This window comes from Streptomyces canarius (genome assembly GCF_014650735.1).
Taxonomy (GTDB): domain Bacteria; phylum Actinomycetota; class Actinomycetes; order Streptomycetales; family Streptomycetaceae; genus Streptomyces; species Streptomyces olivaceoviridis.
On the sequence record NZ_BMVN01000006.1, the window covers coordinates 283457 to 338973 of the forward strand.

Here is a 55517-nt window from a genome sequence, read left to right on the forward strand (position 1 = left end):
CGATCTCCTCCGCGATCCACTCGCCGACCGGGCGGCCGGTGACCCGGCGGAGCAGTTCACCGGTGAGCCAGCTGAAGGTCTGGGCGTGGTAGCCGTGGTCCGTGCCCGGCTCCCACACCGGCGCCTGCGCGGCGACGGCGGCGGCACCGAGGCAGGGGTCGGCGGCCTCGGCCGGGGTCAGCGGGCGGTCCAGCACGGGCACGCCCGCGCGGTGCGCGAGCAGGTCCCGTACGCGCGTGTGCTCCTTGCCGGCCGCCTTGTACTCCGGCCAGTACGCGCCGACCGGGGCGTCCAGGTCCAGTTCGCCGCGCTGGTGCAGGAGCAGCAGCGCGGCGGCGGCGACGCCCTTGGTGGCGGAGCGCACGATCTGCGCGGTCCCCGGCTGCCAGGGAGCCGTTCCGTCCACGTCCTGGGTGCCGGCCCACAGGTCGACCACCCGGTGTCCGTCCCGGTAGACGGCGACGGCCGCTCCGCGCTCGCCGAGCAGCGCGAAGTTCGCGGCGAACGCCTCCCTGACCGGCTCGAAGCCCTCGGCCACAGTGCCGTTCACGTCCACGCCCGCCGCCCCTTCCGCTCGTCAGTCCCCTGCGACAGTGGGTGCAACACGGGGTACGAGCCTGCGATTCCTCGGCGGGACCGGCCCGACAGAATCGTTACGTTGATGGTGCCGCGCGCCGTGTGCGTCGCCGGCCGGGTCCTCGTCCGTCACGCGCCCGTCGTCACGGACTTCGGGTCGAAGCCGAACGGCAGCTCCAGCCGGTGCGCCCGCATCAGCTCCTCGTCGGAGAGCAGCGCGCCGGTCGGGCCGTCCGCCGCGATCACGCCGTCGCTGAGGACGAGGGAGCGCGGGCACAGCTCCAGGGCGTACGGCAGGTCGTGCGTGACCATGAGGACCGTGACGTCCAGGGAGCGCAGGATGTCGGCGAGTTCGCGGCGCGAGGCCGGGTCCAGGTTGGAGGAGGGCTCGTCCAGGACCAGGATCTCCGGCTCCATGGCGAGCACGGTGGCCACCGCGACCCGGCGGCGCTGCCCGAAGGAGAGGTGGTGCGGCGGCCGGTCGGCGAACTCCCGCATCCCGACCCGCTCCAGCGCGGTGTGCACCCGCTCCTCCAGCGCGGCCCCCTTGATCCCGGCGGCGGCCGGGCCGAACGCCACGTCCTCCCGCACGGTCGGCATGAACAACTGGTCGTCCGGGTCCTGGAAGACGATGCCGACCTTCTGCCGGATCGCGGCCATGTGCTGCCGGGACACCGGGAGCCCGGCCACGGTCACCGTGCCGGTGCCGCCGCCCAGGATGCCGTTGAGGTGCAGCACCAGGGTCGTCTTGCCGGCGCCGTTCGGGCCGAGGAGGGCGACCCGCTCGCCGCGCGCGATCGAGAAGTCCACGCCGAACAGGGCCTGGTGTCCGTCCGGGTAGGCGAAGGCGAGGCCGGAGACCTCCAGAGAAGCAGTCACAGGAACCATCACAGCATCCATCCCAGCAGGCAGACGACGAGGGCGGCGCAGGGGAGTGCCAGGGCGTGCCGCCACTGCGCGCCGGACGCGGTCACCTCGTCGATGACCGGCATGGAACCGGCGTACCCCCGGCTCACCATGGCGAGGTGCACGCGCTCCCCGCGCTCGTAGGAACGGATGAACAGCGCGCCGGCGGACTTGGCGAGCACGCCCCAGTGCCGCACGCCCTTCGCCTCGAAGCCGCGCGACTCACGGGCGATCCGCATCCGGCGCATCTCGTCGGTGATGACGTCGCCGTAGCGGATCATGAAGGAGGCGATCTGCACGAGCAGCGGCGGCAGCTTCAGCCGTTGCAGCCCGAGCAGCAGTTCCCGCAGCTCGGTGGTGGCCGCCAGCAGTACGGAGGCGGCGACGCCGAGGGTGCCCTTGGCGAGCACGTTCCAGGCGCCCCACAGCCCGTTCACGCTGAGCGAGAGCCCGAGCACGTGCACCCGCTCGCCCTCCGCCACGAACGGCATGAGCACGGCGAACGCGACGAACGGCACCTCGATCAGCAGCCGCCCGAGCAGGAAACGGGCGGGCACGCGCGCCTGGTACGCGACGACCGCGAGCAGCACGGCGTACACCGCGAACGCCCACATCGCCTCGCGCGGGGTCGACACGACGACCACCACGAACAGGAACGCGGCGGCCAGCTTGGTGTGCGGCGGCAGGCCGTGCACGGGCGAGTGCCCGTGCCGGTACAGCCGGTGTGCGTGTCCCGCCCCCACGTCAGACGCCGGTGTTCACGGGGGAGACGTCGTCGCCGCGCCGCCTGCGCAGCGACCAGAACACCGCACTGCCCGCGACGACCGTGACGCCGACGCCGATCACGCCCGCGAGGCCGCCGGACAGCCGGGCGTCGGAGATGTCCTTGACGCCGTAGTCGGCGAGCGGCGAGTCGGCCGAGGTGTGCTCCTTCTCCTTCTTGTCGATCCCCTTGTCGTGTGCGACCTTCTCCAGGCCGTCGGGGTTCGCGGAGGCGTAGAAGCTGACGAAGCCGGCGAGGACGAGGGAGGTGACGAGACCGGTCACCCACAGCGTGCGCCGCGAGGTGCGCGCCGCCACCGGCGCCGTGGGCGCGGGCGCGTCCACCAGCGCGCCGTTCACCCGCAACTGGAGCCGCTGCCGCAGGCCGCGCGCGCCGTACACCAGGTCCGGGCGTACGGCGATGACCGCGCCGACCGTCAGCGCGGTGATCACCGCCTCGCCGATGCCGATCAGCACATGGACGCCGATCATCGCGGTGGCGACCTTGCCGATGGAGACGTCGGTGGTGCCGCCGACCGCGTAGATCAGGGTGAAGGCGACGGCGGCGGCCGGCACGGACACCAGCGCGGCGACGAAGGAGGCCACGGTCACCGAGCGCCGCTTGCGGGGCAGCACGGCGAGCAGGCCGCGGAAGACGGCGTAGGAGACGACCGTCGTGACGATCGCCATGTCGGTGATGTTCACGCCGAGCGCGGTCAGCCCGCCGTCGGCGAACAGCACGCCCTGCATGAGCAGCACGACCGACACGCACAGGACGGCTGTGTAGGGACCGACGAGTATCGCGGCCAGGGCTCCGCCCAGGAGGTGACCGCTGGTCCCGGCGGCGACCGGGAAGTTGAGCATCTGCACGGCGAAGATGAACGCCGCCACCAGGCCGGCCAGCGGGGCGGTCCGCTCGTCGAGTTCACGGCGGGCGCCGCGCAGGCTCACCGCGAGGGCGCCGGCGGCGACCACTCCGGTGACCGCGGAGGTCGGGGCGTCGATGAATCCGTCAGGTACATGCACCGTACGATTTTAGGCCCTTGTTGCGAACGTTTTGCAAGAGAGACCGAGTCTCGTCTTCCACCAGGGCACATACCGGAAAATGTGCGACTCTTGAGGGAAAGCGGATGCACGGATTTCGCATAGGTCACGGTGCGTGAGAGGGCGGTCCGATGTCTGTGGTCGAACAGTACGCGCGCGCTCATATCGTCACGGACGAGGAGGACCCGGGGGCCGTACCCGTCGTGCTGCGGTACGACCCGGACGCCGATCCCCGCTCCGTCCGGGTCGGGCTTCCCGGACCGCACGAGTGGACCTTCTCCCGCGCGCTCCTCGAACGGGGACTGCGGGCGCCGGCCGAGAGCGGCGACGTCCGGGTGTGGCCCTGCGGGCGCGTCCAGGCGGTGGTCGAGTTCCACACCGACGACGGGGTCGAAGTGGTGCAGTTCGAGTCGAAGACGCTGGTGCGGTTCCTGCGCCGCACCTACACCGTCGAGCCCGTACGGAGCTGACCGGGGCCGAGCCGGTCAGCTCCCGAGCTTCAGCAGCTTCGCCACGATCGGGCCGGCCGTGTCACCGCCGTGCCCGCCCGCCTGGACCACGCCGGCGGCGGCGAGGTCGCCCCGGTAGGCGGTGAACCAGCCGTTCGGCTTCTTCTGCCCGTCGACCTCCGCCGAGCCGGTCTTCGCGCCGTAGTCCGGGCCGAGCCCCGACATCGCCTCGGCGGCCGTGCCGTACGCGGCCGTGTACCGCATCAGCTCGCGCAGCTGGGACAGCGTCTTCGACGACAGGGTGCGGGAAGCGGTGGCCAGCGTGCGGTGGTCCACGGACGGCGAGACCAGGTACGGCTGGTGGAAGGTGCCCGACTTCACGGTCGCCGCCACGGAGGCCATGTTCAGCGGGTTCATGCGCACCCCGCCCTGCCCGATCAGCGAGGCCGCCATCTGCGCCGCCGACTGCACCGGCACCGAGCCGTCGAAGGTGGGCACGCCGATCGCCCAGTTGTTCATGGACAGCCCGAAGACCTGCTGGGCCTGCTTGGTCAGGTCGTCGTTCTTCAGCTTCTTCGCCTGGCTGATGAAGGCGGTGTTGCAGGACCGGGCGAAGCTCGCCTTGAAGGTGCCGCCCTTGATCTCGAAGTCGTCGTCGTTGTGGAACTTCCAGCCGCCGTAGGTGACCGTCTTGGGGCAGGGATGCGGCTTGTCCGCCGACGCCAGGCCCTTGTCGATCAGCAGCGACGACGTGATGACCTTCATCGTGGAGCCGGGCGCGAGGGCGCCCTGGAAGGCGGTGTTGAAGCCGTGCCCGCTGTTGGCGACCGCGAGGATCTCGCCGGTCGAGGGCCGCAGCGCGACCACCGAGGCACGCGCGCGCTCCGCCACCTGCTGCTCGGCGGCGGCCTGGAGGGCGGGGCTGAGCGTCGTCCTCACGGTGCCCGGGGTGCCCTTGCTCAGCTCGACCAGCGTCTTGTCGGAGAGCTTGGCGTCCTGGGCCGCCTTGCCGCGCACCACGCGCAGTTCGACGCCCGCCGTGCCGCCCGCCTTCTTGCCGTACTTCTCCCGCAGCCCGTCCAGCACCGTGCCGAGGGACGGGTACTTGGCGCTCGTGATCTCGCCGCCGTCGCGGTCCAGCGCCTTGACCGGCGGGGTGCCGGACGCGCCGGTCACGAGCGTGTCGCCGTCCCGCAGTTCCGGGTGGACCACGGCGGAGTGCCAGTCGACCAGCGGCTCGCCGTCGCTCGCCCGGCGCACCACCGTGAGCGAACTGTCGTAGGCCAGGGGCTTGCTGAGGCCCTGGTAGGCCACCGTGGCCTTCACGGTGAACGGCACCTTCGCGCCCTTCACCGTCCCCGGGGTGAGCGTGACGTCCTTGAGGTGGGCTTCCTTGGTGTAGCCGGTGAGCGCCTTCCCGGCGGCGGCGGGGTCGTCGGTGGCGTCCGCCGCCCGGTCGGCCCTGCCCTGCTGCCAGGCGGTCAGGAAGCGGGTGGAGACCGTGTGGATCTCGGTGGCGGTGAGCGGGCCGGTCTTGACGGTCCTGTGGCCGGACGCGGCGGCGGACCGCTCGTCGGCCGCGGCACCGCCGTCGTACAGCGCGTAGACGCCGAACCCGGCACCGCCGACCACCACGGCGATCATCCCGCCGAGTACGGCGGGTCGGGTCTTGCGTCGCTCGGCGACGCGCCTTCTCTTGCCCACAGCCTCAGTTCCTCCGCGCCTTTCCCAGGGTCCCCGCAGCCCTCACATTCCCCAACGACGGCAATCACCTTAAAGTCCCCGTCTCCCCGGGTGACGTCAGCCCGCGTTCCGTAGCACGCTTGCGACAATCGGTCCGGCGGCGTCGATGCCGTGTCCGCCGTCCTGGACCATGGCCGCCGCGGCGACGTCGTCGCGGTAACCGGAGAACCAGCTGTCCGACCTGGTCTCCCCGTCGACCTCCGCGGAGCCGGTCTTCGCGCCGATGTCCCCGCCCATCCCGGCCATCACGCCGGCCGCGGTGCCGCTGCGCGCGGTGCGGTTCATCATGGCACGCAGTTGCTGGGCCGTGGCCGGCGACAGCCCGCGCGCGCGGGCCGGTTCACGGTCGTCCAGCTTCAGCGGCACGATCAGGGGCTGGTGGAAGCTGCCGGTCTTCGCGGTGGCCGTCACGGACGCCATGGTGAGCGGGCTCATCTGGACCTGGCCCTGGCCGATCAGGTTGGCCGCGGTGTCCGGGCCGCCGGAGGCCGGCACCCGGCCGTCGAACGTGGGCACGCCGATCTGCCAGTTGTTCCGCCCGAGCCCGAAGCGGTCCTCGGCCTCCCGGGTGAGGGAGTCGACCTTCACCTCGTCCGCGAACTTCACGAACGCCGTGTTGCAGGAGCGGGCGAAGCTGTCGGCGAGGGTGGCGTGCTCGTCCGGCACCAGGCCCTTGAGGTTCTGGAAGGTCTGGCTCTGCCAGACGGCCGACGGCGGGCAGGGCGCCGGCCCGTTCGCCGTGGTCAAGCCGTTGTCGATGAGGGTCGCCGCGCTGATGATCTTCATGGTGGAGCCGGGGGCGCGTTCGCCGAGGAGGGCCGCGTCGAAGCCGTCGTCGCGGTTGTTGGCGACGGCGAGTATCTCGCCGGTGCTCGGCTTGACGGCCACGACGGAGGACTCGGGGTACTTCAGCACGGCCTTCTCGGCCGCAGCCTGGGCGCTCGCGCTGAGTGTCGTGGGGAGCTTGCCGGGCTTGCCCTTGGCCAGGGTGAGCAGCGGGGTGTCCGCCACCTGGCTGCCGTCCGCCGCCGCCTGGTGGCGGATCACGAGTTCCACCCCGGGCCGGCCGCCGGTCTTGTCGCCGTACCGCCGGCGCAGCTCGTCCAGGATCGGACCGAGGGACGGGTACGTCACCCGGGTGAGCACCTTGCCGTCGCGGTCCACGGCCTCGATCTCCGGGGCGGCCGAGTCGCCGGTGGTGAGCGTGTCCCCCTTGCGCAGGCGCGGGTGGACGACGGAGGGCTGCCAGTCGACCAGCGCGCGGTGCGAGGTCTCGCCGCGTACGACGGTCAGCTCGCTGCGGTAGGACAGCGGCCGGGACACGCCGGCGTACGACACCGTCGCCTTCACCGTGAACGGCACCGTGTCGCCGGTGGCCCGGCCGGGCGTGATCCGTATCCCGCCGATGTGCGCGGTGCCGCCGTAGGCCGACAACAGCTCCTGGGCCGCCTCCGGGAAGTTCGTGTACGCGGCCGCGCCCGCCGCGTCGCCCTTCTCCCAGGCGGTGAAGAACGCGCCGGTCGTCTCCTTCACCTCGGAGCCGCTGGGCGGCCCGGTCCGCACGGCCGCCGAGCCTCCTGGGCCGTCGTCGCCGTTCAGTGCGGACGCGACGTTGTACAGCCCGTACCCGGCACCGCCGAGCAGCGTGACGCACACACCGCCGATGACGGCCGCCTTGACCCCGTTGCGCATGGCGCGCTTCCCCTCCCGTTCAGCCTGTTGAACATGTTCAAAACAGGTCGTGGGAGCACTGTAAGCGGTTGCGCCGCGACGGTGACAGGAGTTGTCGAAACCGTGACTCAGACCCAGGTGTCCAGCCACATCCGCGACCGCCACGAGTCGATCGGGATGGCCTGGCCGGTGTAGAGCGGCCAGAAGTAGATGAAGTTCCAGGCGATCAGGAGGACCAGGACCCCCGCCGCCGAGGCCCCGATCACGCGGCGGGTGTCGGTGGAACCTCGTGGGCCGATGATCGCGCCGATCATCATCGCCACCGCCAGGCACAGGAACGGCAGGAAGACGACCGCGTAGAAGAGGAAGATCGTCCGCTCCTGGTAGTGGAACCAGGGCAGGTACCCCGCCGCGATGCCGCAGGCGATGGCGCCGGCCCGCCAGTCGCGGCGGAACGCCCAGCGCCACAGCACGTAGAGGATCGCGAAGCAGGCCGCCCACCACAGCAGCGGCGTGCCGATCGCCAGCACCTCCCGGGCGCACTTCTGGCCCGCGTCCACCGGGCAGCCGTCGGCGCCGGGGGAGGGGGACTCGTAGAAGTACGACACCGGGCGGCCCAGCACGATCCAGCTCCACGGGTTGGACTGGTACGTGTGCGGCTGGTCGAGGTGGACGTGGAAGTTGTACACCTCGTGCTCGTAGTGCCACAGGCTGCGCAGCCAGTCCGGCAGGAAGGTCCAGGTGCCGCCCTTGCCGTCGGTGGCCGCCCAGTTGCGGTAGTAGCCGCCCGTGCCGTCGGCCGGGGAGAGGATCCAGCCGGTCCAGGAGACCAGGTAGACCGCCAGTGCCACCGGGACCGTCGCCACGAAGGCGGCACCGGTGTCGTACTTGAGGACGGCGAGGTACGGGCGGCGCGCACCCGCCACCTTGCGGGTGCCGACGTCCCACAGGACCGTCATCACGCAGAACGCGGCCAGGACGTACAGCCCGTTCCACTTCGTGCCCACGGCCAGGCCCAGCATCACCCCGGCCGTCCAGCGCCACGGGCGCCACCCGAAGCGGAAGGCGTCGGCGACCCGCTCGTCGGGCCGTACCCGCCCGTCCGGTCCGGTCGGCAGCGCGGCGGCCAGTCTCTCCCTGGCCCGGTCCCGGTCGACGACCAGGCAGCCGAACGCGGCCACCACGAAGAACATCAGCACGCCATCGAGCAGCGAGGTCCGGCTCATCACGAAGTGCAGGCCGTCCACGGCCATCAGCGCGCCCGCCAGGCAGCCGAGGAACGTCGAGCGGAACATCCGGCGGCCGATCCGGCACAGCAGCAGGACGGAGAGCGTGCCCAGCAGCGCCGTCATGAACCGCCAGCCGAACGGGTCGAACCCGAAGACCAGTTCCCCCAGGCCGATGACGTACTTGCCGACCGGCGGGTGCACCACGTACGCCGGGTCCGTCGGGATCGCCAGGTGCCCGTGCTGCTGGAGGACCATGTCGTTGGCGGTCTTGCCGTACCGGTCCCAGCTGACCTCGAAGCCGCGGTGGACGAGCGCCCACGCGTCCTTCGCGTAGTACGTCTCGTCGAATATCACCGCGCGCGGGCTGCCGAGGTTCCAGAACCGCATGACGCCCGCCATCAGCGTCACCAGCAGCGGCCCGCCCCAGCCCGACCACCGCGTGAGCCGCTCGGCGAGCAGCGGCGGCACGCCGAGCGCCCGCCACAGCCGGGGGCTCGGCTCGGCGTACGGCGGCACCAGCCGGTCGCGTACGTCGCCCGAGGGCGCGTCCGTGGCCGGCGCGTACCCGAATCGGCGCAGCCGGCGCTGCCACGACGGCCGGCGGTCGTGCGGTGCCTGGTCCTGCCGGAGGTCCATGGAGGACGCGGTAGTGGTCACCGCGCCATGGTAGGGAAACGTCCTGTGCGAGTCCCGTGCATGCGCGGTACCGGTCGGGACACGGTCGGGTTCGTCCCCGCGCACGGCCGCCCCGGCGACGGCCCCGGATCCCGGGGAAGCGGCCCGGGATCTCCTGGGAGGATGGGGGTGTGACTGGAACCCTTGTCCTGGCAGGTACCCCCATCGGCGACATCGCGGACGCGCCGCCCCGGCTCGCCGAGGAGCTGGCCGGCGCCGACGTGGTCGCCGCCGAGGACACCCGGCGGCTGCGCCGGCTCACCCAGGCGCTGGGCGTCACGCCCAAGGGCCGCGTGGTGTCGTACTTCGAGGGCAACGAGTCCGCCCGCACCCCGGAACTGGTCCAGGAGCTGCTCGGCGGCGCGCGCGTGCTGCTGGTGACCGACGCCGGCATGCCCTCCGTCTCCGACCCCGGATACCGGCTGGTCGCCGCCGCCGTCGAGCAGGACATCCGGGTCACCGCCGTGCCGGGGCCGTCCGCCGTGCTCACCGCGCTCGCCCTGTCCGGGCTCCCCGTCGACCGCTTCTGCTTCGAGGGCTTCCTGCCCCGCAAGGCAGGCGAACGGCTGTCCCGGCTGCGCGAGGTCGCCGGCGAGCGGCGCACCCTCGTCTACTTCGAGGCCCCGCACCGGCTCGACGACACCCTCGCCGCCATGGCCGAGGTCTTCGGCGCCGACCGGCGGGCCGCCGTCTGCCGGGAGCTGACCAAGACGTACGAGGAGGTACGGCGCGGTCCGCTGGCCGAGCTGGCGCGGTGGGCCGCGGAGGGCGTGCGCGGCGAGATCACCGTGGTGGTCGAGGGCGCGCCCGAGACCGGGCCCGAGGAACTCGACGCCGAGGAGCTGGTGCGCCGGGTGCGGGTCCGGGAGGAGGCCGGAGAGCGCCGCAAGGAGGCCATCGCGGCGGTGGCGGCGCAGGCGGGACTGCCGAAGAGGGTCGTGTTCGACGCGGTGGTGGCGGCCAAGCGCGCCACCGGGTGAGGCGGGTCGTCGCGTAGGCCCCCGCGTCCCCTCGGAGCGCCTGTGCGCGCCCCATGGGGGAGCAAAAGGCTGGCGTCGATGGCAAAGCACAGCCGTCTCATTCGCGGCCTTTTGGCAAGCGATGTCCAAATCGCCTCCAACACTCGACAGGCAGGCTGCGCTCGCGCCGGCGGAGGCGTCCACTGGTCGAAGGGACGCACCCGTCCAGAGGGACGGACCCGTCCGACAGGGAGCTGGCATGAGTGACATAGCAGGGCGGACCGGCCTCCGTGCCACAGCCGCAGCCGTCGTTCACGAGTCGTACTCGTTCGCCTGCATGCGCTGCGGGCACGGCTGGGAGCAGTCGTACGAGATAGAGCACCACACGAACGCGCAGGGGGAGGAGTTCGTGCTCTACGTGGCCGACGGCCAGGTCGTGCCGTCGCCGCTGAGCCGGCCGTCCTGCCAGAACTGCGACGGCCACGTAGTGCGGATCATGCGCGCGGGCCAGGTCTCCGCGGTGTGCGGCACGGCCGAGCGGCAGCACCACCGGGTGCCGCAGGCGGGCCCGGTCGAGACGCCGCAGGTGCCCGCGCGGGCCGTACCGGCCAGGACGCCGCACCACTGGCACCTGTCCGACCTCCTGCACCCGTTCCAGCGCAAGGCGGGCTGAGCGGATCGCCGGCCGTCGAGGGCGTGCCCCTTCCGTAGGATCGGAGCATGCCTTCGAACGCCGGTCAGAGCCCCAAGGACGCCGACAAGAACGCGGCACCGCCGCTGCCCCAGCCCTTGGCGGTGCCCGTCGCCGACTCCCACACCCACCTCGACATGCAGTCCGGCACGGTCGAGGAGGGCCTGGCGAAGGCCGCCTCGGTGGGCGTCACGACGGTCGTCCAGGTCGGCTGCGACCTCAAGGGCTCGCAGTGGGCCGCCGAGACCGCGGCAGCCCACGAGAACGTCCACGCCACCGTCGCCCTCCACCCCAACGAGGCCCCGCGCATCGTCCACGGCGACCCGGACGGGTGGTCGAGGCAGGGCGCCCGTGAGCCCGGCGGCGACGCGGCGCTGGACGAGGCCCTCGCCGAGATCGACCGGCTGGCCGGGCTGCCGCAGGTGAAGGGCGTCGGCGAGACGGGCCTGGACCACTTCCGCACCGGCCCCGAGGGCAAGGCCGCCCAGGAGCGGTCCTTCCGCGCCCACATCGAGATCGCCAAGCGGCACGGCAAGGCGCTCGTCATCCACGACCGCGACGCCCATGCCGACGTCCTCAGGATCCTCAAGGAGGAGGGCGCCCCCGAGCGCACCGTCTTCCACTGCTACTCCGGCGACGCCGAGATGGCCCGGATCTGCGCCCGCGAGGGCTACTTCATGTCCTTCGCCGGCAACGTCACCTTCAAGAACGCCCAGAACCTGCGGGACGCCCTCGCCGTCGCCCCGCCGGACCTGGTCCTCGTGGAGACCGACGCCCCCTTCCTCACCCCGGCGCCGTACCGCGGACGGCCCAACGCCCCGTATCTCATTCCGGTCACGGTCCGGGCGATGGCCGCCGTGCGCGGGGTCGACGAGGACGCGCTGGCGACGGCCCTCGCCGCGAACACGGCCCGTGCCTTCGGTTACTGACCGTTCCGCCCGAGGGACCGCCCGCCCGCCCGAGACACGGGTGGCCGCCCGTCCGGGGTGCTGACCGCCCGTTCGAGTAGCGACGCTCCGTAGTCGAGCCGCTTTGGAGAGTGACCGACGCTCCGCTAGGTTCTGGGGGCCCGATCCGGACCCCTCTGGCCCCTGGAGCGTGTCGGCGTGAGCACGTCGCCGTACGAGACGTACGACCCCTACGGCCCTGACGCCTCCGTCCCCACTGCGGAGACGCTGCCGTACGGCATCCCCGAGGACACCTACCGGCCCGCCTACGAGGCCGAGGCGTACTTCGTCACCGACCCGGCGCCGCCGCTGCCCCGGCAGACGCCGGCCCCCGAGGCCGAGGCGTCCGAGGCGTACGAGGCGTACGAGGAGACCGGCGGGCAGGCCCCGCGCCGACGCAAGGCGCGCTACGGCGAACGCCCGGATTCCACCGTGCGCCGCCTGCTGCCCCAGGCGCTGGTCGTGGCCTTCCTGGCCGGCGGCACCACCGCCTTCGTCGCCAACGACAAGGCGGTCGAGCTGAGCGTCGACGGCAGACAGCGCAGCCTGCACACGTTCGCCGACGACGTGAGCGAGCTGCTCGCCGAGGAGGGCGTACGCGTGGGGGCGCACGACATGATCGCGCCCGCTCCCGGCACGGCGCTCGCCAGCGGCGACGCGGTCGCGGTGCGCTACGGGCGCCCGGTACGGCTCACCCTGGACGGCCGACGGCGCGAGGTGTGGACGACGGCGCGCACGGTGGAGGGCGCGCTGGACGAGCTGGGGGTGCGCGCCGAGGGCGCGTATCTGTCGACCTCGCGCTCCCAGCGCATCGGCCGCGCCGGGCTCGCCCTCGACGTGCGCACCGAACGCGCGGTCACGGTCCTGGCGGACGGCCGGACCCGCACCGTCCGCACCAACGCGGCCACCGTCCGGGAAGCGGTCGAGGAGGCCGGGATCACGCTGCGCGGCCAGGACACCACCTCCGTCCCGCCGGACAGCTTCCCGCGCGACGGGCAGACGGTGACCGTGCTGCGGGTCAGCAGCACCCGGGAGATCCACGAGGAGCAGATCCCGTTCGCGGTGGAGCGGACCGCGGACCCCACGGTTTTCCAGGGCACCGAGGTCGTCGCCCGCCCCGGGCAGCCGGGACTGCGCCGGACCACCTACTACGTGCGCACCGTCAACGGGGTACGGCAGAAGCCGCGCCCGGAGAGGTCGGAGGTGGTGCGCGAGCCGCGCGCACAGGTGATCAAGGTGGGCACCAGGCCCCGGCCGCCCTCCGTGCGCGACGCCGACGGCCTGAACTGGCGCGCGCTCGCCGTCTGCGAGTCCGGCGGCCGGCCCGACGCGGTCGACCCCTCCGGGACGTACGGCGGGCTGTACCAGTTCGACACCCGCACCTGGCAGAGCCTCGGCGGCAAGGGTCGCCCCCAGGACGCCTCGGCGGAAGAACAGACGTACCGGGCGAAGAGGCTGTATATCCGGCGGGGGGCGAGCCCGTGGCCGCACTGCGGGGTGAGGCTGCGGGGGTAGGGCCGACGGGGCTGGGCGGGCGCGCGTGCGGGTCGCGTCGTGCGACTGCGCCGCGCGGACGCGCCGTGCGGCACAGGCCGTCGCCCGGCCGCGGGCCCGTCGTGGCCGCTCGCGCGGTTCCCCGGGTGCGGAGCACCTGGCAACCCGGCCCGGTACGGCCCCGTACCCTTGTCCCGTGAGTAGCCCCACCCCCGATTCCCTCCTCGGTCCCGCCGACATCCGCGAGCTCGCGGCGGCGCTCGGTGTCCGTCCCACCAAGCAGCGCGGCCAGAACTTCGTGATCGACGCCAACACGGTCCGCCGTATCGTGCGTACCGCCGAGGTCCGCCCCGACGACGTGGTCGTCGAGGTCGGCCCGGGGCTGGGCTCGCTCACCCTCGCGCTGCTGGAGACCGCCGACCGTGTCACCGCCGTGGAGATCGACGACGTCCTCGCCGCCGCCCTGCCCGCCACCATCGCCGCGCGCATGCCGGACCGCGCCGACCGCTTCGCGCTGGTCCACTGCGACGCCATGCACGTCACCGAGCTGCCCGGACCCGCGCCCACGGCCCTGGTGGCGAACCTGCCGTACAACGTCGCCGTCCCCGTGCTGCTGCACATGCTCGACACCTTCCCGAGCATCGAGCGGACGCTGGTGATGGTGCAGTCCGAGGTCGCCGACCGGCTCGCCGCCGCACCCGGCAACAAGGTGTACGGCGTGCCGTCCGTGAAGGCCAACTGGTACGCCGACGTGAAGCGCGCCGGGGCCATCGGGCGCAACGTCTTCTGGCCCGCGCCGAACGTCGACAGCGGGCTGGTGTCCCTGGTGCGACGGGCCGAGCCGATCAAGACCACCGCCTCCAGGACCGAGGTCTTCGCCGTCGTCGACGCGGCCTTCGCCCAGCGCCGCAAGACCCTGCGGGCCGCGCTCGCCGGCTGGGCCGGGTCCGCGGCGGCGGCCGAGGCGGCCCTGGTCGCGGCCGGGGTCTCGCCGCAGGCGCGCGGCGAGTCGCTGACCGTGGAGGAGTTCGCGCGGATCGCCGAACACAAGGAGGCGGGCGCGTGAGCGTCACGGTACGGGTCCCGGCCAAGGTCAACGTCCAGCTCGCGGTCGGCGCCGCCCGCCCCGACGGCTTCCACGACCTCGCCAACGTCTTCCTCGCCGTCGGACTGTACGACGAGGTCACGGTGACCCCCGCGGACGAACTCCGGATCACCTGCGAGGGCCCGGACGCCGCCCAGGTCCCGCTGGACCGCACCAACCTCGCCGCGCGCGCCGCGATCGCGCTCGCCGCGCGCCGGGGGATCGAACCGAACGTCCACGTCCACATCGCCAAGGACATCCCGGTCGCCGGTGGCATGGCGGGCGGCAGCGCGGACGGCGCGGGCGCGCTGCTCGCCTGCGACCGGCTGTGGGGCACGGGTGCCTCGCGCGCCGAACTGCTCGCGATCTGCGCCGAGCTGGGCAGTGACGTGCCGTTCAGCCTGGTCGGCGGGGCGGCGCTGGGAGTGGGGCGCGGGGAGCGGCTGACCTCGCTGGAGACCGGCGGCACCTTCCACTGGGTCTTCGCGATGGCCGGGCGGGGGCTGTCGACCCCGGCGGTGTTCCGCGAGTTCGACCGGCTGGCCGAGGGGCGGGAGATCCCGGAGCCGGTGGCGTCGGCGGAGCTGCTGGGGGCGCTGGCGAAGGGGGACGCCGAGGCGCTGGCCGCGTCCGTCTCCAACGATCTCCAGTCGGCCGCGCTGTCCCTCTTCCCGGAGCTGTCCGACACGCTGGCGGCGGGGCGCGGGGCGGGTGCGCTCGCCGCGCTGGTCTCCGGTTCCGGTCCTACGACGGCGTTCCTCGCGCGGGACGCCGAGTCGGCGCAGAAGGTGGCCGGGGCCCTGCGGGCGTCGGGGACGTGCGGGGCGGTGCGGACCGCGGGGGGGCCGGTGGCGGGGGCGACGGTGCTCTGAGCGGTGGGTGGCTCAGAGGGAGTCGATCTCCGTCAGGTCGATGTCGATGTCGAACGGGACCGACAGCTTCAGCCGGTCGTGGTGGATGCCGGTGACGGCGTAGCTCTTGGTCACCGGATCACGCTCGTACACGTAGACGACCGGCCGCTCGTCCTCTCCCACCATCTCCACCAGCCAGAAGTGATCGATCCCCGCGGCTGCGTACTTGCGCGGTTTGGTGTCACGGTCGCGGGACTCCGAATCCGGCGAGACCACCTCCACGGCGAGGAGGACATCGGCGGCTCGGAACGATGTCTGGCTGCGGCTGGCGACCGCCTCTGAGCGGAGCACGGAGACGTCCGGCTCGGGCCCGTTCTTGCGGTCGATGACAACGGTCATCTCGCGGCGGACCTTGAACCTCGTAGGCACTGTACGGCGGAGGCCACTCACCAGCAGGTCGATAACAATGCTGTGGAAATCCCGCTGCGGGCTCACAAAGACCAGGCTCCCGTCGATCAACTCGGTGTGCGGCGGGAGGCCGGGCAGGGTGAACAGGTCGTCCACCGTCCAGCCGCCCGCCGGAGGCACCGGCCACCGCGCGGACGGCTCGTCGTCGGGCGCGGCGGCCTCGGAGATCGGCTCGGCGGTCATGGTTCCTCCCATGGACGGGATCCTGCGGCCTGCCTTCCCACCGTAGCGGCCCTTTACCGATCACGTCATCACAAAGAGTGACAACCCCCTCGCGCCCCGCCCTCACCCCCGCAGGCCCTACGCTAGAAGGCTGACCCACGCGGCGGAGCCGCACGTCGAAACAGCCCCGCGCACAGGAGTGAAATGGCCGTCAACCTGGTCAATGTCGAGAACGTCAGCAAGGTGTACGGCACCCGTGCCCTGCTGGACGGTGTCTCGCTCGGTGTGCAGGAAGGGGACCGGATCGGAGTCGTCGGACGCAACGGCGACGGCAAGACCACCCTCATCCGGATGCTCGCCAAGCTGGAGGAGGCCGACACCGGACGCGTCACGCACTCCGGCGGACTGCGGACCGGCGTGCTCACGCAGCACGACTCCCTCGACCCCGCGGCCACCGTGCGTCACGAGGTCATCGGTGACCTGGCCGACCACGAGTGGGCCGGCAACGCGAAGGTCAGGGACGTACTGACCGGGCTGTTCGGCGGGCTGGACCTGCCCGGCTTCCCGAAGGGGCTGGACACCGTCATCGGCCCGCTGTCCGGTGGCGAGCGGCGCCGGATCGCGCTGGCCAAGCTGCTCATCGAGGAGCAGGACCTGCTCGTCCTGGACGAGCCCACCAACCACCTCGACGTCGAGGGCATCGCCTGGCTCGCCCGGCACCTCCAGAACCGGCGCTCGGCGCTGGTGTGCGTGACGCACGACCGGTGGTTCCTGGACCAGGTGTGCACGCGCATGTGGGACGTGCAGCGCGGTGATGTGTACGAGTACGAGGGCGGCTACTCCGACTACGTCTTCGCCCGTGCCGAGCGCGAGCGGATCGCCGCGACCGAGGAGGCCAAGCGGCAGAACCTGATCCGCAAGGAGCTGGCGTGGCTGCGGCGGGGCGCCCCCGCCCGTACCTCCAAGCCGCGCTTCCGCGTGGAGGCCGCCAACGAGCTGATCGCGGACGTTCCCCCGCCCCGGGACAGCAGCGAGCTGATGAAGTTCGCCTCCTCCCGGCTCGGCAGGACCGTCTTCGACCTGGAGGATGTCACCGTGCAGGCCGGGCCGAAGGTGCTGCTCAAGCACGTCACCTGGCAGCTCGGCCCGGGCGACCGGATCGGCCTCGTCGGGGTCAACGGCGCCGGGAAGACCTCGCTGCTGCGGGCCATGGCCGAGGCCGCGCGGACGGAGGGCGAGGAGCAGCCCGCCGGTGGCCGTATCGCCGTCGGGAAGACCGTCAAGCTCGCCTACCTCTCCCAGGAGGTCGCCGAGCTCGACCCAACCTGGCGGGTGCTGGAGGCCGTGCAGCAGGTCCGGGAGCGCGTCGACCTCGGCAAGGGGCGCGAGATGACGGCCGGACAGCTCTGCGAGACGTTCGGCTTCACCAAGGAGAAGCAGTGGACGCCGGTCGGGGACCTCTCCGGCGGTGAGCGGCGGCGGCTCCAGCTCCTGCGGCTCCTCATGGACGAGCCCAACGTCCTCTTCCTGGACGAGCCCACCAACGACCTCGACATCGAGACGCTCACCCAGCTGGAGGACCTCCTCGACGGCTGGCCCGGCTCGATGATCGTCATCTCCCACGACCGGTTCTTCGTGGAGCGGACGACGGACCGGGTGTTCGCCCTGCTCGGTGACGGCACGCTGCGGATGCTGCCGCGCGGCATCGACGAGTACCTGGAGCGGCGGCAGCGGATGGAGGAGGCGGTCGCCACGCAGGCCGCCGCCGCGGCGCCCAAGCCGGTCACGCAGGAGAAGAGCGCGGCCGACCAGCGCGCGGCGAAGAAGGAACTCCAGAAGATCGAGCGCCAGTTGGACCGGATCTCCGAGAAGGAGTCCAAGCTGCACGCCCGGATCGCCGACAACGCCACCGACTTCGCGAAGGTCGCCGAACTCGACGCCCAGTTGCGGGACCTCGCCGGGGAGCGCGAGGAACTGGAGCTGCGCTGGCTGGAACTGGCGGAGGACGCCTGATCCTTCACGCCCGCTCACGCAGGGGGCGCGAGCGCCGCGTGAAGGGGGCGTGAAGGCGCGTAACGGCGGCATCACGGGCCGGTCGTCCCTTGGGAACAGGGGAGGAAACGGCCCCGTGTGCTGTCTGCACCGGGTGATAGAAAGAGCCGTCTGAGAACTGTCTGAGAACGACCTTGAGTCCGTCGCGAACCTCAGGGCGTGGCTAAAAATCAGTGAACGAGGGGGAAGAGCGCTGATGACCCAGCCGCCCGACCAGCCGCCGCAGGGCGGATTCGGACCACCGCAGGACCAGCCGCCGGGGGACCGGCCTCCGCAGGACCGGCCGCCGCGGGCCGACGGTTTCGGCCCGGCCCCGCAGACGCCCCCGGCGCAGGGTGGGTTCGGTCCCGCTCCGCAGACGCCGCCGGTGCAGGGTGGGTTCGGTCCCGCTCCGCAGACGCCGCCGGCGCAGGGTGGTTTCGGCGCGCCCCAGCCGCCCGCCGGTCCTCCGCAGCAGCCCCCGCAGCCCCCGCCGGGCTACGGCTATCCGCAGCAGCCCCAGCAGCCGGGCCCGTACGGCTCCGCCCCCGGCCCCTACGGCTATCCGCAGCAGCCCGGCCCGTACGGCGCACCGCAGCCCGGCTACGGCCACCCGCAGCAGCCGCCGTACCCGGGCATGCCCGGCGCCGCGCCCGGCGGGCCCCTCGACGGCAGGCCGGCCGGCCGGAAGAAGACCGCGCTGATCACCGGGTCCGCGGTCGCCGCGCTGCTCGTCATCGGCGGCACGGTGTTCGCGGTCACCGGCGGCGACAGCGGCGGCGGCGGGAAGAAGAAGCCGGTCGCCCAGCAGAGCGACGACCCCAAGAACTCCGCCACCGCCTCGCCGACCACGTCCGGCGGCGGTGAGGACCCGGAGAACCTCAACAAGGGCCGCCGGCCCGGCGAGGCGAAGGTGCTCTGGTACAAGCCGGCGCCGGACGCCCCGGCCTCCGGCGCCGACGCGCCCGGCATGTGGATCACCGGCGACACGGCGGTGAAGGCGGCCTACAAGCAGGTCTTCGCCTTCCGCACCGGGGACGGCGGCACCGCCTGGGGGCCGCTCGCCCTCCCGCAGAAGATCTGCGCGGTCACCCCGCAGAAGTCGGCCGACGACAAGATCGTCGTGGCGTACATGAACGGCGGCGGCGACCGCGCCAAGTGCAACCAGCTCCAGCAGCTCGACCTGCGCACCGGCGAGAAGGGCTGGAGCGCCGAGGTCGCCGACGGCGGGCTGTTCGACAGCGCGCTCACCGTCGAACTGACGCTCAGCGGCAAGACGTTGATGGTGGGCCGTTCGCAGTCGGGCACGGCGTACGACGTCGACAGCGGCGAGAAGCTGTACGACAAGAAGAAGTACGGCGCGGCCTGCTTCCCGGCCGCCTTCGCGGGCGGCACCGGCCGGCTGATCCAGGTGGCCTCCTGCGGCGCCGGCACCGCCAAGGAGCACGAGGAGATCCAGGAACTCGACCCGGCCACCGGCAAGGTGCGCTGGACCCAGCCGGTCAAGCAGGGCTGGGAGGTGACCCGGACCTACTCGGTCGACCCGCTCGTGGTCTACCTGACCAACCGGGACAAGAAGACCTGGAACATCTCCACGTTCACCAAGGACGGCACGTTCCGCTCCGAGGTGAAGGTGAACGAGAAGTTCGCCCCCCGCTGCGGCTGGGCCGTCCTCGAACGCGAGTTGCAGGGATGCCAGGGCGTCGTCGTCGACGCCGGCATGCTCTACCTGCCCACCGACTCCACCGTCAGCGCCAACGAGATCGTCGCGATCAGCCTCTTCGACGGCAAGGCGAAGTGGCGGGTGAAGTCCCCGGTGGACCAGCCGATGGAGCCGGTGAAGGTCGAGGGCGGCAAGCTCATCGCGTACGTGCAGCCGTCGTACGACGCGGGCGGCCGGGTGGTGTCGGTGCCGGTCGCCGGCTCCTCCCACCGGACGACCACGCTCTTGCAGAACCCGCAGGGCGCCGCCCGGGTCGAGGACACCTTCTACGACGGGGTCGTCGACTGGGCCGGCGGGCGGTTCTTCATCTCCTCGGGCCGGCTGTCCGGCGACGACGACTCGAAGGAGCAGCTCATGATGGCGTTCGGCAACTGAGTCCGGCGCACCGCCGAGGCCGGCCCCCGTGCCGGCCGCGGCCCGTCCTTCCCGAGTCCCGTCCGCCGTACGGCCTTCCGAGCGTCACCGAGGTACCCGCGTCATGACCCAGCCGCCCCCGCCACCCCCGAACCAGCCGCCCGGCCAGCCGCCGGCGCAGCCCCCGCAGCCGCCTGCCCAGCCGCCGCAGCAGCCGCAGCCGGGCTACGGCTATCCGTCGGTCCCGCCCCCGCAGCCCGGTTACGGCTACCCGGGCGCGCAGCACAACCCCTACGCGCAGCAGCCCCCGGCCCCCACCGCCCCGCAGTTCCCCGGCTACGGCGCCCAGCCGCCCAACCCCTACGCCCAGCCCACGCAGCCCATGCAGGGCATGCAGCCGGGTTACGGGCATCCCGGCCAGGGACAGCCGCCGACCGTGCCGATGGCGCCCCGGCCGGGGGCGGGCGGCGGCGGGCGGAACAACACCGTGCTGCTCATCGTCGTCGCGGCGGTCGTCGCCATCGCGCTGATCGTCGGCGGCGGCATCTGGTACGCCAAGTCCTCCGGGGGCGACGGCAAGCACGACACCGCGTCCTCCGGCGGCGGCACCGGCGGCCCGAACGACAAGGGCTCCGGGGGCACGACCGGCGGTGGCGGCAAGGAGAAGGCGCCCGCCGACCCGTCCTCCCGGCTGCTCTTCGGGGTGCCGCTGCCCAAGGCGGACGACACGGTCAGCACCGCGGGCTCATGGCTGACGGACACGGTGTACGCCAAGAGCGGCATCGCGGAGATCGTCGGCTACGACCCGGTGAAGGGCACCGAGCTGTGGACGGTCAAGCTGCCCGGCCCGGTCTGCGCGGCCGGCAAGCACGTCGACGAGGACGGCCGGACGGCGATCGCCTTCCAGCCGAAGATGCCGGAGAAGGGCTCCTCCGCGGGGTGCAGCCAGGTGGCCGCGATCGACCTCACCACGGGGAAGAAGCTGTGGACGAAGTCGGTCAAGTCCGGTGACTACCCGGTCACCTTCGCCAATGTGACGGTCGCTCAGCACACCGTCGCGGTCGGCGGCTCCAACGGCGGTGCCGCGTTCGACATCGAGTCCGGCAAGACGCTGTGGCAGCCGAAGCCGGACGACACCTGCTACGACGAGGGGTACGGCGGCGGCACCCGGCTGGTCGCGGTGCGCAAGTGCGGGCAGTACGACGACCCGCAGCTCACCGTCCAGACCCTCGACCCGGTCAGCGGCAAGGTGATCTCCGAGTACCGGATGCCCGACGGTGTCGCGTACGCCTCCGTCGTCTCCACCGACCCGCTGGTGGTCGCGGCCGACGTCGGCCAGAGCGCGGGTGACGGCAGCGGTGTCTCGGACTACTTCTCCATCGACGACCGGACCGGCAAGCTGCTCGCCCGCATCCCGGCGCCCGGCGACACCTACGGGGGCCGCTGCGACGGCACCACCCGCGTCGAGGACTGCCGGCAGATCGTGGCGGGCAACGGCAGGCTGTACCTGATGACCGAGGCGCACGACGGCAAGGGCGAGTACACCCGGACCAACGAGATCGTCGCCTTCGACCTGAAGACCGGCAAGCCGACCGGCCAGCGCGCCGAGGCCGGCGACGGATACACGCTCTCCCCGCTGCGCATGGACGGCGGCCACCTGATCGCCTACAACGCGCCGCCGTACAACAAGGGCGGCCAGGTCGTCAGCATCGACGGCGGCTCGTTCAAGGTGACCAAGCTGCTGGAGAACCCGTCCACGAAGAGCGTGCGGGACTCCGAGGTCAACCTGCTGCCGGAGTACGCGGAATTCCGCTTCGGCAAGGGCCGGCTGTACATGTCCGCCGTCTTCGCCAAGGAGCGGGACATGTCGTCGTACAGCAAGGAGTACCTCGTGATGGCGTTCGGCACGGACGGCTGATCCGCCGGCCCCACCCGAATGAGTGACTTGCCGAGAAGTGCCCCGGATTTCATCGATCCGGGGCACTTCTCATGAAGAGGGGCAGCGCTACGTCGAACAAGCGTGTAGCTTCCGGGGGCATGAAGGGCGGGGGTGCCGGGGGTGCCGGGGGGACTGGGGGGTTGCTCTATGGGAGTGCGGCTCATGGTCGTGGACGACCATCGGCTGCTCGCGGAGGCGCTGGCGTCCGCGCTCAAGCTGCGCGGGCACCGGGTGCTCGCCGCGGCGGCGCCGGCCGCGGGCGCGGCGGACCTCGTGATCGCGCGGGCGCCCGAGGTGTGCCTGCTGGGCACGGCGGCACCGGCCGAGCCGGGGATCTTCGACCCGGTGGTCAAGATCAAGCGGGAGCGTCCGCAGGTGGCGGTGCTGGTGCTGGGCCCCGTGCCGTCACCGCGCGGGATCGCGGCGGCCTTCGCCGCGGGGGCGTCGGGGTACGTGCGGCAGGACGAGCGGATCGAGGGGGTCGAGCGGGCCATCATGAAGGCCCGGGCCGGGGAGGCGGCGGTGGCCCCGCAACTGCTCCAGGGGGCCTTCGGCGAGCTGCTGAATCCCGCCGCACAGCCCGATGACGAGGCCCAGCGGCTGCTGGAGATGCTGACGCCGCGGGAGGCCGAGGTGCTGGTGCGGGTGGCCGACGGCGAGGACACGCGGCGGATCGCGGCGGGGATGGGCATCGCACCGAGCACGGCGCGTACGCATGTCCAACGGGTGCTGATGAAACTGGGCGTGGGCTCCCGGCTGGAGGCGGCGGCCCTGGCGGCCCGCACGGGATTGCTGGACCGCGCGGGCCCCGCGCGGGGCGCCGGCGGCCCTGACTAGGCACCCTCTGCCGGGGCGGGGTGGGGTCGCTTGCCCGCGCTGACGGGGTGCCGCCTGCGGGCATGCCGGCCGATGGCGACCGCACGTGCCCGGGGGCGCGGGGAACTGCGCGACCAGCCCCCGCGCGCCCGCGGTCGGCGTACGGCCCGCAGCGCAACGGCGAGCCCCCGCCTCCGGCGCTACTCCGCCCGCTCTTCCGGCAGAACCTCCGGAGGAGCCGGCGGTGTGGGCCGCAGCTTCAGCCAGGCCAGGAAGAAGATGCCCAGGAGCAGCATGCCGATCCCGGTCCACAGATTGATGTTCACGCCCTCGGCCTTGTCGATCGCGGCCTGCGAGTCGGTGATCCCGGTGATCGTGACGATGACGCCGTAGACCACGAAGAGTCCGCCGATGATGCGCCGCAGGTCGAAGATGCGCGCCGCGGTCGCCGACTTGGTCTCCAGCTCGGAGACCTCCCGCAGGACGTCCTGCTCGGTGTAGTGCAGCGGGCGACGAGCCTGCTCGGGGTGCTCAGGATGCTCGGTCATGGTTCCTCGATCCTCCCGCGTCAGAACGAGAACGGGATGTAGCAGACGGCGGCCAGCACGACCGCGCCCCAGCCCAGCAGGGCCGGCTTGCGGTACCACGCGTCGTCGCCCGCGGCGGGCGCTTCGGACATGCCGGGGGTGGGGGTGCCCCCGGACGGAGTCTGGGGGAGGGTGCCGTAGACCAGGCCCTGCAACTCCTCCACCGGCTTCGGCTTGGTGAACAGGGACACCGCGACCATCACCACCGCGCCGGCGACGAAGCCCGCGATGGCGCAGACGAAGTTGGCGCCCTGGTCGGTCGGGATGGAGATGATGCCCTTCTTGTAGAGGACGAAGTAGTTGACCATCGCGGTCACGGTGCCGGCGAGCAGGCCCCAGAAGCCGGACTTCGCGGACGCCCGCTTCCAGAACATGCCGACGATGAAGACGACGAACATCGGCACGTTGAAGAAGGAGAACAGCGTCTGGAGGTAGCTCATGATGTTCGAGAACGAGGACGCCAGGAACGCCGTGCCGACGGAGGCGCAGACGCCGATCGCGGTGATCAGCCGGCCGAAGCGGACGTAGTAGCCGTCCTCGCGTCCCCGCACCACGTACTTCGCCCAGATGTCGTTGGTGAACACGGTGTTGAAGGACGACACGTTCGCCGCCATGCCCGCCATGAAGGCCGCCAGCAGACCGGTGACGGCGATGCCGAGCACGCCGTTGGGCAGCAGCTCCTGCATCAGGAAGGGGATGGCGTCGTTGTACTGGTAACCGGAGGCGGCGCTGCCGAACTTCGGGACGATCGCGGCGGCGACCAGGCCGGGGATCATCACCAGGAAGACGATGAAGATCTTGGGGTAGGCCGCGATGAGCGGCGTGCGCTGACCCGCCGAGAGGTTCTTCGCGGACAGGGCGCGCTGCACCTCGGTGAAGTTGGTGGTCCAGTAGCCGAAGGAGAGCACGAAGCCGAGGCCGAGGACGATGGTCAGCCAGTTCGCGCCGAGCGGGTTGGCGTGCCCGATGCCGGTGCCGCCCCACGCGGTGGTGAAGTCGGCGCCGTGGGTCGCGGTGAGCTTGTCGGTCAGGCCGCCCCAGCCGCCGACCTTCTTCAGGCCGAGGATGGTGATCGGGATCAGCGCGGCCAGGATCACGAAGAACTGGAGGACCTCGTTGTAGATCGCCGAGGACAGGCCACCGAGGGTGATGTACGCGAGGACGAACGCGCCGGCGACGACGATGGCGACCCACTGCGGCCAGCCGAGCAGGGCCTCGACGACGATCGCGAGGGCGTAGAGGTTGACGCCCGCGATCAGGACGGCGGCGAACGCGAACAGGATCGAGCTGAGCAGGTGGGCGCCCCGGTCGAAGCGCAGCAGCAGGAACTCGGGGACCGAGCGGACCTTGCTGCCGTAGTAGAAGGGCATCATCACCAGGCCGAGGAAGACCATGGCGGGGATGGCGCCGATCCAGTACCAGTGGACGGTGTAGGCGCCGTACTGGGCGCTGTTCGCGGCCATGCCGAGGATCTCGGTGGCCGCCAGGTTCGCCGAGATGAAGGCGAGGCCGGTGATCCAGGCGGGCAGTGAGCGTCCGGAGAGGAAGAAGTCGAGGCTCGTCTTGACCGAGCGGCGGGCCGCGAAGCCGATGCCCAGGACGACGACGAAGTAGATCGCCAGGATCGTGTAGTCCAGCCAGTTGGTGGGGAGTCGTAGCTCCGCCGCCAGATAGGTGGGGGCGTATGTGGGGGTTTGCATGAGAACTCGCTTCGTTGCGCGAACTGATCCAGAGCGGAACCTACGCCTCCGTGTTCGATATTTGAACACTCCAGCTGGTGTCCTTTGTTTGATTGTGATCGACCAAGGTGTTGTGGAGTTGTGGTCTGTTATGTTTGTTTGTGTTGAGTGATTGGGTGCGGACACACCCGTAGGGCCCGAACAAGGAGTCCGGCGTGAAGAAGACCTCGACCCGGCTGGCCGACGGTCGTGAGCTGATCTACTACGACCTGCGGGACGACACCGTGCGCGACGCGGTCGACCGGCGCCCGCTGGACCGTACGGTCACCACCTCCGAGATCCGCCGCGACCCGCTGCTCGGCGACTCGGTCGCCGTGGCCTCGCACCGCCAGGGCCGCACCTACCACCCGCCGGCCGACGAGTGCCCCCTGTGCCCCACCCGCGGCGACCGGCTCAGCGAGATCCCGGACTCCTCGTACGACGTCGTCGTCTTCGAGAACCGGTTCCCCTCCCTCGCCGGCGACTCCGGCCGCTGCGAGGTCGTCTGCTTCACCTCCGACCACGACGCCTCCTTCGCGGACCTCGGCGTCGAGCAGGCGCGGCTGGTGCTCGACGCGTGGACGGACCGCACGTCGGAGCTGTCGCATCTGCCCGCCGTCGAGCAGGTCTTCTGTTTCGAGAACCGCGGTGCCGAGATCGGTGTGACCCTCGGCCACCCGCACGGGCAGATCTACGCCTACCCCTTCACCACCCCGCGCACCGCGCTGATGCTCCGCTCGCTCGCGGCCCACAAGGAGGCCACCGGCGGGGAGAACCTGTTCGACGCCGTCCTGGAACGGGAACTCGCCGGCGAGCGGGTCGTCCTTGAGAGTGAACACTGGGCGGCCTTCGTGCCGTACGCGGCGCACTGGCCGTACGAGGTCCACCTGTACCCCAAGCGCCGCGTGCCCGACCTGCTCGCCCTGGACGAAGCGGCCCGCACAGAGTTCCCCCAGGTCTATCTGGAACTCTTGAGGCGCTTCGACCGGATCTTCGGCGAGGGGGAGCCGCCCACGCCGTACATCTCGGGCTGGCACCAGGCCCCGTTCGGCGCGCTGGAGGAGTTCGACGGTGTCACGCGCGACGACTTCGCGCTCCACCTAGAGCTTTTCACCATCCGCCGTACTTCCGGCAAGCTGAAGTTCCTCGCGGGTTCCGAGTCCGGCATGAGCGTGTTCATCAACGACGTGCCGCCGGAGCGCGCGGCCGAGCGACTGCGAGAGGTAGCGAGTTCATGAAGTACCTGGTGACGGGTGGCGCGGGATACGTAGGCAGTGTGGTGGCCCAGCACCTGCTGGAGGCCGGCCACGAGGTCACCGTCCTCGACAACCTCTCCACCGGCTTCCGCGCGGGCGTCCCGGCCGGCGCGGCCTTCATCGAGGGCGACATCCGCGACGCCGCCAAGTGGCTCGACCCCTCCTTCGACGGCGTGCTGCACTTCGCCGCGTTCTCCCAGGTCGGCGAGTCGGTGGTGAAGCCCGAGAAGTACTGGGACAACAACGTCGGCGGCAGCATGGCCCTGCTCGCCGCGATGCGCGAGGCCGGTGTCCGCAAGCTCGTCTTCTCCTCCACCGCCGCGACCTACGGCGAGCCGGAGCGGACCCCGATCCCGGAGACCGCGCCGACGCGGCCCACCAGTCCCTACGGCGCCTCCAAGCTCGCCGTCGACCACATGATCACCGGCGAGGCGCACGCGCACGGCCTGGCGGCGGTCTCCCTGCGCTACTTCAACGTGGCGGGCGCGTACGGCGCGTACGGCGAGCGGCACGACCCCGAGTCGCACCTGATCCCGCTGGTCCTCCAGGTCGCCCAGGACCGCCGCGACGCGATCTCGGTCTTCGGCGACGACTACCCGACCGCCGACGGCACCTGCGTCCGCGACTACATCCACGTCGCCGACCTGGCCGAAGCCCACCTGCTGGCCGTCCGGGCCGCCACCCCGGGCGAGCACCTGATCTGCAACCTCGGCAACGGCAACGGCTTCTCCGTCCGCCAGGTCATCGAGACCGTCCGCGAGGTCACCGGCCACCCGATCCCCGAGGTGGTGGCCCCGCGCCGGGGCGGCGACCCGGCGGTCCTGGTCGCCTCCGCGGACACCGCCCGCGAGAAACTGGGCTGGAACCCGACCCGCGCGGATCTCGCGGGCATCGTCGCGGACGCGTGGGAGTTCGCGCAGAGCATCACAAGGGAGCACTAGTGGGTGCACAGCAGGTCGCGGAGCGTTTCGCCGAGCTGTACGGGGCCGAGCCGGAGGGCGTGTGGGCGGCGCCCGGCCGGGTCAACCTCATCGGTGAGCACACCGACTACAACGACGGCTTCGTCATGCCGTTCGCGCTGCCGCACCAGGCGGTCGCCGCGGTCTCCCGCCGTGACGACGGCGTCCTGCGCCTGCACTCGGAGGACGTCGAGGGCGGGGTCGTGGAGCTGCGGCTGGACGCCCTCGCCCCGCAGACCGACCGGGAGTGGACGGCGTACCCGGCGGGCGTCGTCTGGGCGCTGCGCGAGGCGGGTCACGAGGTGACCGGCGCCGACGTCCACCTGTCCTCGACGGTCCCGACGGGCGCGGGCCTGTCCTCGTCGGCCGCGCTGGAGGTCGTGATCGCCCTGGCGCTGAACGACCTGTACGACCTCGGCCTCCAGCGCTGGAAGCTGGCCCGCCTGTGCCAGCGCGCCGAGAACGTCTACGTCGGCGCGCCGACCGGGATCATGGACCAGACGGCGTCGGCCTGCTGCGAGCAGGGCCACGCGCTGTTCCTGGACACCCGTGACCTGTCCCAGCAGCAGATCCCCTTCGACCTCGTGGCCGAGGGCCTGCGCCTGCTGGTGGTCGACACCCAGGTCAAGCACGCCCACAGCGGCGGCGAGTACGGCAAGCGCCGGGCCGGCTGCGAGAAGGGCGCGGCCCTGCTCGGCGTCGACGCCCTGCGGGACATCCCCTACGACGGCCTGGACGCGGCCCTCGCCCGCCTCGGCGACGAGGAGGAGGTCATCCGTCTGGTCCGCCACGTGGTCACGGAGGACGAACGGGTCGAACGCACCGTCGCCCTGCTGCGCGCCGGCGACATCCGCGCCATCGGCCCGGTCCTCACCGAGGGCCACGCCTCCCTGCGCGACGACTTCCGCATCTCCTGCCCGGAGCTGGACCTGGTCGTCGACACGGCCCTGGCCGCCGGCGCCCTGGGCGCCCGCATGACCGGCGGCGGCTTCGGCGGCTCGGCGATCGTCCTGGCGGAGGCGGCCGACGTGGACACCCTGACCAAGGCGGTCGAAGAGGCCTTCGCGGCGGCGGACTTCAAGACTCCGCGAGTCTTCGAGGCGGTCCCTTCGGCGGGGGCCCGGCGGCTCGTCTGAGTCCCCGTCAGCCGATTACCCGTCAGCCCAGTCGCTTCGTCAGTGTGTACTCCGTGATCCCCGGCGGGTAGTCGGGGATCACGCACACCACCTCGTAGCCCTGTTTCCGGTAGAACTCCGGGGCCTGGAAGCTCCAGGTCTCCAGGCGGGACGCCGTGCAGCCGCGGTCGGTCGCGGCGATGCGTTCCGCCTCCGCCAGCAGACGGGTGCCGAGGCCCGTGCCGCGGTGTGCGGCGTCCACCCACAGGTAGGTGACGTGCAGCCAGGTCGTCCAGGTGTGGCCGACCAGGCCGCCCGCCAGGTCGCCCGCGGTGTCCAGTGCCCACAGGTGCAGGGGCGCGTCGCGTTCGCCGGGCGTGCCGCGCAGCGCGGCCAGGACCGGGGACGCCGCCGTGTTGGTGTCCCACAGCCGTGCGCGGAGCAGATCACGTCGCTCTTTGTCGACTCCCGCCTCAATACGAAACATGCGGCACACCATAAACGTGCCGGGCGGCCAGTTCTGCAATTCGCCTTCCGCCGCGTGCTCCCGTCCGTACTCTGTGGAGCAGCACCGGTGGGGGCCGGTGCCGCTCAGGGGGCGAGACAGGCGGGTACGGCGCCCGCGGTGGGGGTAGCAGTGTTCGCAACGGCGGCGGCCGTGCGGCGCGCGTCCCCTCTCCGCGGGTGTCGTACCCGCGCCGGTCGTCGTTCTCCGGATCCTTTCCGGGCTTTTCCGGACCGACCAGTTCCGGAGCTTTCCGGACCTTGGGTATCCCCTGCTCCACGCGGAGCCTGGGGAAGGGGGTTACGTGGTTCGCATCCGAGTCCTGGTCGTGGACGACCACCGCATCTTCGCCGAGTCGCTCGCCGCCGCCCTGGCCGCCGAGCCCGACGTCGACGTCTTCGCCGCCGGCAGCGGCCCGGCCGCGCTGCGCTGCCTGGAGCGCGCGGCCGGCGAGGGCCGGCCCTACGACGTCCTGCTGGTCGACGCCGACCTGGGCGGCCGGCTGCCCGGCGCCCGCCCGGCCGTGCCGGTGCAGGAGGGCGACGAGGAGGGCCTGGTCGACGGGATCTCGCTCGTCACCGGGGTCCGGGCCGCCCACCCCGCCGTACGGATCGTCGTCCTCGCCGAGAAGGACGACCCGCGCCGCGCGGCCCTCGCGCTCCAGGCGGGGGCGTCCGGCTGGGTCGCCAAGGACTGCTCGCTGTCCCGGCTGCTGACGGTGATCCGGGGGGTGCTGCGCAACGAGACGCACCTGCCGCCCGCGCTGCTCACCGGCGTGCTGAAGGAGCTGACGGCGGCGCGCAAGCACCGCACGGAGAGCGAGCGGCTGGTGGAGTCCCTCACCCCGCGCGAGCGGGAGGTGCTGCGCTGCATGGTGGCCGGGCTCGGCCGCAAGGCCGTCGCCGAGCGGCTGTTCCTCTCCCCGCACACCGTCCGCACCCATATGCAGAACGTCCTCGGCAAGCTGGGCGTCCACTCCACGCTGGCCGCCGTCGCGCTGGCCCGGCGGGCCGGGGTGGGGCCGGTGGACCTAGCCGGGGATGTTGTCGAACGGGGCGGTCAGCTGGCGTAGCAGACCGGCCAGTTCGGCGCGCTGGGCGCGGGACAGCTCGGCGAGGATCGCCCGCTCCTGCTCCAGCAGGCCCGCCAGCGCCTGGTCCGCGCGGTCGCGGCCCTCGTCGGTCAGCCGGACCAGCACCCCCCGCCGGTCGCTCGGGTCGGGCAGCCGCTCGACCAGGCCCTTCTTCGCCAGCCGGTCGATGCGGTTGGTCATCGTGCCCGAGGTGACCAGTGTCTGCGTGAGCAGCTGGCCGGGGGAGAGCTGGTACGGCGTGCCCGCGCGCCGCAGCGCGGTCAGCACGTCGAACTCCCAGGGCTCCAGCTGGTGCTCGGCGAAGGCGAGCCGGCGGGCGCGGTCGAGGTGCCGGGCGAGTCGGCTCACCCGGCTGAGTACTTCCAGCGGCTCCACGTCGAGGTCCGGACGCTCCCGGCGCCACGCTGCGACCAGCCGATCGACCTCGTCCTCCATGGAGATCAGTGTAGTGGTTGTGTCGATGTGAAGTCTCTTGATGTCGAGTCTCTTGACATCGAGAGAAATTGGCGGGGAGAGTGGAGGGTATGACGACGCCGAGCTGGGACCCCGCCCAGTACCTCCGCCACGCCGGGCACCGGGCCCGGCCCTTCGCCGACCTCCTCGCCCGCGTCCCCGGCCTGCCCGGCGACGCACCCCGCATCGCCGACCTCGGCTGCGGCCCCGGCAACGTCACCGCCCTGCTCGCCGACCGCTGGCCCACCGCCCGCATCACCGGCTACGACAACTCGCCCGAGATGCTCGACAAGGCCCACGTCGACCACGAGGGACCCACGGCCCAGGGCGGCCGGCTCGACTTCGCCCACGCCGACGTGCGGACCTGGACGCCCACCGAGCCGTACGACCTGATCGTCTCCAACGCCACCCTCCAGTGGGTGCCGGGCCACGCCGACCGCTTCGCCGACTGGACCGCCGCCCTGCGCCCCGGCGGCACCTTCGCCTTCCAGGTCCCGGACAACATCGACGCCCCGCTGCACGCCCTCATGCGCGAGCTGGCCGCCACCCCCCGCTGGCGGGACCGCCTCGCCGGCCTGCTGCGCCGCACGGACTCCGTGCACGCCCCCGGCGCCTACCTGGACCGCCTGGCGCGCCTCGGCTGCACGGCCGACGTCTGGCAGACGACGTACTTCCACGTCCTGAAGGGCGATGACCCGGTCCTGGACTGGGTGAAGGGCACCGGCCTGAGGCCCGCGCTGACCGCCCTCGCCGACGACCCCGAGGCGCGCGAGGCGTTCCTGACCGAGTACCGGGACCTGCTGCGGCAGGCCTACCCGAGCGCGCCGTACGGCACGGTGCTGCCCTTCCGCCGGCTGTTCGCCGTGGCCGTGAAGGAGGGCTGAGCATGCTGGTGGCGGTCGATCACGTGCAGCTGGCGGCCCCCTCCGGGTCGGAGGACACGCTGCGCGCGTACTACGCCGGCGTCCTCGGCATGACCGAGGTCCCCAAGCCGCCGGCGCTCGCCGCGCGCGGCGGCTGCTGGTTCGAGGCGGGCTTCGTCCGGCTCCACCTGGGGATCCAGCGCGACTTCCGGCCCGCGCGGAAGGCCCACCCCGGGCTGCGGGTGCGGGACATCGAGGCGTACGCGGCCCGCCTCGCCGCGAAGGGCGCCGAGGTCACCTGGGACGACGACCTCCCCGGCCACCGGCGCTTCTCCTCCGAGGACCCCGTCGGCAACCGCCTGGAGTTCCTGGAGCCGGCCCCCCAGGGCGCTCAGCTCTTGCGGTGACCGATCAGCCGCGGCTTCTGCTCCAGGCCGTCCAGGCCGTGCCACGCCAGGTTCACCAGATGGGCCGCCACCTCCGCCTTCTTCGGGCGGCGCACGTCCAGCCACCACTGGCCGGTCAGCGCGACCATGCCGACCAGCGCCTGGGCGTAGAGGGGAGCGAGCTTGGGGTCGAAGCCGCGCGACTTGAACTCGCGGCCCAGGATGTCCTCCACCTGGGTGGCGATGTCCGAGATGAGGGACGCGAAGGAACCCGTGGACTGCGGGATCGGGGAGTCGCGGACCAGGATGCGGAAACCGTCCGTGTACTCCTCGATGTAGTCCAGGAGGGCGAACGCCGCCTGCTCGCACAGCTCACGCGGGTGGCCGGCCGTCAGCGAACTGGTGACCATGTCCAGCAGGCGCCGCATCTCGCGGTCCACCACCACCGCGTACAGCCCCTCCTTGCCGCCGAAGTGCTCGTACACCACCGGCTTGGACACCCCGGCCTTCGCCGCGATCTCCTCCACCGACGTGCCCTCGAAACCCTTGGCGGCGAAGAGGGTGCGACCGATCTCCAGCAACTGCTGGCGGCGCTCGGCACCGGTCATACGGGTCCGGCGGGTCCGCCGCTGCTTGTCGTTGCCTGAGGTGCTGCTGGAGTCGGTCGCCACGGCGTCAATCATGCCGCCTCGGCCGTCTCCCCCCGGCGCCGGGAGCCGCCTCCCCCGGTGTCACGCCGCGAATCGATACGCGAGCGTGACGGCCAGCGCACGTCGTACGCCCAGCCGAGCAGCTCGAAGACGCGGATGAACCGGGCCGAGGAGTCGATCTGGCCGCGCATCACACCGTGCCGCGCCGACGTCGGGTCGGCGTGGTGCAGGTTGTGCCAGGACTCCCCGCAGGACAGCACCGCCAGCCACCACACGTTGCCCGAACGGTCCCGCGACTTGAACGGCCGCTTGCCGACCGCGTGGCAGATCGAGTTGATCGACCAGGTCACATGGTGCAGCAGCGCCACCCGGACGAGTGAACCCCAGAAGAACCCGGTGAACGCGCCCCACCAGGACATCGTCGCCAGACCGCCGATCAGCGGCGGCAGTCCCAGGGACACGGCCGTCCACAGCACGAACTGCCGGGAGATCGCCCGCATCGCCGGGTCCTTGATCAGATCCGGCGCGTACTTGTCCTGCGGGGTCTGCTCCTCGTCGAACATCCAGCCGATGTGCGCCCACCACAGGCCCTTCATCAGCGCCGGGAGCGTCTCGCCGAACCGCCACGGGGAGTGCGGGTCGCCCTCCGCGTCGGAGAACTTGTGGTGCCTGCGGTGATCGGCCACCCAGCGCACCAGCGGACCCTCGACCGCCAGCGAACCCATGATCGCGAGCGCGATCCGCAGGGGCCGCTTCGCCTTGAACGAACCGTGGGTGAAGTACCGGTGGAAACCGATCGTGATGCCGTGGCAGCCCAGGAAGTAGAAGAAGACCAGCAGGCCCAGATCGAGCCAGCTCACCCCCCAGCCCCAGGCCAGCGGCACGGCCGCCACCAGTGCCAGGAACGGCACGGTGATGAACAGGAGCAGCGTGATCTGCTCGATCGAACGCTTCTGCTCGCCGCCCAGCGTGGCGGAGGGAGGAGGTGTGTCGGTGGCCTTACGGGCTTCTTCGATCACATCGGAACTTGAGGTCATGCGCGTCCCCTGTGGGGTCGATGGTCGAGGCAGATGCCGGGCCGCGGGGACCGTACGGGAGTCGACGGGTGCTTCCCTACGGTTCCGTAACCTACGGCATCGTAAGTATGGCAGCGTGTCGCGCGGCGGCAAGAGCCCCAGAGCCTGCGCGTCCACATGGCCACCTATCCTTGGACTCGGTCGGACAGCGCGGTCCGCTGAAGTTTCCTTCCCGGACCCTCCGGCCCGTATGCGGCACCCGCCGTGTGTGGCAGCCGGCCGGGTTCCCTCCCAGACGAGCTTCAACACTGCAAGGAGCCGCACCTGTGAGCAGTGCCGACGACCAGACCACCACGACCAGCAGCGAGCTGCGCGCCGACATCCGCCGGCTGGGTGATCTCCTGGGGGAGACCCTCGTCCGGCAGGAAGGCCCCGAGCTCCTCGAACTGGTCGAGAAGGTCCGCCGCCTCACCCGCGAGGACGGTGACGCCGCCGCCGAGCTGCTGCGCGGCACCGAACTGGACACCGCGGCCAAGCTGGTCCGCGCCTTCTCCACCTACTTCCACCTCGCCAACATCACCGAACAGGTGCACCGAGGCCGAGAACTGCGCGCCCGGCGCGCCGCCGAGGGCGGCCTGCTCGCCCGCACGGCCGACCGGCTCAAGGACGCCGACCCCGAGCACCTGAGGCAGACCGTCCAGAACCTCAACGTCCGCCCGGTCTTCACCGCGCACCCCACCGAGGCCGCGCGCCGGTCCGTCCTCAACAAGCTCCGGCGCATCGCCGCGCTCCTGGACACCCCCGTCCTCGACACCGACCGCCGCCGCCACGACGTCCGCCTCGCCGAGAACATCGACCTCGTCTGGCAGACCGACGAACTGCGCGTCGTACGCCCCGAACCCGCCGACGAGGCCCGCAACGCGATCTACTACCTGGACGAGCTGCACGCCGACGCCGTCGGAGACGTCCTGGAGGACCTGACCGCCGAACTGGAGCGCGTCGGCGTCAAGCTCCCCGACGACACCCGCCCCCTCACCTTCGGCACCTGGATCGGCGGCGACCGCGACGGCAACCCCAACGTCACCCCCCAGGTCACCTGGGACGTCCTCATCCTCCAGCACGAACACGGCATCAACGACGCCCTGGAGATGATCGACGAGCTGCGCGGACTGCTCTCCAACTCCATCCGCTACACCGGCGCCACCGAAGAGCTCCTCGACTCCCTCAAGACCGACCTGGAGCTGCTCCCCGAGATCAGCCCCCGCTACAAGCGCCTCAACGCCGAGGAGCCCTACCGGCTCAAGGCCACCTGCATCCGGCAGAAGCTGGAGAACACCAAGCAGCGCCTCGCCAAGGGCACCCCGCACGAGGAAGGCCGCGACTACCTCGGCACCGGCGAGCTGCTGAAGGACCTGCGCATCATCCAGGCCTCCCTGCGCGAGCACCGCGGCGGCCTGTTCGCCGACGGCCGCCTCGCCCGCACCATCCGCACCCTGGCCGCCTTCGGCCTCCAGCTCGCCACCATGGACGTCCGCGAACACGCCGACGCCCACCACCACGCCCTCGGCCAGCTCTTCGACCGGCTCGGCGAGGAGTCCTGGTGCTACGCCGACATGCCCCGCGACTACCGCGCCAGGCTCCTCGCCAAGGAACTGCGCTCCAGAAGGCCGCTCGCCCCCACCCCGGCCCCCGTCGACGCCGCCGGGCAGAAGACCCTCGGCGTCTTCGAGACCGTCAAGAGGGCCCTGGAGGTCTTCGGCCCCGGGGTCGTCGAGTCCTACATCATCTCGATGTGCCAGGGCGCCGACGACGTCTTCGCCGCCGCCGTCCTCGCCCGCGAGGCCGGACTGCTGGACCTGCACGCCGGCTGGGCCAAGATCGGCATCGTCCCCCTCCTGGAGACCACCGACGAGCTGAAGGCCGCCGACACCATCCTGGAGGACATGCTCTCCGACCCGTCCTACCGGCGCCTGGTCGCGCTGCGCGGCGACGTCCAGGAGGTCATGCTCGGCTACTCCGACTCCTCCAAGTTCGGCGGCATCACCACCAGCCAGTGGGAGATCCACCGCGCCCAGCGCCGGCTGCGCGACGTCGCCCACCGCTACGGCGTACGCCTGCGCCTCTTCCACGGCCGCGGCGGCACCGTCGGCCGCGGCGGCGGTCCCTCCCACGACGCCATCCTCGCCCAGCCCTGGGGCACCCTGGAGGGCGAGATCAAGGTCACCGAGCAGGGCGAGGTCATCTCCGACAAGTACCTCATCCCCTCCCTCGCCCGGGAGAACCTGGAACTGACCGTCGCGGCCACCCTCCAGGCCTCCGCCCTGCACACCGCCCCCCGCCAGTCCGACGAGGCCCTCGCCCGCTGGGACGCGGCCATGGACGTCGTCTCCGACGCCGCCCACGCCGCCTACCGCCGCCTGGTCGAGGACCCCGACCTGCCGACGTACTTCCTCGCCTCCACGCCCGTCGACCAGCTCGCCGAGCTGCACCTGGGCTCGCGGCCCTCCCGCCGCCCCGGCTCGGGCGTCTCGCTCGACGGCCTGCGCGCCATCCCGTGGGTGTTCGGCTGGACCCAGTCCCGGCAGATCGTGCCCGGCTGGTTCGGCGTCGGCTCCGGCCTCAAGGCGCTGCGGGAAACCGGTCTGGACACCGTGCTCGGCGAGATGCACGAACAGTGGCACTTCTTCCGCAACTTCATCTCCAACGTCGAGATGACCCTCGCCAAGACGGACCTGCGGATCGCCCAGCACTACGTCGACACCCTCGTCCCCGACGAGCTCAAGCACGTCTTCGACGCCATCAAGGCCGAACACGAGCTGACCGTCCGCGAGGTCCTGCGGATCACCGGCGAACAGGAACTGCTGGACGCCCAGCCCGTCCTCAAGCAGACCTTCGCCATCCGCGACGCCTACCTGGACCCGATCTCCTACCTCCAGGTCACCCTGCTCAAGCGGCAGCGCGACGCCGCCGCGGCCGGCACCGACCCCGACCCGCTGCTCTCCCGCGCCCTGCTCCTCACCGTCAACGGCGTGGCGGCGGGCCTGCGCAACACCGGCTGACCCGCCGCGCACCAGAGGGTGCCCCCGAGGTCGTCCGACCCCGGGGGCACCCTCCTTCGCTCACCTCACCGCGACGCCGCGCACGTCACTGCGACGCCGCGAACGCCGCCGTCAGCAGCACCGCGCCGGACAGCCCCAGCACCCACGCCGTCCGGACCAGCCGCATCCCGCCCGCCACCACCACCGAGGCCAGCAGCAGCGCCCCGCCCAGCGGCACCCAGGCGTACAGGACGCCCGCCGGACCGGACCGCACCGCCTCCCCGGTACCGGGCTTCAGCACCACGGCGTACGTCGACCCCGTACGCACCGCCACCGACTTCCCGATCTCCACGCGCGCGCGTGGCCGCGCCCCCGCCGACGTCGGCGTGAACGGCCCCGTACAGGTGTCCCCGGCACACCGCGTCACCTTCACCGTGCCCGACTCACGCCCCTTCGCCAGCATCACGTGCTGGGCGGTCCCCCAGGACCCCCGCACCCCGGCGAACAGAATCAGCGCGGCGAGCGCACCCATCGCCGCGACCCGCCCGAACCGCAACGCGGACACGGACGCCTGACGAGCGGTACTGGCTGAGGCAGGCATGGCCGGGATCATTGGCCATATCCCTACGGCCGGTCAACTCCCCGTAGGGCCAAGCCCGGACAAGTCAGGAGTTGTACGCGCTCTGCGCCCGCTCCAGCCCCTCCGTCACCAGACACTCCACCGCGTCCGCCGCACGGTCCACGAACCAGTCCAGCTCCTTGCGCTCCGCCGAGGAGAAGTCCTTCAGCACGAAGTCCGCCACCTGCATCCGGCCCGGCGGCCGGCCGATCCCGCACCGCACCCGGTGGTAGTCCGGACCCATCGCCTTCGTCATCGACTTCAGACCGTTGTGCCCGTTGTCACCGCCGCCCAGCTTCAGCCGCAGCGTCGCGTAGTCGATGTCCAGCTCGTCATGGACCGCGACGATGTTCCCCACCGGAACCTTGTAGAAGTCCCGCAGCGCGTTCACCGGACCACCGGAGAGGTTCATGTACGACATCGGCTTCGCCAGGACCACCCGACGGCTCCCCGGCCCCGCCGGACCGATCCGCCCCTCCAGCACCTGCGCCTGCGCCTTGCCCGCCCGCTTGAACTTCCCCCCGATCCGCTCCGCGAGCAGGTCGGCCACCATGAACCCGACGTTGTGCCGGTTCATGGCGTACTCCGGCCCGGGATTGCCGAGCCCGACGACGAGCCAGGGATCACTGGCGGCGGTGGTCACGTCCATGTCTCCTTGATACGCGCCAGCCGCCGCCCCCGGCGAGGGAGGCGGCGGCTGAACAGATTCCTACGACGGCGAGGATCAGGCCTCCGCCGCCTCGCCCTCGGCGGCCTCGCCCTCGGTCTCCTCGGCCTGGGCGGACAGGACCTGGAGGACGACCGTGTCCTCCTCGACGGCCAGCGTGGTGCCGGACGGGAGCGGGATGTCCTTGGCGAGGATGGAGGCGCCGGCCTCCAGGCCCTCGACGGAGACGGTGACCGACTCGGGGATGTGCGTGGCCTCGGTCTCGACGGGCAGCGCGTTCAGGACGTGCTCCAGCAGGTTGCCGCCCGGCGCCAGCTCGCCCTCGGTGTGGACGAAGATCTCCACCGTGACCTTCTCGCCACGCTTGACCAGCTGAAGGTCGACGTGCTCCAGGAAGCCCTTCAGCGGGTCGCGCTGCACGGCCTTCGGGATCGCCAGCTCGTTGGACTTGCCGTCGATGTCCAGGGAGATCAGGACGTTCGGCGTACGCAGCGCCAGCAGCAGGTCGTGGCCCGGCAGGGTCAGGTGCAGCGGGTCGGAGCCGTGGCCGTACAGAACGACCGGCACCTTGTTGTCACGGCGGATGCGGCGGGCCGCACCCTTGCCGAACTCGGTGCGGGTCTCGGCGCTGAGCTTCACCTCGGACATATGGATCACTCCTCGTAGGAACTCGGAACGGACGTGGTCACCCGGCCACGAACGGCCTGCTACGAAGAGCGCGTCGATAACGGACCGCCGTACACGAGTACGGCCTCCCTCGCCGAGCAACTGAAGCAGTCTACTCGGCAGGGGAGGCCCTACCCAAAACGATCACCTCAGGGGTGCGTACGGGGATGCGGCAAGGGGTGCGGCAGGAGGTGCGGAAGGGAGTGCAGAAACCTCACTGCTCGTCGAAGAGGCTGGTCACCGAGCCGTCCTCGAACACCTCACGCACCGCACTCGCGATCGTCGGAGCGATCGACAGCACCTTGATCTTGTCCAGATCCACCGCCAGCTCACCCGGCGTCGGCAGCGTGTTCGTGAACACGAACTCACTCACCCGCGAGTTCTTCAGCCGATCGGCCGCCGGGCCCGACAGCACACCGTGCGTCGCCGTCACGATGACGTCCTCCGCACCGTGCGCGAACAACGCGTCGGCAGCCGCACAGATCGTGCCACCCGTGTCGATCATGTCGTCCACCAGGACACACACACGACCCTTGACCTCACCCACGACCTCGTGGACGGTCACCTGGTTCGCCACGTCCTTGTCACGCCGCTTGTGCACGATCGCCAGCGGCGCACCGAGCCGGTCACACCACCGGTCCGCCACCCGCACCCGGCCCGCGTCCGGCGACACGACCGTCAGCTTCTCCCGGTCCACCTTCGCACCCACGTAGTCCGCCAGCAGCGGCAGCGCGAACAAGTGGTCCACCGGACCGTCGAAGAAACCCTGGATCTGGTCGGTGTGCAGATCCACGGTCAGGATGCGGTCCGCACCCGCCGTCTTCATCAGATCCGCGATCAGACGCGCCGAGATCGGTTCACGACCCCGGTGCTTCTTGTCCTGCCGCGCGTAACCGTAGAACGGCACGATCACAGTGATCGACCGCGCCGAAGCACGCTTCAGCGCATCGATCATGATCAGCTGCTCCATGATCCACTTGTTGATCGGAGCCGTGTGGCTCTGGATCAGGAAGCAGTCCGCACCACGAGCCGACTCCTGGTAACGGACGTAGATCTCACCATTCGCGAAGTCGAAGGCCTTCGTCGGGACGACCCCGACACCCAGCTGCTGGGCGACCTCCTCGGCAAGCTCGGGGTGGGCGCGGCCGGAGAAGAACATCATCTTCTTCTCGCCGGTCGTCTTGATCCCGGTCACAGCACAGTCTCCTCAGAGGTTGTCTCAGCCAGCCGGCTGCTCGGCGACCTCTCGGCTGGGCATGAGAGGCCGGATCAGCTGGTAAGGGTGCGGGGTGCACACGTGCGGATGTGCACTTATCACGGTACGCCGTGTTTGGCGCACGCGTTTCCGGTCAGTCCTCGTTCTCACCCTGCCGGGACGACGCCTCGGCCGCCTTCGCCGCCGCGCTCCCCGGACGCTTCCGGGCCACCCAACCCTCGATATTCCGCTGCTGGCCACGGGCCACGGCCAGCGAACCGGGCGGCACATCCTTCGTGATCACCGACCCGGCGGCGGTGTAGGCACCGTCCCCGACCGTGACAGGAGCCACAAACATGTTGTCCGCACCGGTCCGGCAATGCGACCCCACCGTCGTGTGATGCTTGTCCTGACCGTCGTAGTTCACGAACACGCTCGCCGCGCCGATGTTCGTGTAGTCGCCGATCCTCGCGTCCCCGACATACGACAGGTGCGGCACCTTGGTGCCCTCCCCGATCGACGCGTTCTTCGTCTCGACGTACGTCCCGATCTTGCCCTTCGCACCCAGCCGGGTCCCCGGCCGCAGATACGCGTACGGCCCCACGGACGCCTGCGGCCCCACGACCGCCCCGTCGGACACCGTGTTGTCCACCCGCGCCCCCGCACCCACCTCGGTGTCCTTCAGCCGGCTGTTGGGTCCCACCTCGGCACCCTCACCCAGACGCGTCGACCCCGTCAGCTGCGTCCCCGGATGCACCACCGCGTCCCGCTCGAAGGTGACGGTCACATCGACCCACGTGGTCGCCGGGTCGACGATCGTCACCCCCTCCAGCATCGCCCGCTCCAGCAGCCGGTCGTTCAGGATCCGCCGCGCCTCCGCGAGCTGCACCCGGTTGTTGATCCCGGCGATCTCACGGTGGTCGGCCGCCACGGAAGCCCCCACCCGGTGCCCGGCCTCCCGCAGGATCCCCAGCACGTCCGTGAGGTACTCCTCACCCTGGCTGTTGTCCGTCCGCACCTTCTTCAGCGCGTCCGCCAACAGCTGCCCGTCGAACGCGAACACACCGCTGTTGATCTCCCGGATCTCCCGCTGGACCTCGGACGCGTCCTTGTGCTCCACGATCGCGGTGACGGCACCCGTCGCCCCGTCCCGCACGATCCGGCCGTAACCGGTCGCGTCCGGGACCTCGGCCGTCAGCACGGTCACGGCGTTGCCGTCGGCCTCGTGCGTCCCGGTCAGCCGCCGGAGCGTGTCGGCGGTGAGCAGCGGGGTGTCCCCGCACACGACCACGACGGTCCCGTCGACGGACCCGCCCAGCTCCTCCAGCCCCATCCGCACGGCGTGCCCGGTGCCGTTCTGCTCCGCCTGCACGGCGGTCCTGGTGGCCGGGTCGATCTCGGCGAGGTGCGCGCCGACCTGCTCACGGGCGTGGCCCACGACGACGACGAGGTCCTGCGGGTCCAGCTCACGAGCGGCGGCCAGCACATGTCCGACCAGGGAGCGGCCGCAGATGTCGTGCAGGACCTTCGGTGTGGCCGACTTCATACGGGTGCCCTCACCCGCTGCGAGAACGACGACGGCGGCCGGGCGAATGGCGCTCACGGGGTTGCCCTTCGGCTGTGGATGGGTGGGGGTGACAGCCGCAGGATACCGGGGCGGGTTGAGGGGGACATGAGTGCGGGCCCTGACGGTGGTGTCAGGGCCCGGTGGCCGTGCAGCTCCCCTGCCAGGACTCGAACCTGGAACAAATCATCCAAAGTGACCCGTGTTGCCGATTACACCACAGGGGAGTGTATACGCTCCCTAAACGGACATTTCGTCAGTCCGTTGAGGTCGCGGCACCTACTATGCCGCACCACCAGCCTTCGATGCGACGGTACAAGTCGGCGCCTTGCAGGACTTTGATCACGAGGCAGCCGCGGTAACCGTCACCGGTGTTCTTGCGCACCGTCTTCGGGTTGTGCTTCTTGAGCGTTGTCTTGTTGAACCTGGAGGCGTCGGCGCCGACCAGGTCGGCCCAGTAGCGCTCGGCTCCGCCCACATCGGCGTTCTCGTGGATCATCACGGTGAACCGCAGGCGCTCCCGCTCCACTTGAAGCAGGTCGAGCCATGCCAGGAACACTTTGATCATTCCGGGGTCACTGTTCACGAAGGCGACGTTCTCCCGGCAGTCGTACGGCTTGTCCTTGCCGCCCTCGGCCCAGTAGAGGCCCACGCCCACCAGGAACAGCTCGCGCGTCGACAGTCCGCCGATCGACCGCTTGGCCTCTTCCTTCGTCCGCCGCCTCTCCTCGTCCCGGACGCGTAGCTTCTGCTCCCAGCCCTTGCGGGCGATGGCCGCCGCTTCCTGGGAGGTTCGTCGGCGCTCCGGCTTCGGCAGATCGCGGACTCACAGTGGCACGGAGCTTCGCGAGCAGCCCAGTTCCGCTTCGATCTGGTCGTACGTCCAGCCCTGGAGCCGTAGCTCTCGTGCCCGCGCTCGCAGGTCGTCCTTCGCCCTCGGGCGCTTCGTCCACTCCGGCGGGGGTTCGCCCTTCACCAGTTGGTTGAGGATGTCGTTGTTGTAGATCTTCAGCTCGTCGCGGATCTGGCGGAGGCTGTGGCCGGCCCGGCGGAGTGCCGCGGCCTGCTCCTTGAGCCCCTCGAAGTCGGCGTATTTGCCTGGTGAATGTGCCATACGCATACCGTCTGGACGGAATGTTGGGTTCCGGGTGTGAACGAGGGAGGTTCACCAGTTCGAGGGATAACAGGTGGTTTCGAAGGCGTTCGGTTACGGAGTGTGGCCTGTGGAGGTAGGCGGAAGTCACCGGAAATGCCGCACCTGACGCCCGTAGGCTGGAGCCATGACCACGACGGGGGAAGACCACGAGAGGGCGTTGAGCGGCCCTTGGTGGTGGGTGAGGCGGCGCAGCGCGGTGTTCGACGGGGGCCTCGCGCTGGTGTCCGCCCTGGAGTGCGCGGCGGAGGGGATTCCGTTCGCGCGGGACGCGGGGATCCCGGCGTCCGTGGGGATCGTGTTCGGTCTGATCGCGGGTTCGGTGCTGCTGGTGCGCCGGAAGTGGCCGATCGCGGTGGTGCTGGTGGCGATCGCGATCACGCCGGCCCAGATGGGTTTCCTGATGGGCGTGGTCGGTCTGTACACGCTGGCCGCGTGTGAGCTGCCGCGGCGGATCATCGGGGCGTTGACGGGGATGTCGCTGCTGGGGACGGCGGTGGTGACGTTCGTGCGGGTGCGGCAGGGCACGTCGCGCGGTGACCTGACGCTGGGTGACTGGTTCGTGCCGTTCGCGGCGGTGACGACGGCGTTGGGGCTGACGGCTCCGCCGGTGTTGCTGGGGCTGTACGTGGGGGCGCGGCGGCGGTTGATGGAGAGCCTGCGGGAGCGGGCGGACAGTCTGGAGCGGGAGCTCCAGTTGCTCGCGGAGCGGGCGGAGGAGCGGGCCGAGTGGGCGCGCAACGAGGAGCGGACGCGGATCGCCCGGGAGATGCATGACGTGGTCGCGCACCGGGTGAGTCTGATGGTGGTGCACGCGGCGGCGTTGCAGGCGGTGGCCCGGAAGGATCCGGAGAAGGCGGTGCGGAACGCCGCGCTGGTCGGGGACATGGGGCGGCAGGCGTTGACCGAGTTGCGGGAGATGCTGGGGGTGCTGCGGGCGGGGGAGGACGCGGGCCGGCGTGCGGCGTCGGCGCCGTTGGCGGTGGTGGGGGAGGCGGCTGCCGCGGCGGCTTCCCGGGTGGCCGAGGCGGAGGGGGCGGTGGAGGGGCCGTGTCTGTCGGAGCTGGATGAGTTGATCGGGCAGTCGGCCGCCGCGGGGATGGTGGTGGATCTGTCGGTCGAGGGGGAGGTGCGGTCGTATGCGGCGGAGGTCGAGCAGACGGCGTACCGGGTGGTGCAGGAGGCGTTGACGAACGTCCACAAGCACGCGGCGGGTGCGAAGACGCGTGTGCGGTTGGCGCACCGGGTGTCGGAGATCGCGATGCAGGTGGAGAACGGGCCGCCGCCGGAGCCGGCGTCGGCGTCGGCGGCGGGGCTGCCGTCGGGTGGGAACGGCCTGGTGGGGATGCGGGAGCGGGTCGTGGCGCTGGGAGGGGTGTTCGTGTCGGGTCCGACGGACGCGGGGGGTTTCCGGGTGTCGGCGGTGATTCCGGCGTAGGGGCGCGTGGTCTCCGTCCTGGTGGGGGCGTGCGGGGGAGGGGCGCCGGGCGCCGGTGCCGGCGGGTGGTCGGTCCGGTGGTGCGGCGCACCGGGGTGGGGGCCGGCGGTGAGGCGTACCGGGTGCCAGCCGGCGGGGTGCCGGGGTGTCGGCCGGCCGTGGCCTGTGCCGTGGGGTCAGCCGGCTGTGAGGCGGATCGGTTGGATGCCGGTGATGAGGGTGGCCAGGGCGTGGTCGATGTCGGGGCCGAGGTACCAGTCGCCGGTGTGGTCGATGGTGTAGACGCGGCCTTCGGCGTCGATGGCGACGAGGGCGGCGTTGTCGGTCTCCTCGCCGAGGGGGCTGAGTTCGGTGCCGAGGGCGCGGCCGAGGTCGCCGAGGGTGCGGGCGTGGTGGAGGCCGTGGAGGGGGTCGACGTGGAGGCCGGCGGGGGCGATCTGGCGGCCGGGGCCGGCGGGGGTGATGCTCAGGCCGCCGAACTCGGCCCAGGCTTCGACGGCGGCGGGGAACACGGTGTGCCGGTGTCCGGCGGGTGAGGTGTGTTCGCGCAGGGCGTCGGCCCAGATCTCGGCCTGCTTTATGTCCCAGCGTCCGGGTTGCCAGCCGGCGGCGCGCAGGGCGGCGTCGACGGGGACGGGGAAGCGGGTGGTGGAGGTGCGGTCGGGGTGCATCTGCCCTTCGATCGTCGTGCGTGCTGGTGGTTCCGGTGGTCGCCGGGGGCGCCGGGGGTCAGTCGCCGGTCGCGGTGGAGTCGACGATGCGGACGCCGAAGTGGGCGCTGAGGGCGGTGCAGGCGCGGCAGGGGGTGGCGAAGCTGCCGTGGAGGGGGTCGCCGTCCTCGCGTATGCGGCGGGCGGTGAGTTTGGCGTGTTTGAGGGCCTTGCGGGCTTCGCCGTTGGTCATGGGTCTGCGGGCGGCGCGTTTGCTGCGGGCGGCGTCGGCGGCGGCGATGTGCCGGGAGATGAGGATGGTCTCGGCGCAGCGGCCGGTGAAGCGGTCGCGCTGGTCGCTGGTGAGGGTGTCGAGGAAGTCCTGGACGAGGGGGTGCAGGGCCGGGGGCTGGTCGCTGCGGGCGGCGGTGCCGGTGAGGGTGGCGCCGCGGACGGAGAGGGCGGCGGCGACGGCGGGCAGGATGCCGTCGCGGCGGTGCCGGAGGGTGGGGACGGGGGGTGTGTCGGTGCTGCTCCAGTCGATGCGAGGGTCGCCGGCCCGCACGTCGGTACCTCCGGTCCGCAGAGCGTTCATGATCGTTCTTCCCTCCCCGGGCATCCCCCCGAAGGACACAGGGTGCCAAATGCCGTGGCTGGTGTGGAAGCTGGGGCGGTGCGACACGCCCGTGTCCGGGCGGGTTGTGACGGTGGGGTGACGGCTGGTCACGACGGTGCGGGGGCGGGGGTGCCGGTGGGGGGCGACGGGTGCCGGGGCGGGGATGCGGTGGGCCGGTGACCGGGGGTGGCGTACCGCATAGGCTGTCGCCATCCGCGATCGACACCGCCGTTCAGGCCAGAGAGAACGCCGCAGGGGGCAACCGCCATGACGACAGGTCGGCTCGGGCTGGGTGCGCCGCCCAGCGGCCAGGCCGGTGGACAAGCCGCGCCGCCGAACGCGGCCTACGCCGGGCAGGTCGTGCACTTTCCGGATCCGGTCCGGGCGGCACGTCACCCGAGAGGGGTACGGGTCGATGAGCGGGGTTACCCGGATTTCTCGCCGTACGCGCGCGTGGCGGTGGAGATCGCCGAGCCGCCGGAGGGTTTCGGGGTCGACGAACTGCGGCTGACGGACTACGTGTCGGCGAACGCGGCGCTGGCGGCGGCGCGGCACGAGCTGTGGGACACGGTGCCGGATGTGGCGACGCCGCACGGCTGGACGTGGCATCACGTGGCGGGTACGCGGCGGTTGGAGCTGGTGCCGGTCGAGGTGAAGGCGCTGCTGCGGCATCACGGTGGGGTGGCGACGGCGCCGGTGGACCACGGCAAGCGCGGTACGCGGCCGTTGCAGGAGTCGCGGCCGGCGCATTTCGGGCTGCCGAAGTCGGGTGTGGCGGTGACGGAGGCGCAGGTGCAGGGCGTCGAGGAGGATCTCGGCTACCGGCTGCCGGGCGCCTACCGCTCGTTCCTGAAGGCGGCGGGCGGGTGCGCGCCGGTCGGCACGGCGCTGGACGCCGAGTTGGGGCTGCTGCTGGACCAGCCGTGCTTCACGGTGCGGGACGAGGCCGCGGTCAATGACCTGGTGTACGTGAACAAGTGCCTGCGCGACCATCTGACGAAGGACTACCTCGGTGTGACCTTCGTGCAGGGCGGGCTGCTCGCGGTGAAGGTGAGGGGCGAGCGGGTCGGTTCGGTGTGGTTCTGCGCGTACGACGATGTGCGGGACGTCGATCCGTCGTGGTCGCCGGGGGAGCGGGTGGAGCGTCTGCTGCTGCCGTGCGGCGACGACTTCGACGCGTTCCTGTCCCGGCTGGCCGGGAGCCCGCCGGAGTTGGAGACGGTGGCCCATCTGATGGTGGACGGCGGTTTCGCCCGTGTCGTCCCGGTGTCTTCCGGCTCGGCGTCTTCCGGCCCGGTGGGGGAGTGAGCTGCGAGCGATGGTGACGTACGCGCAGGCGCAGGAGCGCGCCGAGGAGTGGATCAACGGCGACGTGCCCGCGTACCAGCACCGTGAGGTGCGGGTGCGGGAGTTCGAGCTGGGGTTCGTGGTGTGGGGCGAGGACCGGGCGGAGGGCCCGCGTTCGGACGCGGGCGGCCAGCGGCTGGTCATCGCCCGGGACAGCGGGGAGGCGACGCTGTGGCCCGCGCTGCCGGTGGGTGAGGTGATCCGCCGGTACGAGGAGGAGTACGGCCGCGCCGACGGGCCGCGGGACGCGGTGCCGGCGCCTGCCCCCGCGCGGTTGGACCTGAACCAGACGTCGTTCCTGCTGACTCCTCCGGAGTGGTTGCAGGAGGCGGCGGACAAGCTGGGGCTGGGGGAGCGGCGGCCGGAGGGCGCGGGTTCGCCGGGCTCGGCCGCGGAGGCGCCCGCCGGCCGGAGTTCGGCTCCGGCCGGGGGTACGGCTGGTGGCCTGGCCCCTGACGGGGGTACGGCCGGTGGTACGGCGTCGGGTGCGGCCTCCTCCGGCGGCCCCGGAGCGGCCGGGACGCGGGCCGGGGTGCCCGTGGGAGCGGATGTGCCCGCGGGGGCCACGCCGTGGGCCGGTACCGACACGAACGCCGGGTCCGGTGAGGACGACCGTTCCGTGCCGCTGCCCGCGACCGTGTTCGCTCCGCCGTTGGGTGACGCGGACGAGGCGCCGCGTCCGCCCGCGGTCGCGCCGGACGCGCCGACCGCGCTGATGTCGGGCGGCAGCCAGTTGCCGCCGACGGCGGTCGCGCCGGCGCTCGATCTGCCGGGTGCGCAGGGTGGCGCACCGGGGGCGCCTGTCCCGCCGGGTGCGCCGGGCGTCGGACAGGGCAGTATGCCCCCACCGCCGCCGGGCACGCCGGCGTACGGTCATCCGCACGTTCCACCGGCCCCGGGTACGCCCCCGGCGGGCGTACCGCCCTATCCGCCGGCGCAGGGCACTCCGCCCGCGCCCCCCGCGCCCGCCGGTGCGCCGGGCGCGTCGGCGTACGGTCATCCGCAGGCGCCGCAGCCTCCGGCGGCCCCGGGTGAGCGCGCGCGTCGGCTCGCGCCGAACGCGGGGGAGATCGCGGACGCCGCGACGAGCAAGGCGGCGCCACCGAAGAAGGGGCGCGGTGGGGCGGGCGCGCCGCCTCCGCCGCCGGGTGCGCCGGGGAGCGCGGCGACGCCGCCCCCGCCCGCGGGCGGGTACGTACCGACGCGGCTCGTGTCGTCGCTCGGGCCGGAGGGCCCCGAGGCGCAGGGCGGTCAGGGGAACGGGGGCGGGGCGCAGGCGCCGGGTGGTGTGCACCACGCGGCCACGGTCCTGGCCGACCCGAGCCGGCTGGGCGGCCCGGCACCGCAGCATCCGGGCGCGCCCGGCGCGCCGGGCATGCCGAACCCGTCCGGTGCCCCTGCGGCTCCCGGCGCCCCGCAGCCTCCGAGCGCTCCCGGAACCCCCGGAGCTCCCCCCGCTCACGGTGCCGTGCACCACGCGGCAACCGTCCTGGCCACTCCGCCGGTGGCCGGGCCGGGCGCACCCCCGCCGCCCGCCCCCGGCATGCCGGGCACCCCGGGCACGCCCAACCCGCCCGGCGCCCCAGGTGTGCCCCCGGCACCGGGTGCCTCCGCCATGCCTCCCGGCGCTCCGGGCGGTCAGCCGCCCATGCCGCCGGGCCCCGGCATGCCTCCCGGCGCCCCGGGTGCTCCGGGCATGGCCCCCGGCGCCCAGCCGCCCACGCCGCCCGGCGCCCCGGGCACCCCCGGTATGCCCCCCAGTGCTCCCGGCGTCCAGCCCCCCATGCCTCCGGGTGGCATGCCTCCGGGTGGGCCCGTGCCTGGGCAGGGGGCGGCGTACGGGTATCCGCAGCAGGGGCAGCCGACGGTCGGGCCCGGTTACCAGGCCGTGCTGCGGTACCGCGCGCAGGACGGGTCCGAGCAGCAGTTGATCCGGCGTTCGGCGCCGGGGACGCCGCACCCGGAGTGGCAGATCTTCCACGAGCTGCGGGCCATGAACGTGCCGCCGGACCAGGTGCTGGAGCTGCACACGGAGCTGGAGTCGTGCGAGCTGCCGGGGGCGTACTGCGCGCGGATGATCCGGGAGCAGTGGCCGCAGGCGAGGATCGCGAGCATCGCGCCGTACGGCACGGACCACGCGAGCCGGCAGCAGGGCATGCGGCAGTTGCTGGCGCACCAGGGCGAGTTGCACCAGGTGGCGGACGGTCCCGCGCGGCCCGCGCCGGTGCGGGCGCCGCTGCCGCCGGTGCAGGTCGCGCCGCCGGTGCCCCCGGAGGGGATCGCGCAGGAGCTGGCCGGGGCGTTCGGGCCGGGGATCTTCCGGTTCGAGCAGCAGGCGGTGTCCCGGCAGGGGGTGCCGCCGATCGTGGCGCACACCCTGGTCGTGGCGGGGCTGCCGCTGGACATGGGCCCGTTCTTCTGGGCGCAGGCGCAGCCGGGCCGCCCGGTGCCGACGCTGGCGGAGCTGGCGGCGGAGCGCGGGGTGCGGCCGGCGGCGGACGCGGGGTCGTACCTCGTCATGGGGACCGACTTCGGCAAGGCGATCTGTGTGCAGTACGGGACGGCGAACATCGTGGCCGTGCCGGTGGAGGCGGGGCCGGGCGGTGCGCCGGTGCCGCCGCAGTTCGTGAACACGGCGCTGCCGGAGTTCACCCGGTGTCTGGCGTTGCTGGGCCGGATGTGGCGCCTGAGGTACGGGCTGAACCAGGAGCAGGCGGGCCGCTGGACCGTCGACTTCCAGGCGCAGCTGGCCGCCCTGGACCCGGCGGCGCTCGGTTCGCCGGAGAGCTGGTGGTCGGTGCTGCTGGAGCAGATGTGGGACGGGCTGTTGTAGCGCAGTCGCCGCCCGGCCGCCGGGTGTGAGCATTCGGGCCCCGCACGCGCGCGTGCGGGGCCCGACGCGTTGCCGGTGAGAGGGCCGGCGCGTTGTACCTGACGGCCGGCGCGTCGGCCGTGAGGGGGCCGTTCGGAGCGGTGGCGTGACGTGTCTGCGGAGTGTCGCGTTATGAACCCTTACTTCCGATCCATAAAGATATGCACGAAATCATCCTGTCGTGCAGGTCCGGTGGAGAGGGGTCCCCAGGGTGAGCAGCGCATCGATGCCCCCGCACGGCTTCATGACCGTCCGGGGGCGTGGCTACCGTCCCGACCAGGTCGAGGCGTACCTGGAGGCGCTGTCCGAGGACCGGGACGCCGCCTGGGAGCGTGCCGCCCGGCTGACCGTGCTCGCCAAGGAGATGGGGGCGGAGGCCGCGCTGTTGCGCGAGACCGTCGCCGAGCTCCCGCCGCAGACGTACGAGAGGCTCGGGGAAGGCGCCCGGCAGTTGTACCAGTTCGTGCTCGACGAGGCGGCGGACCTGCTGGAACGCACCCGGCGCGAGGCCGCGGAGGAGGTCGCGCGGGCCGAGGCGGACGCCGAGCGCGTACTCCAGGAGGCGCGGGAGGCGGCGGACGCGGTCCGCGCGGAGGCCGACGAACGCGCCCGTCAGTGGCTCATCGCCGTGCAGGCCGAGGCCGAGGGCATCAGGGTGGGCGCCCGGCGCGCGGTGAAGTCGGGGCGCATGGAGGCGCTCGCGGAGTTGCGCGAGGCGCGCAGGCGCACCGACGGCATGCTCGCCGAGCAGTCCCGGGAGCACGCCGCGCGCTGGGCCCGGGCCGAGTGGGAGGAGGCCGAGCGGATGGCGGAGCTGGACGCCGGGCACGCCGAACGGGCGAGCCGGGCCGAGGCGGCGCTGGCCGAGGGCGAGCGTGCCCTCGCGGAGGCCGAGGAGTACGAGCGCCGCTCCCCGGAGGAGGCGAGCGCGCGTGCCGCGGAGATCATCGCCGAGGCGCGCGCGCAGGAGGAACGCATCGCCGGGGAGACGGAACGGGTGCTGCGCGAGCACGGCGAGCTGTGGGACGACATGCAGGCGCACATGGACTCCGTGCGTGAAACCCTCATCTCGCTGACCGGCAGGGTGGTCCTGGAGTAGCCGTCCGGCCCGGCGCGTGCGAACCCGCGTCGGCCCGCGCGGGTTCAGTCCTGGAGCACCGGGAACCGCCGGGGCGCCACCACCAGCAGCACCACGAAGGCCAGGGCCGCCGCGCCCGCCGCGCCGAGGTAGACCGCGTGGACCGCGCCGGCGATGGCGCGCCGGGTCGCCTCGGGGGCCGTACCGTCGTCCAGCGCGCGCGTGACGGTGTCCAGGTCGCCCGCCCCGCCGAGCCGCGCGGCCAGCACGCCGTTGGCGACGGCGCCGAACAGGGACGCGCCCAGGGTCTGGCCGGTCTGCCGGCAGAACAGGACCGACGCGGTCGTGGTGCCCCGCTCCGACCAGCCCACGGTCGACTGCACCCCGACGATCAGCGGTAGCTGGAACAGTCCCAGCGCCCCGCCCAGCAGCAGCATCAGCAGCGTCGGCTGCCACCATGACCCGGGGTACGGCAGGAACGGGAACGCGAACAGGATCAGCGTCGCCAGGCCGATGCCGAGCAGCGCGGTGTCCCGGAAGCCGATCCGCCGGTAGACGTGCTGGCTGAGCGCGGCGGACACCGGCCAGCTCAGCGTCCACACCGACAGCACGAACCCGGCGGCCACCGGCGCGAGTCCGAGCACCGACTGCGCGTACGTCGGCAGGAACACGCTCGGCGCCACCATCAGCAGCCCCAGCGCGCCCAGCGCCAGGTTGACGGCCGCGATCGTCCGGCGCCGCCACACCCAGCCCGGGATGATGGGCGCCGCGGCCCGCCGCTCCACCCGCACCACCACGGCGACCAGCGCCAGACCGGTGCCGAACAGGGCCAGCGACGGCGCCGACAGCCACGGCCACGCCACCCCGCCCTGCACCAGCGCGGTCAGCAGCACCCCGCCGCACGCGAACACCGCGAGCGCGCCGGCCCAGTCCACGCGCGCGTGGCGCGCCTCCTCCCGCTCCGGCTCGTGCAGGTGACGCACGATCAGCCACAGGGCGGCGGCGCCGATCGGCAGGTTGACCAGGAAGATCCAGCGCCAGTCGGCGTAGGCGGCGAGCACCCCGCCGAGCCCGGGACCGGCCACCGCGGAGACCGCCCACACCGTGGAGAGCTTGGACTGGATCTTCGGGCGCTCCGCCAGCGGGTACAGATCGGCGGCCAGCGTCTGCACGGTGCCCTGCAACGCCCCGCCGCCCAGGCCCTGCACGATCCGGAACGCGATCAGCGCCCCCATGTTCCAGGCGACCGCGCACAGCAGCGAGCCGAGCAGGAACACGGCCGCGCCCACCACCAGCACCGGCTTGCGGCCGAAGGTGTCGGACAGCTTGCCGTACACGGGGAGGGTGACGGTGACGGCGAGCAGGTAGCCGGAGAACAGCCACGAGAAGACGGAGAACCCGCCGAGGTCGCCGACGATCTGCGGTACGGCCGTGGAGACGACGGTGGAGTCGAGCGCGGCCAGTGCCATCGCCAGCATGAGCGCGGCGACCACCGCGCCCCGCCGCCGGGTGTCCTGCCGCCGGCCGGCTCCGCCGCGTACCGCCGGTGTCGCACTCCCCACCGCACACCCCTCCCGTGGCCCCTGCCGGACGCTACCCCGTGCCCCCTGCACGTATCACCGCGACGACAGCTTCCCACGGCGGGCGGGGCTTGACCCTGACGCGGCGGAAGGGTGGAGGGTTTCCGCACCGAAGGGTGGAGGGGACCCCGAGAACGGCTCCACCCGGCGGTGGAGCACCCCTAGGGGTTCCTCCGTACCAGGGCTCGGGGAGGGTTCGTCCCGGCGGAGGACGAGAGCGGCCACCGGCGTTCCTTAACCTGGCTTTACGCCGCTGGGGGGCGGCGGACCGCACCGGCGGGGGTGGGGATTTCCCCCGGGCGAGACGGGGCCCCGCACCAGCGCGCGACACCCCCGCCGACCGCGAGACTCATCGGCGTAACCCAGGACGACGCCCGGAACACCGGGACATCGACCACGACCTGTCAACCGACATAGGAGACATACCGTGACATCGGCTGTAACCATTCCCAGGCACGGGGGCACTGGAGGGACTACGGCCGTTGCCGCGCGGGCGCGGCAGGTCGTGAAGGCGTACGGGTCCGGGGAGACCCGTGTCGTCGCCCTGGACCACGTCGACGTGGACATCGCCCGCGGCCAGTTCACCGCGATCATGGGCCCCTCCGGGTCCGGCAAGTCCACCCTGATGCACTGCCTCGCCGGCCTGGACACGGTGACGAGCGGTCGGATCCACCTGGACGAGACCGAGATCACCGGCCTGAAGGACAAGAAGCTCACCCAGTTGCGCCGGGACCGGATCGGCTTCATCTTCCAGGCGTTCAACCTGCTGCCGACGCTGAACGCGATCGAGAACATCACGCTGCCCATGGACATCGCCGGCCGCAAGCCCGACCGGGCCTGGCTGGACCGCGTGGTGGAGACCGTCGGGCTCGCCGGGCGCCTCAAGCACCGCCCCACCCAGCTCTCCGGCGGCCAGCAGCAGCGCGTCGCCGTGGCCCGCGCGCTCGCCGCCCGCCCGGAGATCATCTTCGGGGACGAGCCGACCGGGAACCTCGACTCGCGCGCCGGAGCCGAGGTCCTGGGCTTCCTGCGCCGCTCGGTGGACGAACTCGGCCAGACCATCGTCATGGTCACCCACGACCCCGTGGCCGCCTCCTACGCCGACCGCGTGCTCTACCTCGCCGACGGCCGGATCGTCGACGAGATGTACCAGCCGACGGCCGACCAGGTCCTGGACCGCATGAAGGACTTCGACGCCCGGGGGCGCACGTCATGACCGTGCTGAAGACCTCGATGCGCAACTTCTTCGCGCACAAGGGCCGCATGGCGCTGTCGGCGATCGCGGTCCTGCTGTCGGTGGCGTTCGTGTGCGGCACGCTGGTGTTCACCGACACGATGAACACCACCTTCGACAAGCTCTTCCAGGCCACGTCCTCGGACGTCCAGGTCAGCGCCAAGGGCTCCTCCGGCACCGGGGAGACCACCTCCCGCACCGGCAAGCCGCCCGTGCTGCCCGCCTCCGTCGTCGGGAAGGTCCGCAAGGCCGAGGGCGTCAGGTCGGCCGAGGGCACGGTGTTCTCCACCTCGGTCACCGTCATCGACGCCGACAAGGACAAGCTGTCGCCCACCAGCGGCGCGCCCATCATCGTCGGAAGCTGGAACGGCAACGACGCCCGCACCATGGAGATCACCTCCGGTACGGCGCCCAAGGGCCCGGGCCAGGTGATGGTCGACGCCGACACCGCCGACAAGCACGACCTGAAGCTCGGCGACGAGATCGGCGTGATCACGGCCGTCGGCACGCACCACGCGCGCGTGTCCGGCATCGCCGCCTTCAAGGTCACCAACCCCGGCGCCGCGATCTTCTACCTGGACACCAGGACCGCCCAGCGGACCCTCGTCGGCCGGACCGGCGTCTACACCGACGTCAACGTCATGGCCGGCAAGGGCGTGACCGACGCGCAGCTGAAGAAGAACGTCACCGCCGTCCTCGGGCACGACTACAAGGTGCAGACCGCCAAGGAGGTCGCCGACGCCAACCAGAAGGACGTCCAGAGCTTCCTGAACGTCATGAAGTACGCGATGCTCGGCTTCGCCGGGATCGCCTTCCTCGTCGGCATCTTCCTGATCATCAACACCTTCTCCATGCTGGTCGCCCAGCGCACCCGCGAGATCGGCCTGCTGCGCGCCATCGGCTCCTCCCGCAAGCAGGTCAACCGGTCCGTGCTGGTCGAGGCGCTGCTGCTCGGCGTCCTCGGCTCGGTGCTCGGCGTCGGCGCGGGCGTCGGCATCGCGATCGGCCTGATGCAACTCATGGGCCAGATCGGCATGAACCTGTCCACCGACGACCTCACCGTCGCCTGGACCACCCCCGCGATCGGCCTGCTCCTCGGCGTCGTCGTCACCGTCCTCGCCGCCTACCTGCCCGCCCGGCGCGCCGGCAAGGTCTCCCCGATGGCCGCCCTGCGCGACGCGGGCGCCCCGGCCGACGCCAAGGCCGGCGCCGTCCGGGCCGTGACCGGCCTGCTCCTGACCGCCGGCGGCGGCTGGTGCCTGTACGTCGCCGCCACCGCCGACCAGGCCAAGACCGGCTCGGGCTGGCTGGGCCTGGGCGTGGTGGCCACGCTCATCGGCTTCGTCGTCATCGGCCCGCTGCTCGCCGCCGGACTGGTCCGCGTCCTCGGCGCGGTCATCCTGCGCGTCTTCGGGCCCGTGGGCCGCATGGCCGAGCGCAACGCGCTGCGCAACCCGCGCCGCACCGGCGCCACCGGCGCCGCCCTGATGATCGGCCTCGCCCTGGTGGCCTGCCTGTCGGTGGTCGGCTCCTCCATGGTGGCCTCGGCCACCGACCAGCTCGACAAGACCGTGGGCACGGACTTCATCATCCAGGGCGAGCAGGAGTACAACCTGATCAAGCCGCAGATGGTGGAGAAGGTCAAGGACACGCCCGGCCTGGAGCGGGTCACCGAGTACAAGCTCCTGGACGCGTCCCTGACCACGCCGGACGGCCGGGTCACCAAGAAGGAGACCATCAACGCGGCCGACGCGACCTATGTGCAGGACCTGCGCACCAAGACCGTCGCCGGTGACCTCGCCGACGCCTACAAGCCCGACTCGATGTCCGTCTTCGAGGGCTTCGCCAAGGACCACCGCATCAAGCTCGGCTCCACGGTCGCCGTCCACTTCGAGGACGGCCGCACGGCGAAGCTGACCGTCCGCGCGATCACCAGCGACGAGGTCGTCGTCGATAAGGGCGCGATGTACGCCTCCATCGCCACCGTCGCCAAGTACGTCCCGGCCGACCGCATGCCCCTCGACCAGCTGATGTTCGCCACCGCCAAGGACGGGCAGGAAGCCGCCGCCTACAAGGCGCTGAAGTCGGCACTGCGCGACGACCCGGCGCTGACCGTGCGCGACCAGACCGACTACAAGAAGGCGCTGAAGGACCAGATCGGCCAGCTGCTGAACATGATCTACGGCCTGCTGGCGCTCGCGATCATCGTCGCGGTCCTCGGCGTGGTGAACACCCTGGCCCTGTCGGTGGTCGAACGGACCCGGGAGATCGGCCTCATGCGGGCCATCGGCCTCTCCCGCCGCCAGCTGCGCCGCATGATCCGTCTGGAGTCCGTGGTGATCGCCGTCTTCGGTGCCCTGCTCGGCCTGGGGCTCGGCATGGGCTGGGGCGCGACCGCCCAGAAGCTCCTCGCCCTGGAGGGCCTGAAGGTCCTGGACATCCCCTGGCCGACGATCACCGGCGTCTTCATCGGCTCGGCCTTCGTGGGCCTGTTCGCCGCGCTGATCCCGGCGTTCCGCGCGGGCCGCATGAACGTCCTGAACGCCATCGCGACCGACTAGCTGTTCTGTGCCGGGAGGTTGTGGACGGGTGAGCCAGATCTCGGCTGAGGGATCTTGAACGGGT

The 55517-nt window shown here is 72.0% G+C and carries 46 protein-coding genes, 1 tRNA gene and 1 pseudogene (1 of these 48 cut by a window edge); 24 read left to right on the forward strand and 24 right to left on the reverse strand.

Annotation, left to right across the window (positions count from 1 at the left end):
• The 4 genes from IE294_RS12050 to IE294_RS12065 all read right to left on the reverse strand — a co-directional run.
• On the reverse strand, positions 1-556 hold the start of the coding sequence (locus IE294_RS12050; protein ID WP_189885134.1) for a serine hydrolase domain-containing protein. Its footprint begins 605 nt before the window's first position; only the first 556 of its 1161 coding nucleotides appear in the window; its start codon is at positions 554-556; the stop codon falls past the left edge of the window.
• A 149-nt stretch (positions 557-705) separates the two neighbouring features.
• Complete coding sequence (locus IE294_RS12055; protein WP_189814316.1) at positions 706-1464, reverse strand: energy-coupling factor ABC transporter ATP-binding protein; 759 nt, start codon at positions 1462-1464, stop codon at positions 706-708.
• On the reverse strand, positions 1464-2225 hold the full coding sequence (cbiQ, locus tag IE294_RS12060; RefSeq protein ID WP_189885135.1) for a cobalt ECF transporter T component CbiQ: 762 nt from the start codon (positions 2223-2225) through the stop codon (positions 1464-1466). Before cbiQ ends, IE294_RS12055 begins: the two co-directional genes overlap by 1 nt.
• 1 nt (position 2226) lies before the next feature.
• The gene (locus IE294_RS12065; RefSeq protein WP_189885136.1) at positions 2227-3270 is read right to left on the reverse strand and encodes an energy-coupling factor ABC transporter permease; all 1044 of its coding nucleotides are present in this window, start codon (positions 3268-3270) and stop codon (positions 2227-2229) included.
• Between the two features lie 149 nt (positions 3271-3419).
• On the opposite strand from IE294_RS12065, the gene IE294_RS12070 reads away from it, so the two are divergent.
• Complete coding sequence (locus IE294_RS12070; protein ID WP_041665262.1) at positions 3420-3758, forward strand: SsgA family sporulation/cell division regulator; 339 nt, start codon at positions 3420-3422, stop codon at positions 3756-3758.
• A gap of 15 nt (positions 3759-3773) precedes the next feature.
• Here IE294_RS12070 and IE294_RS12075 read toward each other — a convergent pair whose 3' ends face one another.
• The 3 genes from IE294_RS12075 to IE294_RS12085 all read right to left on the reverse strand — a co-directional run bounded on the left by IE294_RS12075 (position 3774) and on the right by IE294_RS12085 (position 9037).
• Positions 3774-5441 carry a penicillin-binding transpeptidase domain-containing protein gene (locus IE294_RS12075; protein WP_189885137.1) on the reverse strand — a complete coding sequence of 556 codons (1668 nt, stop codon included), beginning with the start codon at positions 5439-5441 and terminating at the stop codon, positions 3774-3776.
• Between the two features lie 96 nt (positions 5442-5537).
• Entirely contained in the window at positions 5538-7172 is a 1635-nt protein-coding gene (locus IE294_RS12080) for a penicillin-binding transpeptidase domain-containing protein (protein ID WP_189885139.1), read from the reverse strand.
• 107 nt (positions 7173-7279) lie between these two features.
• A complete protein-coding gene (locus IE294_RS12085; protein WP_189885146.1) occupies positions 7280-9037 on the reverse strand; it encodes a dolichyl-phosphate-mannose--protein mannosyltransferase in 1758 nt (585 codons plus the stop codon).
• 149 nt (positions 9038-9186) lie between these two features.
• Here IE294_RS12085 and rsmI point away from each other — a divergent pair, with 149 nt between their 5' ends.
• The 6 genes from rsmI (at position 9187) to IE294_RS12115 (ending at position 15102) form a co-directional block, all read left to right on the forward strand.
• Positions 9187-10035 (forward strand): 16S rRNA (cytidine(1402)-2'-O)-methyltransferase, encoded by an 849-nt coding sequence (gene rsmI, locus IE294_RS12090; protein WP_189885148.1) that lies wholly within the window; start codon positions 9187-9189, stop codon positions 10033-10035.
• 238 nt (positions 10036-10273) lie between these two features.
• Positions 10274-10687, forward strand: coding sequence for a hypothetical protein (locus IE294_RS12095; protein WP_189885150.1), 414 nt, complete (start codon positions 10274-10276; stop codon positions 10685-10687).
• Positions 10688-10734: 47 nt separating this feature from the next.
• Positions 10735-11634 (forward strand): TatD family hydrolase, encoded by a 900-nt coding sequence (locus tag IE294_RS12100; RefSeq protein ID WP_014673219.1) that lies wholly within the window; start codon positions 10735-10737, stop codon positions 11632-11634.
• Positions 11635-11811: 177 nt separating this feature from the next.
• Entirely contained in the window at positions 11812-13167 is a 1356-nt protein-coding gene (locus IE294_RS12105; RefSeq protein ID WP_189885152.1) for a resuscitation-promoting factor, read from the forward strand.
• Positions 13168-13342: 175 nt separating this feature from the next.
• Entirely contained in the window at positions 13343-14212 is an 870-nt protein-coding gene (gene rsmA / locus IE294_RS12110; protein WP_189885154.1) for a 16S rRNA (adenine(1518)-N(6)/adenine(1519)-N(6))-dimethyltransferase RsmA, read from the forward strand.
• Positions 14209-15102 carry a 4-(cytidine 5'-diphospho)-2-C-methyl-D-erythritol kinase gene (locus IE294_RS12115; RefSeq protein ID WP_189885156.1) on the forward strand — a complete coding sequence of 298 codons (894 nt, stop codon included), beginning with the start codon at positions 14209-14211 and terminating at the stop codon, positions 15100-15102. The genes rsmA and IE294_RS12115 overlap by 4 nt, the downstream gene beginning before the upstream one ends.
• 12 nt (positions 15103-15114) lie before the next feature.
• Here the strand turns inward: IE294_RS12115 and IE294_RS12120 are convergent, their stop codons facing one another.
• Positions 15115-15744, reverse strand: a complete 630-nt coding sequence (locus IE294_RS12120) for a Uma2 family endonuclease (protein ID WP_229917137.1) — start codon at positions 15742-15744, stop codon at positions 15115-15117.
• Positions 15745-15915: 171 nt separating this feature from the next.
• On the opposite strand from IE294_RS12120, the gene IE294_RS12125 reads away from it, so the two are divergent.
• From IE294_RS12125 to IE294_RS12140, 4 genes are all read left to right on the forward strand, one after another.
• Complete coding sequence (locus IE294_RS12125) at positions 15916-17724, forward strand: ABC-F family ATP-binding cassette domain-containing protein (protein ID WP_189885158.1); 1809 nt, start codon at positions 15916-15918, stop codon at positions 17722-17724.
• A 235-nt stretch (positions 17725-17959) separates the two neighbouring features.
• Positions 17960-19840, forward strand: coding sequence for an outer membrane protein assembly factor BamB family protein (locus tag IE294_RS12130; RefSeq protein WP_189885160.1), 1881 nt, complete (start codon positions 17960-17962; stop codon positions 19838-19840).
• 103 nt (positions 19841-19943) lie between these two features.
• Positions 19944-21737: an outer membrane protein assembly factor BamB family protein gene (locus tag IE294_RS12135; RefSeq protein ID WP_189885162.1), complete on the forward strand. Its 1794-nt coding sequence runs from the start codon at positions 19944-19946 to the stop codon at positions 21735-21737.
• Positions 21738-21905: 168 nt separating this feature from the next.
• Complete coding sequence (locus tag IE294_RS12140; RefSeq protein WP_189885164.1) at positions 21906-22595, forward strand: helix-turn-helix transcriptional regulator; 690 nt, start codon at positions 21906-21908, stop codon at positions 22593-22595.
• Between the two features lie 179 nt (positions 22596-22774).
• Here the strand turns inward: IE294_RS12140 and IE294_RS12145 are convergent, their stop codons facing one another.
• A complete protein-coding gene (locus IE294_RS12145; RefSeq protein WP_189885166.1) occupies positions 22775-23122 on the reverse strand; it encodes a hypothetical protein in 348 nt (115 codons plus the stop codon).
• A 20-nt stretch (positions 23123-23142) separates the two neighbouring features.
• Entirely contained in the window at positions 23143-24861 is a 1719-nt protein-coding gene (locus tag IE294_RS12150) for a sodium:solute symporter family protein (RefSeq protein ID WP_189885168.1), read from the reverse strand.
• A 194-nt stretch (positions 24862-25055) separates the two neighbouring features.
• Here IE294_RS12150 and galT point away from each other — a divergent pair, with 194 nt between their 5' ends.
• The 3 genes from galT to galK are packed head-to-tail and all read left to right on the forward strand — an operon-like array spanning position 25056 to position 28230.
• Positions 25056-26117 (forward strand): galactose-1-phosphate uridylyltransferase, encoded by a 1062-nt coding sequence (gene galT, locus IE294_RS12155; RefSeq protein ID WP_189885170.1) that lies wholly within the window; start codon positions 25056-25058, stop codon positions 26115-26117.
• Positions 26114-27076, forward strand: coding sequence for a UDP-glucose 4-epimerase GalE (galE, locus tag IE294_RS12160; RefSeq protein ID WP_189885172.1), 963 nt, complete (start codon positions 26114-26116; stop codon positions 27074-27076). Before galT ends, galE begins: the two co-directional genes overlap by 4 nt.
• Positions 27076-28230, forward strand: coding sequence for a galactokinase (gene galK / locus IE294_RS12165; protein WP_189885174.1), 1155 nt, complete (start codon positions 27076-27078; stop codon positions 28228-28230). The genes galE and galK overlap by 1 nt, the downstream gene beginning before the upstream one ends.
• A gap of 22 nt (positions 28231-28252) precedes the next feature.
• On the opposite strand, the gene IE294_RS12170 is transcribed toward galK, so the two are convergent.
• Positions 28253-28708, reverse strand: coding sequence for a GNAT family N-acetyltransferase (locus IE294_RS12170; RefSeq protein ID WP_189885249.1), 456 nt, complete (start codon positions 28706-28708; stop codon positions 28253-28255).
• Between the two features lie 310 nt (positions 28709-29018).
• On the opposite strand from IE294_RS12170, the gene IE294_RS12175 reads away from it, so the two are divergent.
• A complete protein-coding gene (locus IE294_RS12175; protein WP_189885176.1) occupies positions 29019-29786 on the forward strand; it encodes a LuxR C-terminal-related transcriptional regulator in 768 nt (255 codons plus the stop codon).
• On the opposite strand, the gene tamR is transcribed toward IE294_RS12175, so the two are convergent.
• Positions 29745-30242: a MarR family transcriptional regulator TamR gene (tamR, locus tag IE294_RS12180; protein ID WP_014673201.1), complete on the reverse strand. Its 498-nt coding sequence runs from the start codon at positions 30240-30242 to the stop codon at positions 29745-29747. The genes IE294_RS12175 and tamR overlap by 42 nt on opposite strands.
• An 89-nt stretch (positions 30243-30331) precedes the next feature.
• Between tamR and IE294_RS12185 the strand changes: the two genes are divergently transcribed.
• Positions 30332-31144, forward strand: a complete 813-nt coding sequence (locus IE294_RS12185; RefSeq protein ID WP_189885178.1) for a trans-aconitate 2-methyltransferase — start codon at positions 30332-30334, stop codon at positions 31142-31144.
• 2 nt (positions 31145-31146) lie between these two features.
• Positions 31147-31530 (forward strand): VOC family protein, encoded by a 384-nt coding sequence (locus IE294_RS12190; RefSeq protein ID WP_189885180.1) that lies wholly within the window; start codon positions 31147-31149, stop codon positions 31528-31530.
• Here the strand turns inward: IE294_RS12190 and IE294_RS12195 are convergent.
• Together IE294_RS12195 and IE294_RS12200 are read right to left on the reverse strand one after the other, a co-directional pair.
• Positions 31515-32192, reverse strand: coding sequence for a TetR/AcrR family transcriptional regulator (locus tag IE294_RS12195; protein ID WP_014673198.1), 678 nt, complete (start codon positions 32190-32192; stop codon positions 31515-31517). The genes IE294_RS12190 and IE294_RS12195 overlap by 16 nt on opposite strands.
• Entirely contained in the window at positions 32189-33196 is a 1008-nt protein-coding gene (locus IE294_RS12200) for an acyl-CoA desaturase (RefSeq protein WP_189885182.1), read from the reverse strand. The genes IE294_RS12195 and IE294_RS12200 overlap by 4 nt, the downstream gene beginning before the upstream one ends.
• Before the next feature lie 305 nt (positions 33197-33501).
• On the opposite strand from IE294_RS12200, the gene ppc reads away from it, so the two are divergent.
• A complete protein-coding gene (gene ppc / locus IE294_RS12205; RefSeq protein ID WP_189885184.1) occupies positions 33502-36234 on the forward strand; it encodes a phosphoenolpyruvate carboxylase in 2733 nt (910 codons plus the stop codon).
• A gap of 85 nt (positions 36235-36319) precedes the next feature.
• Here ppc and IE294_RS12210 read toward each other — a convergent pair whose 3' ends face one another.
• The 7 genes and pseudogenes from IE294_RS12210 to IE294_RS12240 form a co-directional block, all read right to left on the reverse strand.
• Entirely contained in the window at positions 36320-36826 is a 507-nt protein-coding gene (locus tag IE294_RS12210; RefSeq protein WP_189885186.1) for a hypothetical protein, read from the reverse strand.
• 52 nt (positions 36827-36878) lie between these two features.
• On the reverse strand, positions 36879-37481 hold the full coding sequence (gene pth / locus IE294_RS12215) for an aminoacyl-tRNA hydrolase (RefSeq protein WP_189885188.1): 603 nt from the start codon (positions 37479-37481) through the stop codon (positions 36879-36881).
• A gap of 75 nt (positions 37482-37556) precedes the next feature.
• A complete protein-coding gene (locus IE294_RS12220; RefSeq protein WP_189885190.1) occupies positions 37557-38147 on the reverse strand; it encodes a 50S ribosomal protein L25/general stress protein Ctc in 591 nt (196 codons plus the stop codon).
• 232 nt (positions 38148-38379) lie between these two features.
• On the reverse strand, positions 38380-39360 hold the full coding sequence (locus tag IE294_RS12225) for a ribose-phosphate diphosphokinase (protein ID WP_030650555.1): 981 nt from the start codon (positions 39358-39360) through the stop codon (positions 38380-38382).
• A gap of 154 nt (positions 39361-39514) precedes the next feature.
• Positions 39515-40963: a bifunctional UDP-N-acetylglucosamine diphosphorylase/glucosamine-1-phosphate N-acetyltransferase GlmU gene (glmU, locus tag IE294_RS12230; protein WP_189885192.1), complete on the reverse strand. Its 1449-nt coding sequence runs from the start codon at positions 40961-40963 to the stop codon at positions 39515-39517.
• A gap of 116 nt (positions 40964-41079) precedes the next feature.
• A tRNA-Gln gene (locus IE294_RS12235) sits at positions 41080-41151 on the reverse strand.
• A gap of 29 nt (positions 41152-41180) precedes the next feature.
• Positions 41181-42038, reverse strand: a pseudogene (locus IE294_RS12240) (hypothetical protein).
• A gap of 166 nt (positions 42039-42204) precedes the next feature.
• On the opposite strand from IE294_RS12240, the gene IE294_RS12245 reads away from it, so the two are divergent.
• Positions 42205-43515: a sensor histidine kinase gene (locus IE294_RS12245; protein ID WP_189885194.1), complete on the forward strand. Its 1311-nt coding sequence runs from the start codon at positions 42205-42207 to the stop codon at positions 43513-43515.
• Between the two features lie 176 nt (positions 43516-43691).
• Here the strand turns inward: IE294_RS12245 and IE294_RS12250 are convergent, their stop codons facing one another.
• The gene (locus IE294_RS12250; protein WP_189885196.1) at positions 43692-44186 is read right to left on the reverse strand and encodes an SUKH-3 domain-containing protein; all 495 of its coding nucleotides are present in this window, start codon (positions 44184-44186) and stop codon (positions 43692-43694) included.
• Positions 44187-44244: 58 nt separating this feature from the next.
• Positions 44245-44760: a YwqJ-related putative deaminase gene (locus IE294_RS12255; RefSeq protein WP_189885198.1), complete on the reverse strand. Its 516-nt coding sequence runs from the start codon at positions 44758-44760 to the stop codon at positions 44245-44247.
• A 288-nt stretch (positions 44761-45048) separates the two neighbouring features.
• Here IE294_RS12255 and IE294_RS12260 point away from each other — a divergent pair, with 288 nt between their 5' ends.
• The 3 genes from IE294_RS12260 to IE294_RS12270 all read left to right on the forward strand — a co-directional run bounded on the left by IE294_RS12260 (position 45049) and on the right by IE294_RS12270 (position 50099).
• Entirely contained in the window at positions 45049-46089 is a 1041-nt protein-coding gene (locus tag IE294_RS12260) for an SMI1/KNR4 family protein (RefSeq protein WP_189885200.1), read from the forward strand.
• 10 nt (positions 46090-46099) lie between these two features.
• Complete coding sequence (locus IE294_RS12265) at positions 46100-48961, forward strand: SUKH-4 family immunity protein (protein WP_189885202.1); 2862 nt, start codon at positions 46100-46102, stop codon at positions 48959-48961.
• 250 nt (positions 48962-49211) lie between these two features.
• Entirely contained in the window at positions 49212-50099 is an 888-nt protein-coding gene (locus IE294_RS12270; protein WP_229917138.1) for a cellulose-binding protein, read from the forward strand.
• A 44-nt stretch (positions 50100-50143) separates the two neighbouring features.
• Here the strand turns inward: IE294_RS12270 and IE294_RS12275 are convergent, their stop codons facing one another.
• The gene (locus IE294_RS12275; protein ID WP_189885204.1) at positions 50144-51640 is read right to left on the reverse strand and encodes an MFS transporter; all 1497 of its coding nucleotides are present in this window, start codon (positions 51638-51640) and stop codon (positions 50144-50146) included.
• 445 nt (positions 51641-52085) lie between these two features.
• On the opposite strand from IE294_RS12275, the gene IE294_RS12280 reads away from it, so the two are divergent.
• Together IE294_RS12280 and IE294_RS12285 are read left to right on the forward strand one after the other, a co-directional pair.
• Positions 52086-52874, forward strand: coding sequence for an ABC transporter ATP-binding protein (locus IE294_RS12280; RefSeq protein WP_058080825.1), 789 nt, complete (start codon positions 52086-52088; stop codon positions 52872-52874).
• Positions 52871-55453, forward strand: a complete 2583-nt coding sequence (locus IE294_RS12285; RefSeq protein WP_189885206.1) for an ABC transporter permease — start codon at positions 52871-52873, stop codon at positions 55451-55453. The genes IE294_RS12280 and IE294_RS12285 overlap by 4 nt, the downstream gene beginning before the upstream one ends.
• The last annotated feature ends 64 nt before the right edge of the window (positions 55454-55517 follow it).

Coding starts and splice junctions, on each gene's coding strand:
- IE294_RS12145 (WP_189885166.1), bottom strand. CDS start 23,122: ATGACCGAGCATCCTGAGCACCCCGAGCAGGCTCGTCGCCCGCTGCAC.
- IE294_RS12170 (WP_189885249.1), bottom strand. CDS start 28,708: ATGGTGTGCCGCATGTTTCGTATTGAGGCGGGAGTCGACAAAGAGCGA.
- IE294_RS12200 (WP_189885182.1), bottom strand. CDS start 33,196: ATGACCTCAAGTTCCGATGTGATCGAAGAAGCCCGTAAGGCCACCGAC.
- IE294_RS12220 (WP_189885190.1), bottom strand. CDS start 38,147: ATGTCCGAGGTGAAGCTCAGCGCCGAGACCCGCACCGAGTTCGGCAAG.
- IE294_RS12080 (WP_189885139.1), bottom strand. CDS start 7,172: ATGCGCAACGGGGTCAAGGCGGCCGTCATCGGCGGTGTGTGCGTCACG.
- IE294_RS12140 (WP_189885164.1), top strand. CDS start 21,906: ATGGGAGTGCGGCTCATGGTCGTGGACGACCATCGGCTGCTCGCGGAG.
- IE294_RS12185 (WP_189885178.1), top strand. CDS start 30,332: ATGACGACGCCGAGCTGGGACCCCGCCCAGTACCTCCGCCACGCCGGG.
- IE294_RS12265 (WP_189885202.1), top strand. CDS start 46,100: ATGGTGACGTACGCGCAGGCGCAGGAGCGCGCCGAGGAGTGGATCAAC.
- IE294_RS12095 (WP_189885150.1), top strand. CDS start 10,274: ATGAGTGACATAGCAGGGCGGACCGGCCTCCGTGCCACAGCCGCAGCC.
- IE294_RS12285 (WP_189885206.1), top strand. CDS start 52,871: ATGACCGTGCTGAAGACCTCGATGCGCAACTTCTTCGCGCACAAGGGC.
- IE294_RS12070 (WP_041665262.1), top strand. CDS start 3,420: ATGTCTGTGGTCGAACAGTACGCGCGCGCTCATATCGTCACGGACGAG.
- IE294_RS12260 (WP_189885200.1), top strand. CDS start 45,049: ATGACGACAGGTCGGCTCGGGCTGGGTGCGCCGCCCAGCGGCCAGGCC.
- IE294_RS12150 (WP_189885168.1), bottom strand. CDS start 24,861: ATGCAAACCCCCACATACGCCCCCACCTATCTGGCGGCGGAGCTACGA.
- IE294_RS12135 (WP_189885162.1), top strand. CDS start 19,944: ATGACCCAGCCGCCCCCGCCACCCCCGAACCAGCCGCCCGGCCAGCCG.
- IE294_RS12055 (WP_189814316.1), bottom strand. CDS start 1,464: ATGGTTCCTGTGACTGCTTCTCTGGAGGTCTCCGGCCTCGCCTTCGCC.
- IE294_RS12195 (WP_014673198.1), bottom strand. CDS start 32,192: ATGATTGACGCCGTGGCGACCGACTCCAGCAGCACCTCAGGCAACGAC.
- IE294_RS12130 (WP_189885160.1), top strand. CDS start 17,960: ATGACCCAGCCGCCCGACCAGCCGCCGCAGGGCGGATTCGGACCACCG.
- IE294_RS12255 (WP_189885198.1), bottom strand. CDS start 44,760: ATGAACGCTCTGCGGACCGGAGGTACCGACGTGCGGGCCGGCGACCCT.
- galE (WP_189885172.1), top strand. CDS start 26,114: ATGAAGTACCTGGTGACGGGTGGCGCGGGATACGTAGGCAGTGTGGTG.
- IE294_RS12250 (WP_189885196.1), bottom strand. CDS start 44,186: ATGCACCCCGACCGCACCTCCACCACCCGCTTCCCCGTCCCCGTCGAC.
- tamR (WP_014673201.1), bottom strand. CDS start 30,242: ATGGAGGACGAGGTCGATCGGCTGGTCGCAGCGTGGCGCCGGGAGCGT.
- pth (WP_189885188.1), bottom strand. CDS start 37,481: ATGGACGTGACCACCGCCGCCAGTGATCCCTGGCTCGTCGTCGGGCTC.
- IE294_RS12210 (WP_189885186.1), bottom strand. CDS start 36,826: ATGATCCCGGCCATGCCTGCCTCAGCCAGTACCGCTCGTCAGGCGTCC.
- IE294_RS12190 (WP_189885180.1), top strand. CDS start 31,147: ATGCTGGTGGCGGTCGATCACGTGCAGCTGGCGGCCCCCTCCGGGTCG.
- IE294_RS12125 (WP_189885158.1), top strand. CDS start 15,916: ATGGCCGTCAACCTGGTCAATGTCGAGAACGTCAGCAAGGTGTACGGC.
- IE294_RS12120 (WP_229917137.1), bottom strand. CDS start 15,744: ATGGGAGGAACCATGACCGCCGAGCCGATCTCCGAGGCCGCCGCGCCC.
- IE294_RS12100 (WP_014673219.1), top strand. CDS start 10,735: ATGCCTTCGAACGCCGGTCAGAGCCCCAAGGACGCCGACAAGAACGCG.
- IE294_RS12245 (WP_189885194.1), top strand. CDS start 42,205: ATGACCACGACGGGGGAAGACCACGAGAGGGCGTTGAGCGGCCCTTGG.